This is a genomic window from Kitasatospora sp. NPDC036755, from assembly GCF_040636595.1.
Taxonomy (GTDB): domain Bacteria; phylum Actinomycetota; class Actinomycetes; order Streptomycetales; family Streptomycetaceae; genus Kitasatospora.
In genome coordinates this window covers 1-57,671 of sequence record NZ_JBEZUT010000005.1, presented here as the reverse complement: position 1 = coordinate 57,671, position 57,671 = coordinate 1, and the positions used below count along the sequence as shown (strand labels likewise).

45 protein-coding genes, 1 tRNA gene and 2 riboswitches (1 of these 48 running past the window's edge) are annotated in these 57,671 nt (G+C 73.2%); of the genes, 19 read left to right on the top strand and 27 right to left on the bottom strand.

What is annotated here, in order from left to right; genetic code table 11:
* The 15 genes from AB0E96_RS01940 to AB0E96_RS01870 all read right to left on the bottom strand — a co-directional run.
* Window positions 1-408, bottom strand: partial view of an aspartate aminotransferase family protein gene (locus AB0E96_RS01940; protein WP_359817336.1) — the 5' portion only. The gene continues 993 nt to the left of window position 1, outside the view; only the first 408 of its 1,401 coding nucleotides appear in the window; its start codon is at window positions 406-408; the stop codon falls past the left edge of the window.
* The gene (dxs, locus tag AB0E96_RS01935) at window positions 398-2,308 is read right to left on the bottom strand and encodes a 1-deoxy-D-xylulose-5-phosphate synthase (RefSeq protein ID WP_359817334.1); all 1,911 of its coding nucleotides are present in this window, start codon (window positions 2,306-2,308) and stop codon (window positions 398-400) included. The genes AB0E96_RS01940 and dxs overlap by 11 nt, the downstream gene beginning before the upstream one ends.
* A gap of 136 nt (window positions 2,309-2,444) precedes the next feature.
* Window positions 2,445-3,473: an adenosyl-hopene transferase HpnH gene (gene hpnH, locus AB0E96_RS01930; RefSeq protein ID WP_359817332.1), complete on the bottom strand. Its 1,029-nt coding sequence runs from the start codon at window positions 3,471-3,473 to the stop codon at window positions 2,445-2,447.
* A 2-nt stretch (window positions 3,474-3,475) separates the two neighbouring features.
* On the bottom strand, window positions 3,476-4,174 hold the full coding sequence (locus tag AB0E96_RS01925) for a 1-hydroxy-2-methyl-2-butenyl 4-diphosphate reductase (protein ID WP_359817330.1): 699 nt from the start codon (window positions 4,172-4,174) through the stop codon (window positions 3,476-3,478).
* Complete coding sequence (shc, locus tag AB0E96_RS01920; RefSeq protein ID WP_359817328.1) at window positions 4,171-6,252, bottom strand: squalene--hopene cyclase; 2,082 nt, start codon at window positions 6,250-6,252, stop codon at window positions 4,171-4,173. Before shc ends, AB0E96_RS01925 begins: the two co-directional genes overlap by 4 nt.
* Before the next feature lie 7 nt (window positions 6,253-6,259).
* Window positions 6,260-7,291 (bottom strand): polyprenyl synthetase family protein, encoded by a 1,032-nt coding sequence (locus tag AB0E96_RS01915; RefSeq protein ID WP_359817348.1) that lies wholly within the window; start codon window positions 7,289-7,291, stop codon window positions 6,260-6,262.
* Window positions 7,292-7,557: 266 nt separating this feature from the next.
* Complete coding sequence (hpnE, locus tag AB0E96_RS01910; RefSeq protein WP_359817326.1) at window positions 7,558-8,991, bottom strand: hydroxysqualene dehydroxylase HpnE; 1,434 nt, start codon at window positions 8,989-8,991, stop codon at window positions 7,558-7,560.
* Window positions 8,992-9,118: 127 nt separating this feature from the next.
* On the bottom strand, window positions 9,119-9,976 hold the full coding sequence (gene hpnD, locus AB0E96_RS01905; RefSeq protein ID WP_359817346.1) for a presqualene diphosphate synthase HpnD: 858 nt from the start codon (window positions 9,974-9,976) through the stop codon (window positions 9,119-9,121).
* A 41-nt stretch (window positions 9,977-10,017) separates the two neighbouring features.
* Window positions 10,018-10,980, bottom strand: coding sequence for a squalene synthase HpnC (gene hpnC, locus AB0E96_RS01900; protein WP_359817324.1), 963 nt, complete (start codon window positions 10,978-10,980; stop codon window positions 10,018-10,020).
* A gap of 294 nt (window positions 10,981-11,274) precedes the next feature.
* Window positions 11,275-12,084 carry an ABC transporter ATP-binding protein gene (locus AB0E96_RS01895; protein ID WP_359817322.1) on the bottom strand — a complete coding sequence of 270 codons (810 nt, stop codon included), beginning with the start codon at window positions 12,082-12,084 and terminating at the stop codon, window positions 11,275-11,277.
* Entirely contained in the window at window positions 12,077-13,018 is a 942-nt protein-coding gene (locus tag AB0E96_RS01890; protein WP_359817318.1) for an ABC transporter permease, read from the bottom strand. The genes AB0E96_RS01895 and AB0E96_RS01890 overlap by 8 nt, the downstream gene beginning before the upstream one ends.
* A gap of 156 nt (window positions 13,019-13,174) precedes the next feature.
* Window positions 13,175-14,074: a glycosyltransferase gene (locus tag AB0E96_RS01885; protein ID WP_359817316.1), complete on the bottom strand. Its 900-nt coding sequence runs from the start codon at window positions 14,072-14,074 to the stop codon at window positions 13,175-13,177.
* Window positions 14,071-14,808 (bottom strand): CDP-alcohol phosphatidyltransferase family protein, encoded by a 738-nt coding sequence (locus AB0E96_RS01880; protein ID WP_359817344.1) that lies wholly within the window; start codon window positions 14,806-14,808, stop codon window positions 14,071-14,073. The genes AB0E96_RS01885 and AB0E96_RS01880 overlap by 4 nt, the downstream gene beginning before the upstream one ends.
* A gap of 91 nt (window positions 14,809-14,899) precedes the next feature.
* On the bottom strand, window positions 14,900-15,961 hold the full coding sequence (locus AB0E96_RS01875) for an iron-containing alcohol dehydrogenase family protein (RefSeq protein WP_359817314.1): 1,062 nt from the start codon (window positions 15,959-15,961) through the stop codon (window positions 14,900-14,902).
* The gene (locus AB0E96_RS01870) at window positions 15,949-16,704 is read right to left on the bottom strand and encodes a phosphocholine cytidylyltransferase family protein (protein WP_359817312.1); all 756 of its coding nucleotides are present in this window, start codon (window positions 16,702-16,704) and stop codon (window positions 15,949-15,951) included. Before AB0E96_RS01870 ends, AB0E96_RS01875 begins: the two co-directional genes overlap by 13 nt.
* 604 nt (window positions 16,705-17,308) lie before the next feature.
* Between AB0E96_RS01870 and idi the strand changes: the two genes are divergently transcribed.
* Window positions 17,309-17,962: an isopentenyl-diphosphate Delta-isomerase gene (gene idi / locus AB0E96_RS01865; protein ID WP_359817310.1), complete on the top strand. Its 654-nt coding sequence runs from the start codon at window positions 17,309-17,311 to the stop codon at window positions 17,960-17,962.
* A gap of 165 nt (window positions 17,963-18,127) precedes the next feature.
* Here idi and AB0E96_RS01860 read toward each other — a convergent pair whose 3' ends face one another.
* Window positions 18,128-18,547, bottom strand: a complete 420-nt coding sequence (locus tag AB0E96_RS01860) for an ATP-binding protein (protein ID WP_359817342.1) — start codon at window positions 18,545-18,547, stop codon at window positions 18,128-18,130.
* A 514-nt stretch (window positions 18,548-19,061) separates the two neighbouring features.
* Here AB0E96_RS01860 and AB0E96_RS01855 point away from each other — a divergent pair.
* The 4 genes from AB0E96_RS01855 to AB0E96_RS01840 all read left to right on the top strand — a co-directional run bounded on the left by AB0E96_RS01855 (window position 19,062) and on the right by AB0E96_RS01840 (window position 23,572).
* Window positions 19,062-19,146, top strand: a tRNA-Leu gene (locus AB0E96_RS01855).
* Window positions 19,147-19,464: 318 nt separating this feature from the next.
* On the top strand, window positions 19,465-21,111 hold the full coding sequence (locus AB0E96_RS01850) for an APC family permease (RefSeq protein ID WP_359817308.1): 1,647 nt from the start codon (window positions 19,465-19,467) through the stop codon (window positions 21,109-21,111).
* A gap of 390 nt (window positions 21,112-21,501) precedes the next feature.
* Window positions 21,502-22,005, top strand: coding sequence for a DUF6624 domain-containing protein (locus AB0E96_RS01845; RefSeq protein ID WP_359817306.1), 504 nt, complete (start codon window positions 21,502-21,504; stop codon window positions 22,003-22,005).
* A gap of 115 nt (window positions 22,006-22,120) precedes the next feature.
* Window positions 22,121-23,572, top strand: a complete 1,452-nt coding sequence (locus AB0E96_RS01840; RefSeq protein ID WP_359817304.1) for an aldehyde dehydrogenase family protein — start codon at window positions 22,121-22,123, stop codon at window positions 23,570-23,572.
* Window positions 23,573-23,743: 171 nt separating this feature from the next.
* Here AB0E96_RS01840 and AB0E96_RS01835 read toward each other — a convergent pair whose 3' ends face one another.
* Window positions 23,744-25,201 carry a glycine hydroxymethyltransferase gene (locus AB0E96_RS01835; RefSeq protein WP_359817302.1) on the bottom strand — a complete coding sequence of 486 codons (1,458 nt, stop codon included), beginning with the start codon at window positions 25,199-25,201 and terminating at the stop codon, window positions 23,744-23,746.
* 20 nt (window positions 25,202-25,221) lie between these two features.
* Window positions 25,222-25,318: riboswitch (ZMP/ZTP riboswitch) on the bottom strand.
* A gap of 304 nt (window positions 25,319-25,622) precedes the next feature.
* Between AB0E96_RS01835 and AB0E96_RS01830 the strand changes: the two genes are divergently transcribed.
* The 5 genes from AB0E96_RS01830 (at window position 25,623) to AB0E96_RS01810 (ending at window position 32,275) form a co-directional block, all read left to right on the top strand.
* Entirely contained in the window at window positions 25,623-26,603 is a 981-nt protein-coding gene (locus tag AB0E96_RS01830) for an ABC transporter permease (RefSeq protein WP_359817300.1), read from the top strand.
* 179 nt (window positions 26,604-26,782) lie between these two features.
* Window positions 26,783-28,549: an ABC transporter substrate-binding protein gene (locus AB0E96_RS01825; protein ID WP_359817298.1), complete on the top strand. Its 1,767-nt coding sequence runs from the start codon at window positions 26,783-26,785 to the stop codon at window positions 28,547-28,549.
* Between the two features lie 137 nt (window positions 28,550-28,686).
* Window positions 28,687-29,679, top strand: a complete 993-nt coding sequence (locus tag AB0E96_RS01820; protein WP_359817296.1) for an ABC transporter permease — start codon at window positions 28,687-28,689, stop codon at window positions 29,677-29,679.
* A gap of 14 nt (window positions 29,680-29,693) precedes the next feature.
* Window positions 29,694-31,460 carry an ABC transporter ATP-binding protein gene (locus AB0E96_RS01815; protein ID WP_359817295.1) on the top strand — a complete coding sequence of 589 codons (1,767 nt, stop codon included), beginning with the start codon at window positions 29,694-29,696 and terminating at the stop codon, window positions 31,458-31,460.
* A gap of 251 nt (window positions 31,461-31,711) precedes the next feature.
* Window positions 31,712-32,275: an EF-hand domain-containing protein gene (locus AB0E96_RS01810; RefSeq protein WP_359817293.1), complete on the top strand. Its 564-nt coding sequence runs from the start codon at window positions 31,712-31,714 to the stop codon at window positions 32,273-32,275.
* A gap of 119 nt (window positions 32,276-32,394) precedes the next feature.
* Here the strand turns inward: AB0E96_RS01810 and AB0E96_RS01805 are convergent, their stop codons facing one another.
* Window positions 32,395-33,561: an EamA family transporter gene (locus AB0E96_RS01805; RefSeq protein WP_359817291.1), complete on the bottom strand. Its 1,167-nt coding sequence runs from the start codon at window positions 33,559-33,561 to the stop codon at window positions 32,395-32,397.
* Window positions 33,562-33,692: 131 nt separating this feature from the next.
* On the opposite strand from AB0E96_RS01805, the gene AB0E96_RS01800 reads away from it, so the two are divergent.
* The 5 genes from AB0E96_RS01800 (at window position 33,693) to AB0E96_RS01780 (ending at window position 37,727) form a co-directional block, all read left to right on the top strand.
* On the top strand, window positions 33,693-34,136 hold the full coding sequence (locus AB0E96_RS01800; protein ID WP_359817289.1) for a gamma-glutamylcyclotransferase family protein: 444 nt from the start codon (window positions 33,693-33,695) through the stop codon (window positions 34,134-34,136).
* Window positions 34,137-34,197: 61 nt separating this feature from the next.
* Window positions 34,198-35,511, top strand: a complete 1,314-nt coding sequence (gene cbiE / locus AB0E96_RS01795) for a precorrin-6y C5,15-methyltransferase (decarboxylating) subunit CbiE (protein ID WP_359817287.1) — start codon at window positions 34,198-34,200, stop codon at window positions 35,509-35,511.
* Window positions 35,508-36,269: a precorrin-4 C(11)-methyltransferase gene (gene cobM / locus AB0E96_RS01790; protein ID WP_359817285.1), complete on the top strand. Its 762-nt coding sequence runs from the start codon at window positions 35,508-35,510 to the stop codon at window positions 36,267-36,269. Before cbiE ends, cobM begins: the two co-directional genes overlap by 4 nt.
* Window positions 36,269-37,018: a cobalt-precorrin-6A reductase gene (locus AB0E96_RS01785; protein WP_359817340.1), complete on the top strand. Its 750-nt coding sequence runs from the start codon at window positions 36,269-36,271 to the stop codon at window positions 37,016-37,018. The genes cobM and AB0E96_RS01785 overlap by 1 nt, the downstream gene beginning before the upstream one ends.
* A 205-nt stretch (window positions 37,019-37,223) precedes the next feature.
* Window positions 37,224-37,727: a DinB family protein gene (locus AB0E96_RS01780; RefSeq protein ID WP_359817283.1), complete on the top strand. Its 504-nt coding sequence runs from the start codon at window positions 37,224-37,226 to the stop codon at window positions 37,725-37,727.
* A 153-nt stretch (window positions 37,728-37,880) separates the two neighbouring features.
* Here AB0E96_RS01780 and AB0E96_RS01775 read toward each other — a convergent pair whose 3' ends face one another.
* Both AB0E96_RS01775 and AB0E96_RS01770 read right to left on the bottom strand, forming a co-directional pair.
* The gene (locus AB0E96_RS01775; RefSeq protein WP_359817281.1) at window positions 37,881-39,410 is read right to left on the bottom strand and encodes a UDP-N-acetylglucosamine 1-carboxyvinyltransferase; all 1,530 of its coding nucleotides are present in this window, start codon (window positions 39,408-39,410) and stop codon (window positions 37,881-37,883) included.
* Window positions 39,411-39,660: 250 nt separating this feature from the next.
* Window positions 39,661-40,941, bottom strand: coding sequence for a cobalt-precorrin-5B (C(1))-methyltransferase (locus AB0E96_RS01770; protein WP_359817279.1), 1,281 nt, complete (start codon window positions 40,939-40,941; stop codon window positions 39,661-39,663).
* Window positions 40,942-41,271: 330 nt separating this feature from the next.
* On the opposite strand from AB0E96_RS01770, the gene AB0E96_RS01765 reads away from it, so the two are divergent.
* Window positions 41,272-43,011 carry a TIGR03767 family metallophosphoesterase gene (locus tag AB0E96_RS01765; RefSeq protein ID WP_359817278.1) on the top strand — a complete coding sequence of 580 codons (1,740 nt, stop codon included), beginning with the start codon at window positions 41,272-41,274 and terminating at the stop codon, window positions 43,009-43,011.
* Between the two features lie 159 nt (window positions 43,012-43,170).
* On the opposite strand, the gene cobJ is transcribed toward AB0E96_RS01765, so the two are convergent.
* The 3 genes from cobJ to AB0E96_RS01750 form a co-directional block, all read right to left on the bottom strand.
* Window positions 43,171-44,658: a precorrin-3B C(17)-methyltransferase gene (gene cobJ, locus AB0E96_RS01760; RefSeq protein ID WP_359817338.1), complete on the bottom strand. Its 1,488-nt coding sequence runs from the start codon at window positions 44,656-44,658 to the stop codon at window positions 43,171-43,173.
* Window positions 44,659-44,774: 116 nt separating this feature from the next.
* The gene (locus tag AB0E96_RS01755; RefSeq protein WP_359817276.1) at window positions 44,775-45,401 is read right to left on the bottom strand and encodes a precorrin-8X methylmutase; all 627 of its coding nucleotides are present in this window, start codon (window positions 45,399-45,401) and stop codon (window positions 44,775-44,777) included.
* Window positions 45,398-46,684 (bottom strand): hypothetical protein, encoded by a 1,287-nt coding sequence (locus tag AB0E96_RS01750; RefSeq protein WP_359817274.1) that lies wholly within the window; start codon window positions 46,682-46,684, stop codon window positions 45,398-45,400. Before AB0E96_RS01750 ends, AB0E96_RS01755 begins: the two co-directional genes overlap by 4 nt.
* Window positions 46,685-46,901: 217 nt before the next feature.
* Window positions 46,902-46,987, top strand: a riboswitch (cobalamin riboswitch).
* Window positions 46,988-47,052: 65 nt separating this feature from the next.
* Here AB0E96_RS01750 and AB0E96_RS01745 point away from each other — a divergent pair.
* From AB0E96_RS01745 to lnt, 3 genes are all read left to right on the top strand, one after another.
* A complete protein-coding gene (locus AB0E96_RS01745) occupies window positions 47,053-47,217 on the top strand; it encodes a hypothetical protein (RefSeq protein WP_359817272.1) in 165 nt (54 codons plus the stop codon).
* On the top strand, window positions 47,214-50,837 hold the full coding sequence (gene cobN / locus AB0E96_RS01740; RefSeq protein ID WP_359817270.1) for a cobaltochelatase subunit CobN: 3,624 nt from the start codon (window positions 47,214-47,216) through the stop codon (window positions 50,835-50,837). Before AB0E96_RS01745 ends, cobN begins: the two co-directional genes overlap by 4 nt.
* A gap of 274 nt (window positions 50,838-51,111) precedes the next feature.
* Entirely contained in the window at window positions 51,112-52,710 is a 1,599-nt protein-coding gene (gene lnt / locus AB0E96_RS01735) for an apolipoprotein N-acyltransferase (protein ID WP_359817268.1), read from the top strand.
* Here lnt and AB0E96_RS01730 read toward each other — a convergent pair.
* From AB0E96_RS01730 to AB0E96_RS01715, 4 genes are all read right to left on the bottom strand, one after another.
* Window positions 52,686-53,450 carry a VOC family protein gene (locus AB0E96_RS01730; protein WP_359817266.1) on the bottom strand — a complete coding sequence of 255 codons (765 nt, stop codon included), beginning with the start codon at window positions 53,448-53,450 and terminating at the stop codon, window positions 52,686-52,688. The genes lnt and AB0E96_RS01730 overlap by 25 nt on opposite strands.
* 265 nt (window positions 53,451-53,715) lie before the next feature.
* A complete protein-coding gene (locus AB0E96_RS01725; protein ID WP_359817265.1) occupies window positions 53,716-54,600 on the bottom strand; it encodes an AraC family transcriptional regulator in 885 nt (294 codons plus the stop codon).
* A 139-nt stretch (window positions 54,601-54,739) separates the two neighbouring features.
* Window positions 54,740-56,131: an NADP-specific glutamate dehydrogenase gene (gene gdhA / locus AB0E96_RS01720; protein ID WP_359817264.1), complete on the bottom strand. Its 1,392-nt coding sequence runs from the start codon at window positions 56,129-56,131 to the stop codon at window positions 54,740-54,742.
* A 279-nt stretch (window positions 56,132-56,410) separates the two neighbouring features.
* Window positions 56,411-57,571 carry a hypothetical protein gene (locus AB0E96_RS01715; RefSeq protein ID WP_359817262.1) on the bottom strand — a complete coding sequence of 387 codons (1,161 nt, stop codon included), beginning with the start codon at window positions 57,569-57,571 and terminating at the stop codon, window positions 56,411-56,413.
* Window positions 57,572-57,671 lie beyond the last annotated feature (100 nt).

Below are 57,671 nucleotides of genomic sequence, written 5' to 3'. Positions count from 1 at the left end.
GGTCTCCACCGCCTCGGTGCCGCTGTTGCCGAAGAACACCCGGTCCAGCCCGGGAGCCTGGGCCAGCAGCCGCTCGGCCAGCAGCCCGGGCAGCGGCGAGCAGTCGAAGCGCACCAGGTCCGGCAGGTCGAGGTCCATCACCTGCCGGATCGCCGAGCGCACCACCGGGTGGTGGCGGCCGAGCGCGAAGATCCCGAAGCCGGCCAGCATGTCGAGGTACTCGTTGCCCTCGGCGTCGTAGAAGTACTGCCCGCGGGCGCGCTCGTAGTACTTGTCGAAGCCGATGGTGTGCAGCATCCGCGGCAGCTGCGGGTTGAGGTAGCGGCCGTGCAACTCGTAGCGTTCGCCGCCGCGTTCGGCGATCAGCTTGGCGAGGTCGAAGGCGGGGCGGTCTGGTTCAGCCGGCATGGCGCGGGTTCGCTCCTCGGGTCGGTAGCAGGTTCTTGGCGAAGACGGCGGTCTGGGCGGCGACCCCGGTCCCGGTGAGCCCGGCCTCCTCCAGGATCTCCCCGCGCGAGGCGTGGCCGAGGAACTCCTGGGGCAGGCCGAGCACCCGCACCGGCACGTCCACGTCGGCGTCTCGCAGCGCCTGGGCGACGGCCGAACCGACGCCTCCGGTACGGCCGTTGTCCTCGACGGTGACCACCAGCCGGTGGGCGGCGGCCAGTTCGGGCAGCGTCGGGTCGACCGGCTTGACCCAGCGCGGGTCGACCACGGTGGCGGTGAAGCCCTCGGCGAGCAGCAGCCGGGCGGCGTCGAGGCAGGCGGAGGCGGTGGTGCCGACCGCGACCAGCAGGATCTCCGGCGCCCGCCCGGTGCGTAGCAGCACGTCCACTCCGCCGATCCGCTCGACGGCCGGCACCGCGGGCCCGATGTTGCCCTTCGGGAAGCGCACGACGGTCGGGGCGTCGCGGACGTCGACGGCCTCGCGCAGCTGGGCGCGCAGCTGTTCGGCGTCGCGTGGCGCGGCGAGCCGCAGGCCGGGTACGACCTGGAGGATCGACATGTCCCACATGCCGTTGTGCGAGGCGCCGTCCGGCCCGGTCACCCCGGAGCGGTCGAGCACGAAGGTGACGCCCAGCCTGTGCAGGGCGACGTCCATCAGGACCTGGTCGAAGGCCCGGTTGAGGAAGGTCGCGTACACCGCGACCACCGGGTGCAGTCCGCCGGTGGCGAGCCCGGCCGCGCTGGTGACGGCGTGCTGCTCGGCGATCCCGACGTCGAAGGTCCGTTCCGGATAGGCCTTGGCGAACGGGGCCAGGCCCACCGGCTGGAGCATGGCCGCGGTGATCGCCACCAGGTCCGGCCGCTCGGCACCGAGGGTGACCAGCTCGTCCCCGAACACCGAGGTCCAGGAGACCCCGCCGGTGGGCGAGATCGGCAGGCAGGTGTACGGGTCGATCGGGTTGACGGCGTGGAAGCGGTCGGCCTCGTCCTGCTCGGCCGGCCGGTAGCCGCGTCCCTTGACGGTCAGGCAGTGCACGATGACGGGCCCGCCGAAGTTGCGGGCCTGGCGCAGCGCCTGTTCGACCGCGCCCAGGTCGTGGCCGTCGATCGGCCCGAGGTACTTGAGGCCGAGGTCCTCGAACATGCCCTGCGGGGCGAAGGCGTCCTTGAAGCCCTTCTTGGCGCCGTGCAGCGCGTCGAAGATCGGCTGGCCGACCAGCGGGGTGCGCTGCAGGGCCTCCTTGCCGAGTGCGAGGAAGCGTTCGTAGCCCTGGGTGGTGCGCAGGGTGGCCAGGTGGTTGGCGAGGCCGCCGATGGTCCTGGCGTAGGAGCGCTCGTTGTCGTTGACGACGATGACCAGCGGCCGGTCGCGCGCCTCGGCGATGTTGTTGAGCGCCTCCCAGGCGAGCCCGCCGGTGAGCGCGCCGTCGCCGATCACCGCGACGGTGTGCCGGTCGTGCTGGCCGAGCAGCCGGGCGGCCTTGGCCAGGCCGTCGGCGTAGGAGAGCGCGGTGGAGGCGTGCGAGTTCTCGACCAGGTCGTGCTCGGACTCGCCCCGCGAGGGGTACCCGGAGAGTCCGCCGCGCATCCGTAGCCGGCTGAAGTCCTGTCGGCCGGTGAGCAGTTTGTGGACGTAGCTCTGGTGGCCGGTGTCGAAGACGATCCGGTCGTACGGCGAGTCGAAGACCCGGTGCAGGGCGATGGTCAGCTCCACCACGCCCAGGTTGGGCCCGAGGTGGCCGCCGGTGCGGGTGACGGCGTCGATCAGGAAGTCGCGGATCTCGTCGGCGAGCAGCGGGAGTTCGACGGCGGGGAGCTTGCGCAGCTCGGCCGGGGACGTGACGCGGGAGAGCAGTGACATGGGTACACCTCACGACTCGGAGCGGTGCGGTGGCGCCTCCACCCGGTCCGGAAGCGGGCCCGGCCCGGCGCTGGGGCGGCGCCGGCCCGGGCGCGGGGCCCGGGCCGGGGTGCCGACCTGGAGGTCAACTCCCGTCTCAGCGGCCCTTGTTGCCGCTGACGGTCTCGGTGATGGCGCGCAGCGACTGCTGGAGCGAGCCCATCGTCGCGAGGACGGCGGTCGGCTCGTAGCCGCAGTGGGCCATGCAGTTCTCGCAGCGCGGGTCCTTGCCGCGGCCGTACTTGCTCCAGTCCGTCTTCTCGACCAGTTCGCGGTAGGTCGGCACGTAGCCGTCGGCCATCAGGTAGCAGGGCCGCTGCCAGCCGAACAGCGAGTAGTTGGGGATGCCCCAGGGGGTGCACTCGAAGTCGGCCTTGCCCTCCAGGAAGTCCAGGAAGAGCGGGCTGTGGTTGAGCCGCCAGCGCCGGCGGTTGCCGTCGGCGAAGGCCTTGCGGAAGAGCTCCCTGGTCTGCTCGACCCCGAGGAAGTGCTCCTGGTCGGGCGCCTTCTCGTAGGCGTAGGCGGGCGAGATCATCATCTCGTCCACCTTGAGCTCGTCGTTGAGGTAGTCCAGGACGTCGATGACGGTCTGCGGGGTGTCGGTGTTGAAGAAGGTGCTGTTGGTGGTGACCCGGAAGCCGCGCCGCTTGGCCTCCTTGATCGCCGCCACCGCCTCGTCGAAGGTGCCCTCCTTGGCCACCGACTCGTCGTGCCGCTCCCGCAGGCCGTCGATGTGCACCGCGAAGGTGAAGTACGGCGAGGGCGTGAACTTGTCCATCTTCTTGCGCATCAGCAGCGCGTTGGTGCAGAGGAAGACGTACTTGCGGCGCTCGACCAGCTGCCGGACGATCTCGTCGATCTGCGGGTGCATCAGCGGCTCGCCGCCGGCGATCGAGACCATCGGCGCACCCGACTCCAGGACCGCGCCGACCGCCTGGGCGACGGGCATCCGCTGCTTCAGGACGCCCGCGGGGTGCTGGATCTTGCCGCAGCCCTCGCAGGCGAGGTTGCAGGCGAAGAGCGGTTCCAGCTCCACGATCAGCGGGAACTTGTCCCGGCGCTTGAGCAGCTTCTGCTGCATGAGGTAGGTGCCGACCCGCACGGTCTGGCGCAACGGCATGGCCATGGCTAGCTCGCCTCCTGGGGGAGCGTCGAGGATGTGGGGTGGTTCAGGTCCGCGGAGCCGTTCAGGACCGCGGGTCCGGGCGCGCGCTCCTGCCGGTACCAGTCGACGAGGGCGGGCACCGTCGCCCTCAGGGTCCGCCAGGCGCGCACCCCGGCCGGGAGGGTGCCGAACCGCAGCAGTTCGTGCTCAGGCGTGTCCACCACCACGCGCAGGACGGCCGTCGGCAGTACGGGCCGCACCTCCCGCAGCGCGGCCAGGACGGCGGCGGCCTCCATGTCGACGGCGAGCGCGCCCTGGACGTGCAGTGCCCGCCGTTCGATGCCGCGCACCACGTGGTCGGCGGTGTGGTGCACGCCGGTGTGCACGGTCAGGCCGCGCTCCTTCAGCGCCCGGGTGAGCTCCGCCCCGGAGTCGAGCGGGTACAGGTGGCCCTCGGCGTCGCGCACGCCGTCGGCGGCGACCACGTCGCCGGGCTGCACGCCCGGGCCGAGCGCGGCTCCGAAACCGGCCACCACCACGGCGCCGTACCCGGTGGGGGCGGAGCCGAGCAGCCGACGGACGGCCAGCCCGGCGCGCCGCCGGCCGACCCCGGTGCGCACCAGCACCGGGGACCCGCCGGGCGCGCCGCGCCAGTCACCGCCGCGCAGGGCCCAGACCTCGGGGCCCAGGGCGCAGAGCACCAGCAGCGGCGCGGTGGTCACCGCGCCGCTCCGATCGCCGGAGCGCCGTCGGCCCGGCTCGTGCCCGGGGCGCCGTGGACGTAGCGGCCGAGCGCGGTGACCGGGAAGACCAGCCGGTACAGGTGGTAGTTGATGGAGAAGTCCCACGGGAAGCCGGTTCCGGTGAACTGCGGTTCGTCCCAGGTGCCCTCGGGCAGCTGGGTGCGCACCAGCCACTCCACGCCGCGCTCCACCGCGGGGTTGGCCCGGCCCTGCGGCCCCTCGCCGGCCGAGAGCAGCGCCATCAGCGCCCAGGCGGTCTGCGAGGCGGTGGAGTCGCCGCGCCCGGCCCAGCGCGCCGGGTCGTCGTAGGAGCGCATGTCCTCGCCCCAGCCGCCGTCGGCGTTCTGCCGGTCCTCCAGCCAGCGCACCGCCCGGCGGATCGCCGGGTGCTCGTCGGGGACGCCGGCCGCGACCAGGGCGGGCAGCACCGAGCCGGTGCCGTAGATGTAGTTGGTGCCCCAGCGGCCGAACCAGGAGCCGTCGGCCTCCTGGTTGCGCAGCAGCCACTCGATGCCGCGCCTGGTCCGGGGGTCGCGGGAGCGGCCGGTCTCGGCGAGCATCTCCACCACGTGCGCGGTGACGTCGGCGGACGGCGGGTCGACGACCTCGCCGAAGTCGCAGAACGGCAGCTTGTTGGGCAGCGTGCTGGTGTTGTCCACGTCGAAGGCGCCCCAGGCACCGTTCTTGGACTGCATGCCGAGGTTCCACAGCACCGCCCGGTCGACCGCGCCGTCGACCCTGGCCGGGTCGGGGTGGGCGACCCGGCGCAGCGCGAGCACCACCTCGGCGGTGTCGTCGATGTCGGGGTAGGTGTCGTTCTCGAACTCGAAGGCCCAGCCGCCGGGGGCGAGCCCGGGCCGCTGGACGGCCCAGTCGCCGCGCTTGCGGATCTCCTCGCCGAGCATCCAGTCGACGGCGGAGACCAGCGCCGGGTGGTCGGCCGGAACCCCGCCGTCGACCAGGGCGATGGTGGCCAGGCAGGTGTCCCAGACCGGGGACTGGCAGGCCTCCAGCCAGCGCTTGCCGTCCTCGGTGTGCACGGTGAAGCGGTCGAAGGAGGAGAGCCCGGCCTTCATCACCGGGTGCTCCAGCTCGTAGCCCTCCAGGTGCAGGGCGATCAGCGAGTAGACGGCGGGGGGCTGGATGCCGCCCCAGCAGCCGTCGGCCTCCTGGCGCTCGACGATCCAGCGGCAGGCCTGCGAGACGGCCAGTCGGCGCAGCGGGCGGAAGGCCCGGCGGTGGTAGGCGTGCAGCACCTTGTCGAGGCGTTCGAAGAGGCCGTCCCAGGTGGTGGCGGGGGCGAGCGGCCGGTGGGGGTACGGGTCGTCCGGGTCGGTGTGCAGCTCGGTGAGCGCGAAGGGGGCCGGACGGACCGGGCGGTGGGAGGAGACCACGGTCAGCGGGACGATGGTCTGGCGGGCCCAGCAGCCGAAGGCGTAGATGTTCAGCGGCAGCCACCGGGGCAGGAAGATGATCTCGGGGGGCATCTCGGGCAGCCGGTCCCAGGGCCACCAGCCGAACAGGGCGAGCCAGATCCGGGTGAACACCCGGGCCGCCGCGATGCCCCCGGCGGAGCGGACGTAGCGCGCGGCGGCGAGCATGTGCGGGGCGTCCGGGTCGTCGCCGGCCAGTTTGAGCGCGACGTATGCCTCGACGGTGGTGGACAGCTCGGGCGGCCCGCCGTGGAAGGTGGACCAGGTGCCGTCCTCGCGCTGCTGGGAGCGGATCCACTCGGCGGTGGCGCGGGTCTGCTCCTCGGTGCGGATTCCCAGGAACTGTCGGAGCAGTAAGTCCTCGGCGTCCATGGTGACGTTGGTCTCCAGGTCGCCCTTCCACCAGCCCTCGGACGACTGCAGGGAGAGCAGGTGGGTGGAGGCGCGGGCCAGGGCCTCCCGTGCGTCGGCCGGCCGGAGGTCCGCCTCACCGGCCGGCCGGAGCTGGTCGGTGTCCTCGGGCTGCCACCTCCCCGCGCCCAGCAGGGTCGGGGGGCGGTCGCCCACCGCGACCGGCTCGGAATCGTACTCAGGGTCGAGCCGGCCGTCCGCGGTTGCTGTCAACGTAACGTCACCTCTCTCGTACCACCACGAATTCGGCGAGTGCGACGAAGTGCTCGCGCACCTCGTCGGTCATGGGCACCTCGTCCAGGGCGGCGAGGGCAGTCGTGTGCTGGCGGCGGGCCTCCTCCTGGGTCCAGGCACGGCCGCCGGCCTCCTCGATCAGCGCGGCCCGGGCGGCGAGCTCGGGCTCGCTCTCCTCCCCGCGTCCCTTGGGGTCGGCCAGTTCCTCGGCGAGCCGGCGCGAGGCCGCTCCGCCCTCGGCGAGTGCGGCGGCCACCGGCAGGGACTTCTTGCGCTGGCGCAGGTCGCCCCAGTGCGGCTTGCCGGTGACCTCGGTGGCACCCCAGATGCCGAGCAGGTCGTCCACCGCCTGGAAGGCCAGGCCCAGGTGGTGGCCGTAGCGCTCCAGCGCTCCGGAGACCTTGTCGTCGGCGCCGGCCAGGACGGCTCCGATCGCCGAGGCGGCGGCCAGCAGCGCCGCCGTCTTTCCGCCCTCCATCTCCAGGCACTCCGCGACCGTGACGCTGTCGCGCTGTTCGAAGGCGACGTCCATGGCCTGGCCGTCGATCAGCCGGCGGGTCGCCGTGGTGAGCAGCCGGACGGCACGCGCGGCGTCGGTGGGGCTCGTGTCACCGGTCACCGCGGCGTCGAGCAGCACCTCCGTGCCGAGCGTCGCCAGGGCGTCACCGACCAGGATCGCCTGGGCCGGGCCGAAGACCGTCCAGGCGGTGGCCCGGTGCCGTCGGGTCTCGTCACCGTCCATCAGATCATCATGGAGGAGGGAGAAGTTGTGCACCAGTTCAACCGCGACCCCGCCGGGCACCCCCACCTCCTCCGCCGCACCGGTGGCACGGGCGGACAGCAGCGCCAGCGCGGGGCGCACGGCCTTGCCGCCGTCCCCCGTCACCGGGGTGCCGTCCCGGTCGATCCAGCCGAAGTGGTAGGCGGCGACGGTGTCCATGGGTGCGGCCAATCGGGCGACGGCGGCCCGTAGCGGCGGGGTGCAGAGCGTACGGCTGCGGGCCAGCAGCTCCGGCACCGAGACCGGTTCGGCGTGCGCCGTGCCTCCGACGGCGAAGCCGGTGCGTGACTCCACGTGCGTTCCCTCTCCCTCGTGGTGCCGGACCGCCCGGGGCGACCGGGTGCTGTCGGTGCGGCTGGTGTCGAATCGAGTGCCAGTGCCGGTGGCGCCGGTGGTACCGGTCGTACCGGTGCGGCCGAACGGGCCGTTCCCGACGGTCGCGCCGATGCGGTCGACGCTACGCCCGTCGGCTCTGGCGGGCTCTCCGGCGGCGGGGCCCGCCGTCACCTGGGCCACCTCCCGTCGCCGCGGTCCACCGGCACCCTGGCGCCGGCGGCGGCGAGTGCGGCGTCGGCCGCGGCGTGACCGCTTCGCACCGCGCCCTCCATGGTCGCGGGCCAGCCGGTGGCCGTCCACGAGCCGGCCAGCAGCAGGCCGGGGACGTCGGTGCGGGCCGACGGCCGCAGCGCCCCGTTGCCCGGGGCCGGGTCGAAGGTCGCGGTGCGTTCCCGGGTGACGAAGAAGTCCAGCACCTCGGCCCGGGCCGCGGCCGGCAGCAGCCGGCCCAGCTCGGGCAGGTAGCGCTCGCGCAGTTCGGCCACCGGCAGGTCGATCTCGTCCTGTGCGGCGGACTGCGACAGCGCCAGGTACTGGGCACCCGGGTGGGCCCGGCCCGTCGGAGTGGCGGCCAGGCCGGAGTGCGCGGTGCGGTCGAAGACCCACTGGACCGGGGAGCCGAGCGCGGCGAAGAACGGGCGGCGCAACACCTTGCGGTCGTAGACCACGTGCACGTTGAGGATCGGCGCGGTGCCGAACCCGGCCAGCCGCTCCTGCCCGGGGATCGCGTTCGGCGGCAGCAGCGCGGCCGCGCTGTCCTGGGCGCCGGCCAGCACGACGGTGTCGGCGCCGAGCAGTTCCCCGCTCTCCAGCCGGACGGCGTGCTGCGGCGCGGCGGGCTTCAGTTCGGCCACCCGGGCCCGCAGCAGCACCCGTACGCCGGCCCGCTCCAGTTCGGCGAGCGCCCGGTCGTGGTGAATCGTGCCGAGCGGGACGGCGGCGGTGCCGATGTCCGAGGCGCCCGGGTCGGAGAGCAAGCCGGTCTTGAAGACCATCCCGGCGAGCGCCGTCGACACCTGGTCGGCCCGGCCGTTCAGGGTGGCGACGCCGACCAGGTCCCACAGGGCGGCCCGGGTGGCGGCGTTCTGCCCGTGGCGGTCCAGCCACTCGCCGAAGGAGACCTCGTCCAGCGCCGGGTCGGCGAGGTCCAGGCCCTTCAGGGCGAGCGCGCCGCGGACCACCCGGGCGCGGTCGGCCGGGGACAGGTGCGGGTAGCGGGCCAGGCTGCCGGCCAGGTGCAGCGGGACGGGCAGGCCCGTCCGGCGCAGTCGGCCGAGGGTGCGGACCGGGGCTGCCCGCGGCCCGGTGACGGAGAGTACCGGGATGTCGAGGCGGTCCTGGAGGTGGACCAGCCGGGAGGCGCCGAGGCGCTCCAGCAGGCCGCGGTAGGCGGTGCAGCAGCGCAGGTAGACGTGCTGGCCGTTGTCGACGGTCAGCTCGCCGCGCTGGAAGGAGAAGGCGAGGCCGCCGAGCCGGGGCCGCCCCTCGGCGAGGGTGACCCGGTGGCCCGCCTCGGCGAGGCGCAGTGCGGTGGTGATCCCGGCCAGGCCGCCGCCGACCACGACGGCGGCCGGGCGCGCGGCGTCGGCTCGCCCGGTCATCGGCCCTCCCCCTCGCAGTCGGTGGACCGCCCGCGGGCGGTCCCGGAAGCCGTCACTCGATCGTTCAACGCAAAACTACCCACACGTGAATCCGCGCTGACACAGCGTGACAGAACTGTTGCGAGAATCAAGAACGCCCCCCGGCGAGCCCGGAAAGCGCCACGTACGCCTTCTCCCAGCCGGGCAGCGAGACCCGGCCGCGCAGCACCGACTCCGGGTCGGTGGCGATCCGGCCGAGCAGCCGGTGGTAGATCCCGGCCATCGCGGCGGTGCAGGCGCGGCTGCGGCGGTCGAGCATCGGCAGCAGCCGCAGGCCCTCCTCGAAGGCGGCCTGGGCGCGGGCGGCCTCGAAGGCCACCAGTCCGGTGAAGTCCGCGCCGACCGGCGGCTCGGGCAGCGCGAAGCCCTGCTCGCAGCCGAACCGGACCAGGTCCTCGCTCGGCAGGTAGGTACGGCCGTTCAGGGCGTCCTCGCGCAGGTCGCGCAGGATGTTGGTGAGCTGCAGCGCCAGGCCCAGGGTGTCCGCGTAGCGTGCCCCGAGCTCCGGGTCGTCGCAGCCGTAGACGCCCAGCGAGAGCCGGCCGATCGCGCCGGCGACGCAGCGGCAGTAGACCTTCAGCTCGTCGTAGGTCTGGTACTCGGCGCCCTTGAGGTCCATCTCGACGCCGTCGATCAGTTCGTCGAAGCCGCCGAGCGGGATCGGGAAGCGCCGGGCCGCGTCGGCCAGGGCGACCTTGATCGGGTCGGTGTCGTCCTCGGCGACCACCCCGGAGCGGACCTCGTCCACGAGTTCCCGGGTGCGCAGCAGCGCCTCGGCCTTCCGGTCGTCCGGGAGGTCTCCGTCGCCGATGTCGTCCACCCGCCGGGCCAGGGCGTACAGGGCCGACATGGCCAGCCGCTTGGGTTCGGGCAGCAGCCGGATGCCGTAGCTGAAGTTGCGCGCCTGCAGTCCGGTGACTGCCTCGCAGTACCGGTACGCCGCCATGACCTGGGCCGACGCCAGTGGTGATGCCGCCACTCGGGCGTTCACCTTCCCTTCGCGAAGATGGCCGCCGCCTTCACTGCGAGGCGGCGCTTGTCAGGCTTCGCCTGCTGGGCGAGCACGTCGTACCCGGCGTCCTCGACGGCCGCCAGGGCCGCGTAGCCGCCTGCGGTGAATCCCGCCAGGAGCAGTCGAAGCCTCCCCCGAACCGTACCTACCAATGGTGCGCCGCGGTCGAGCAGGGTGCGGGCCCGCTCGACCTCGAAGGCGATCAGCTCGCGCACCGCGCCGTCGGCGGAGGGGGCGGCCAGGTCCGCCTCGGTGACGCCGAAGCGGGCCATGTCCTCGGCGGGCAGGTAGATCCGGCCGTGGGCCAGGTCCTCGGCCACGTCCTGGAGGTGTTCGACCACCTGGAGGCCGCTGCACACGGCGTCGGAGAGTTCGATCCGCTCGGGGGTGGAGACGCCCGCGATGGCCAGCACGAGGCGACCGACCGGGTCGGCGGAGAGGGTGCAGTAGCCGATCAGGTCGTCGAAGGTGGCGTAGCGGGCGGTGGTCTGGTCCACCCGGTTGGCCTCGATCAGACGGCGGAACGGCTCGGGGGTCAGGCCGCGCCGGTCGACCAGCGGGACGAGGGCGCTCATCAGCGGGTGGCGGGGGCGGTCGGTGCCGGCCGCGGAGCCGCCGGCGGTGCGCAGCGCCGTCTCGAACACCCGGTCGAGGTCCCGCTCCAGCCCGTCGAGCAGGGCGAGCCGGAAGGCCGTCTCCTGCGCGGTCGGCGGGCCGGACTGGTCCGAAGGGGTGGCGGGGGGCGTCCCCTCGACGCCGAGCAGGCGGGCGGTGGCGGCCGGGTCGGCCAGGTCGCCGTCGCCGGCGTCGTCGACCAGGCGGGCGAAGCCGTACACCGCCATCAGGTCGTCGCGCCAGGCCGCGGGCAGGAAGAACGGGGCGACGGGGAAGTTCTCCGCGCCCGCCTTGTCCAGGGTCTGTCCTGCGGATCCGTTCACCGGCGTATCTCTGGGCTGGGCCGAAGCCGACACTGCTGTCACTCCCCCGTTCTACACCGCGTGGCACGACCGGCCCGACTCGGACACGCGTCCGAGCGCGGGCGTCACGCACGGCACACCGCCCCCGAGACCACCAGGCTGACACGCCCGGGCGCGCCGGAGAAGACCGCCCCGCCCGGGGCACGGGGGCGCTCGCCCCGGCGCTCGCGGGCCGCCCGGCGCACCAGGGGGCGCGCAAGGCGAAGGGCCGGTCCCGGAGAATTCCGGAACCGGCCCCTGTGAGTGTGACGGGGACTACGGTCGCTCGCCGCGCTCGTAGCGGCTGACGACCTCCTCGGTGGGCCCGTCCATGACCAGCTCGCCGGCCTCGATCCATATGGTCCGCTCGCAGACCTCACGGATCGAGTTGTTGTCGTGGCTGACCAGGAAGACCGTACCGGCGGACTTGCGCAGCTCGTCGATCCGCCGCTTGCTGCGCTGCTGGAAGGCCTGGTCGCCGGTGGCGAGGGCCTCGTCGATCAGCAGCACGTCGTGGGTCTTCGCGGCCGCGATCGAGAACCGCAGCCGGGCGCCCATGCCGGAGGAGTAGGTGCGCATCGGCAGGGAGATGAAGTCGCCCTTGTCGTTGATGCCGGAGAAGTCGACGATGTCCTGGTAGCGCGCCCTCACCTGGGCCGGGGTCATGCCCATCGCCAGGCAGCCGAGGATGACGTTGCGCTCACCCGTGAGCTCGTTCATCAGCGCGGCGTTGACGCCCAGCAGCGAGGGCTGGCCGTTGGTGTAGATGCCGCCCTTCTCGGTCGGCAGCAGGCCCGCGATGGCGGCCAGCATGGTCGACTTGCCGGAGCCGTTGGAGCCGATCAGACCGATCGCCTCACCCTTGTACGCGGTGAAGCTGATGCCCTTGACCGCGTGCACCTCGCGCACGCCGGCGGCGCGCTTGCGGCTGATGATGCGACTCAGCGCCGAGGTGGCGCTGCCCTTGCCGGAGCCGGCGCCGTGCACCTTGTAGACGATGTGCACGTCGTCGACGACGACGGTGGGCTCGCGGGCCACGTCCGCGTCCTGGACGAGGTCGTCCTTGCTCAGGTCGATGTCAGCCACGGCCGTACTCCTCCTCGGCCTTCCAGAAGAAGACGTATCCGACGACGAACATGCCCACGCCCCAGGCGAGGCCGTACGCCCACTGGTGTGCCGGGAGGGACTGGTGCACCGGCTGGTGCGGGTTGTAGATGACCGGCGCGAACGCGTGCCGCAGCAGGTCCATGTAGACCGACGCCGGGTTGAGCGACATCAGCGTCTGGATGTAGTGCGGCCAGTGCGTGATCTTGTCCTGGATGCTGAACATCACACCGGACAGGAACATCCAGGCGCGCATCACGAACGGGATCAGCTGGGAGATGTCGCTGGTCCGGGAGCCGATCCGGGCCATCACCAGGGAGATGCCGGTGTTGAACAGCGTCTGCAGCAGCAGCGCCGGGATGATCAGCAGCCACGTCCGGCCCGGGGTGATCCCGGCGGCGAGCACGGTGACGACCAGCACCACCATCGAGATCAGCAGCTGCTGGAGCTGGATCACGGTGAAGGCGATCGGGAGGCTGGCCCGGGGGAAGTGCAGCGCCCGGATCAGCCCGAGGTTGTCGGAGATCGCCCGGGTGCCGGCCTGCACCGCGTTCTGGGTGAACTGGAAGACGAAGACGCCGATGCACAGCCAGGCGATGTAGGTGTTGTCCGGGAAGCCCTGCTTGCTCGCCAGGATCACGCCGAAGACCAGGTAGAACACCGCGCAGTTGAGCAGCGGGGTCACCACCTGCCACAGCTGGCCGAGCTTGGCGTTGGTGTACTGGGCCACCAGGCGGGCGGTGGCGAAGGCCCAGATGAAGTGGCGCCGGGCCCAGAGCTGCTTGGAGTAGGCGAACAGGCCGGGACGGGCGCCGCTCACCGTCAGACCGTACTTGTCCGCAAGCTGCTTGGGGGTCAGGCCCGCGTCCGCCCCCCTGGGGGCCGAGAGGCTGACGGGTTCACTCACTGTCGACACATTCGTCCTTCACGCGGGATCGGTCGGGGCGGCCGGTCGGCGGGGTCCGCCGGTCGTGCGCCGATGGGGATCCACTGGGATCTCGGGGGAGCCGGCCGGTGTGTGGGCACCGGCCGCAGCGATCGGCCGTCCGACGGGGGTGCCCGTCGGACGCGATCAGATGATCGGTGGTCGGCCCAGCCTGGTCAGTCGCCAGACGGTACGCCACCGCATGGGCCGCCGCGGACCACAGGGTTCGCGCCAGCCCGCCCGGAATCCGCCCCACCAGGCCTTCAGCGCCTCCGGGGAGGGGCGGCGGGCCAGGGTCAGCAGGAACCAGGTTCCCAGATAGAGAGGCACCAACAGGGCCGGAAGGTTCCGCCTCGCGAGCCAGACCCGGTTCCGGGCCACGTTGTGGAAGTAGGTCGCGTGGCGGGCGGGCGAGGTCGTGGGGTGGTGCAGCACCACGTCCGCCCGGTAGTCGATGGCCCAGCCGGCGTCCAGCGCACGCCACGCGAGGTCGGTCTCCTCGTGGGCGTAGAAGAACTCGGCGGGCAGCTGCCCGGCCTGCTCGAACACCTTGCAGCGCACCGCGCTCGCGCCGCCCAGGAAGGTGGTCACCCGGGACGAGCGCAGCGGGTCGCTGGCGCGCAGCCGGGGGACGTGCCGGCGCTGGGTGACCCCGGTCTCCGGGTCGGCGATCCGGAAGGAGACGATGCCCAGCTCCGGGTCGGCGGTGAAGGCCTCGCGCAGCAGGCGGGCCGAGTCGGTGCGCGGCAGGTTCCCGTCGTCGTCCAGGAAGAGGACGGCGTCGACCTCCGCGCCGTCCCGGCCGAACAGCTCGATGCCGACGTTGCGGCCGCCCGGGATTCCCAGGTTCTCCGGCAGCTCGACGGTGCGCACGCCCTCGGGCAGCGGGGGCAGCTCCACGCCCTGGCCGACCACGGCCAGCTCGACCGCCGGGCCCTCCTGGGCGCGGACGGCCTCGATCAGGGCGTTGAGCTCGGCGGGCCGGTTGCCCATGGTGATGATCACGGCGCCGAGGCGGAAGTTCTCCGCGGTGCTCTCGGCGCTCATCGCAGCCTGCTGGAGAGGACGATGCTCAGCAGGTGCAGCACGGTCTGGAGCATGGCGATCGCCGCCAGCACCACCACCGCGAGCCGGGTGAAGAGGAGCCCGCCGTGCACCGCGTCCGCGACGCCCGCGGCCAGGATGAACAGCGAGGCCTCGACCGCGCCGACCAGCCGGTGGAACTTCAGGACGGAGGCCGCCCGGCGGGCCTTGGCGACGGACGCCGAGCGCGGCACCGAGGCGCTGTCCTCGACGGCCGTCAGACCGCTGCGGGCCCGGGCCACGTCCACCAGGTCGGTCTCGGACTTGATCAGGATCGCGCCCAGCGCGGCCAGGGTGCCGAGGAAGGCCCACTCCCAGTGGGAGCCGGCGCCCTCGCGGTGCAGCAGGTCGGTGGCGCGCAGGCCGAGGCCGGTCAGCAGGGCCGCCTCGGACATGTAGTGGCCGACCCGGTCCAGGTAGACACCGGTGAGCGAGGTCTGCCGGCGCCAGCGGGCCACCTCGCCGTCCACACAGTCCAGCAGCAGGTAGACCTGGATCAGCAGGGCGCCCAGCACGGCGCCCGCGATGCCCGGCACGACCAGCGCGGCACCGGCCAGGATGCCGGTGAACATCATCAGGTACGTCAGGCCGTTGGGCGTGATCGCCGTCACGGTGGAGAGCACGCGGGTGATCCGCAGCGAGATCTTCCGCATGTACAGGCGTCCGGCCCAGTGCTCGGCGCTGCGGCGCTGGAGCATGCCCTCCGGGTGGATCACCGCGCGCAGCTCCTCGATCGAGGGCCTGCGGCTCAGGTCCACCGGGGGACGCCCGGCGCCCGCGGTGGAGGGGTCAGCTGTTGACGGCTTGGACATAGTCGGCGTACGCGTCCCTGATTGCGGAAGGGGAGAGGTCGAGGTGTTCGAGGATGGTGAAGCGCCCCGGTCGGGTGTTCGGAGCGTAGTGCACCGCTTCGGTGAACTCCGCCTCGGTGAAGCCGATCTGAGCCGCGGTCACCGGCAGCCCGTGGCTCGCCAGGCGCTCCACGATCAGACCGGTCAGCTCGCGCTCGCCCCGCAGGAAGCTGGCGAAGGCGGCGCCGAGGCCGACCTGCTCGCCGTGCTGGGCGGACCGCTTGGGATACAGCACGTCCAGGGCATGCGAGATCTCGTGGCAGGCCCCCGACGAGGGCCGGGTGCTGCCCGCGATGTTCATCGCGATGCCGGACAGTACCAGGGCCTCGGCGAGCGCCGTCAGGAGGTCCTGGTCCTGGGTGCTCCCCGGGTGCCGCAGCAGGTTCTCGCCCGCCGAACGGGCCATCGCCACGGCCAGGCCGTCCACCGGCTCGCCGGTCACCGCGTGCGACAGCTCCCAGTCCGCGCACGCCGAGATGTTGGAGACGACGTCGCCCACGCCGGCCGCCACGAAGCGCTGCGGGGCCTGCCGGATCACGTCCAGGTCGACCACGATGCCGATCGGGCTGGGCACCCCGTAGGAGCCGCGGCCCGCATCGTTGTCCAGGGTCGAGACCGGCGAGCAGATGCCGTCGTGGGCCAGGTTGGTGGCGACCGCGACCAGCGGCAGGCCGACCCGGGCCGCGGCGTACTTGGCGGCGTCGATGATCTTGCCGCCGCCGAGGCCCACGATCGCGTCGTAGTGCCCGCCGCGCATCGCCTCGGCCAGCCGCACCGCGCTGTCCAGGCTGCCGTCGTCCACGTTGTACCAGTCGGCGCCCGGCAGGGCCGGCTCCAGGCGGCGGCGCATGGCCGAGCCGGAGCCGTTGCTGATCGCCACCGCGATCCGGCCCGAGGCCGACAGCCGCTGGTCCGCGAGGATGCCGCCGAGCGCGTCCAGCGCGCCCGGGCGGATCTCGACGAACAGCGGCGACGGGACCAGTCGGGTCAGTACCGGCACGCGATCTCCCGAGCCTTCGCCAGGTCGTCGTGGTTGTCGACCTCGACCCAGGAGACCTCGCCGATCGGCTGCACGTCGATCCGCAGGCCCCGGTTCACCATCTCCTGGTAGCCGTCCTCGTAGTACAGCTGGGGGTCGCGCTCGTAGGTGGCGCGCAGCGCGTCGGTCAGATCGGCAGCGGCGGACGGGTTGATCACCGTGACGCCGATGTACTCGCCGGTCGCCTCGTGGGGCTCCATCAGCTTGGTGATGCGGCGCATCCCGGCGGCCGGGTCGACGACGACCTTCATCTCCTCGTCGGCGAGCTTCTTCACCGTGTCGAGGGCGAGCAGGATGCCGGGGGCGGTGCCGGCCTCGGTCAGGCGGGCGTTGCCCTCCAGCATGGTGCGCTGGACGGAGGCCGGGTGGACGGTGTCGCCGTTGGCCAGCAGCAGGCCCTCGGCGAACAGGTCGCGGGCGCACCAGAGCGAGTAGGCGTTGTTCCACTCCTCGGCCTTGTCGTTCTCGACCAGGTGGAGCTTGACGCCGTACTTGCTCTCCAGGGCGTCCTTGCGGTCGTACACGGCCTCCTTGCGGTAGCCGACGACGATCGCGGCCTCGCGCAGTCCGACCTCGGCGAAGTTGCCGAGCGTGAGGTCCAGGACGGTCCGTTCCCCGTCGACCGGCACCAGCGCCTTGGGCAGGGTGTCGGTGTACGGGCGCAGCCGGCGGCCGGCGCCGGCTGCCAGAACGAGGCCGATCATGCGGGTCTCCTGATCCGTCGTGCTGTGCGCGCGGGGCCGTGCCGGAGGGCGGCGGCACCACCGGGCCCCGAACCGGTGCGTGTTCGACCGGGCCGGGCGGCGGCGCGCCGGTGCCGGCACAGATCCGGGCACCGTGTCGTATGTGATGGTAGGCGACCAGGGCGACCGGCCAGAACGCGCCCGCGGGCCCGGGGGCCGTTCCGGCGCCCGGGGAAGGGGGCGCCGGATCCGCAGGGCGGAGGGGTCGTCCCCGCCGGACGGAGGGGCCGTCTCCGCGGGGAGGAGGGGCCGTCTCCGCGGGGAGGTGGGGTCGTCTCCGCGGGGAGGTGGGTCCCGGGACGTTCGAACGGGGCCCGAACGCACGCCGAACGGTTCTGCGAATTCGGCGCCCCTTTCGAGGGCATCTCGGGCCCTTCTCCGGACGGTTTCCGACTCCTCCGGGTCATGATCCGTCCGGTTGTGCGTGGGACCCCTGCCGAGTGCCACCCATACGGCAGACTGGAGCCCGACGCCGGCGCCGGTGCCCCCGCCGTGTCCGACGCACCCGTCCGGTGCGCCGGAGACACCCGATACTCCCGGTGCTCCCGCTCCCGAAAGAGGCCCCATGCCCCAGAGTCTGCCGACCGACCCGACACACTTCGCCGCCGAGATCGACACCGGTCTCGACGTCGAGACCGATGTGACGGTCGCCCCCGGGGCAACCGGGTCCGCCCCCGCCGGAGCCGAGATCCTGCTGGAACTGGTCGACGACGAGGGCGTCACGATCGGCACCGGGGAGAAGCTCTGGGCCCACCAGCAGCCGGGCCGGCTGCACCGCGCCTTCTCCGTCTTCCTGTTCGACCGCCAGGGCCGCCTGCTGCTCCAGCGCCGGGCGCTCGGCAAGTACCACTCCCCCGGTGTCTGGTCGAACACCTGCTGCGGCCACCCGTACCCGGACGAGCGGCCGTTCGTCGCCGCCGCCCGGCGCACCGCCGAGGAGCTGGGCGTCGCACCGGCGCTGCTGTGCGAGGCGGGCACCGTCCGCTACGACCTGCCGGACGAGGCGTCCGGGCTGATCGAGCGCGAGTGGAACCACCTGTTCGTGGGACTGGTCACCGCCCCCGTCGAGCCGAACCCGGAGGAGGTGGACGACTTCGCCTTCGTGACCGCGCAGGAGCTGCGCGAGCTGCGGGCGGAGCGCCCGTTCTCGGTCTGGTTCGAGACGGTCTTCGAGGCCGCGCTCCCCGGCATCCGGGAGATCGCCGGGCGGGACTGGTAGTCCGGGCCCTGCCGTTCCGGTTCCTGCCGGTCCGGCCTTTGACCGCCCGGTCTTTGCCTGCCCGGCCGCTGTCGAGTCGGTCACTGTCGGCCCGATCGCTGCCGGTCCGGCCGCCGTGAGCCCGGTCACTGCCCGTCCGGCCGCGCCGGTGCCGGGCCCGGGCGGTCAGTGGCCGGGCTCCGCGGGGACGGGCAGCGAGGCCCAGATGACCTTGCCGCCCTCCCCCGTGTGTTCGACGTCACACACGCCGCCGGCCTGCAGGGTGACGCTCTTCACCAGCAGCAGGCCGCGCCCACCGGTCCGTCCGGTGTCGTTCTCCAGCGCCTTCGGCCGGTACGGGTCGCCGTCCTCGACCGACACCCGGACCCAGGCCCGTCGCACCGACAGCTCGGTGACCACCTCGGGCGACAGCTCCGCGGCGTGCGTCACCGCGTTGCTCACCAGCTCCGAGACGATCAACAGCAGGTCGTCCACCAGCTCCTGGTAGCGCACCCCGGTCATGCCCAGGGCCAGCAGGCGGTCGCGCACCGCGTGCCGGGTGAGCGGCACCGAGGCCTCGGTGGCCGGCACCGGGAAGCGCCACACGCCTTCCGCCGGGCCCCCGGCGGCGGTGGACCCGCCCGGGCCCTCCGTCCGCCTGCCGCGTCTGGGTTCGGCCTTCGCCGCTCCGCTGATCTGCTCCACGTCCAGCCGCCCCTTCGTCCGCGACCCGGGAATCAGGCGATCCGCTTCATGGCGCCCTCGGTCCACAGAGGCTAGGAGAGCCGTCGCGGCGGCCGTGGCACCGTCGACAAGTTGCCCGTGTCGGACCGGTTCCGGCCGCAACCGACCACGGGTGGTGCGGGAGTCGACCGGTTCCTACGCGGACACCACCGGTTCGGCCCGGATTCGAGCGTGCTCACCGGCCGTACCAACCTGTGCGGGCGGCGTGCGGGCCCGTCCCGGCCGCGCACGGGCCGACCGCGGGACCCGGCCGACCCGACCAGGATGTCCTGCGGCGAGGCCCCGAGGAAGCGCAGGTGAGAAGCACTCCAGAACCCTGGTAATGTTCTCTCTGTCGCCGAGGGGGCGAGGAAAAAGCCCCCGAAGCACACACCCGGTCCGGGTGGCGGAATGGCAGACGCGCTAGCTTGAGGTGCTAGTGCCCTTTATCGGGCGTGGGGGTTCAAGTCCCCCCTCGGACACAAGCGAATTCCCCGTGGGAGCCGAAAGGATCCCACGGGGAATTTCGTTTTTCGGGCCGCCCTTTTCATCCCGGGCCGGCCCCGGTCGCCATTCCCGGCCACCGCCCCCGTCCAGGCGCTGTGGCGTCGGCCTCCCCGTCGGTACACACCGGCCCGGAAGCCGGACACGAGATGGCAACAATCGGACGGTTTGAGCTTCCTCTGAGGTTTTCGCCCGTTTTCGGAACATAGGCTGCTCTCCGTTTGCCCGAAATAGCGACTCAAAATCGCAAAAACACCGACACCACCCGATGAACCACGAGCGAGAGGACCGATACGTTGAGTGAGCCCGAATCGTCGACGCCATCACACCAGAACTACCGCCGATCGCTCGGCACCATCAGCCTGACCGCCGTCGGGCTGGGGTCGATCATCGGCTCCGGATGGCTGTTCGGTGCCGAGCGTGCGGCCAAGCTCGCCGGCCCCGCCTCGATCCTCGCCTGGGTGATCGGTGCCGCGGTGGCGCTGACCATCGCCCTCACCTACAGCGAGCTGGGCTCGATGTTCCCCAAGGCCGGCGGCATGGTCCGGTACGGCCAGTACTCGCACGGCTCGCTGGCCGGCTACCTGGCGGCCTGGGCCAACTGGATCGCCATCGTCTCGGTCATCCCGGGTGAGGCCACCGCCTCCGTGCAGTACATGAGCTCCTGGCACTTCGGCTGGGCGCAGGGGTTGTACAACGGCAAGGAGTTGACCCTCAGCGGCGTGGCACTGGCCAGCGTCCTGCTGCTCGTCTACTTCGCACTCAACTGGTTCGCGATCACGCTGTTCGCCAAGACCAACACCGCGATCACCGTCTTCAAGGTCGTCGTCCCGACGGTGACCGCCGGCGCGCTGCTCTTCGCGCACTTCGACACCGCCCACTTCACCGACCACGGCGGCTTCGCGCCGAACGGCTGGAGCTCGGTGTTCACCGCCGTCGCGGTCTCCGGCATCGTCTGGGCCTTCAACGGCTTCCAGTCCCCGCTCAATCTGGCCGGCGAGGCCCGCAACCCGGGCAAGTCGCTGCCGAAGGCCGTCATCGGCTCGATCCTGATCGCCCTGGTGATCTACGTCGCGCTCCAGATCGCCTTCCTGGGCGCCATCCCCGGCGGCGACCTGGCGAACGGCTGGAGCAACCTCTCCTACACCTCGCCGCTGGCCGACCTGGCCATCGCCTGGGGCCTCAACTGGCTGGCGATCACGCTGTACGCGGACGCCTTCATCTCTCCCTCCGGCACCGGCATGATCTACGCCGCCACCACCTCGCGCATGATCCACGGCGTGCAGGAGAACGGCCACCTGCCGAAGATCTTCGGCCGGGTCGACGCCAAGACCGGCATCCCGCGCCCGGCGCTGGTGCTCAACCTGGTGGTCGCCTTCCTGTTCCTCGCGGTCTTCCGCGGCTGGGGCTCGCTGGCGGAGATCGTCTCGGTGGCCACCGTGATCTCGTACATCACCGGCCCGGTCGCCGTGATGGCGCTGCGCCGCCTGGCCCCCGAGCTGCCCCGCCCGGTCCGGCTGCGGGCCATGCCCGTGATCGCCCCGGTGGCGATGGTCTTCGGCTCGCTGGTGCTCTACTGGGCCCGCTGGCCGCTCACCGGCAAGGTCATCCTGCTGATGGCCGCCGGTCTGCCGATCTGGGCCTGGTACGAGCTGCGCAAGCCGTTCGTCGAGCTGAAGCCGCACCTGAAGGCGGGCGCCTGGATGGTCGCGTACCTGTTCGTGATGGCCGGCGTCTCCTGGGCCGGCAGTGCCGACTTCGGCGGCCACGGCTACCTGCCGGAGGGCTGGGACCTGCTGATCGTCGCCGCCATCGGGCTGGCGTTCTACCGCTGGGGCGTCGCCAGCGCCTGGGCCAACCCCTCGCTGGCCGCCGTCCGCAAGGAGATGGCGGAGGCCGAGGACGCGGCGTCCGACGGCGCCGCGGAGCCCTCGCGGGTCTGAGTCGCGTGAACGTACGAACCCGTGGCGCATGAACCCGTGAGCGCACGGTGAAGGGCCGGTCGGAACACTCCGACCGGCCCTTCGGCGTTTCATGGGGGGGGGCGCGCGGTGCGACGCGCTCCTGCTGTGCCATCCATTCTGCCGTGGCGGGCACCCCCGGGTCACCGTCTTCGGGGATGATCTTCGTCGCGTTCTCCGCGCCTAGCGTGGTGGCGGCGGCCCTCGGCAGGAGGGCCCGGGCGCGAGGAGCGGATCGGTATGACGGACGTACGGCGGCAGGGCGGCGGGCTCGGGTCGGAGCCTGGCGCGGGCCCGGTCGGGGAGCCGGCTTCGGAGCCGGCCGCGGAGCAGGCTTGGGACGGGGCGGCGGAGCATGCTTCGGACCTGGCCGTGGAGCAGGCTTCGGACCTGGCCGCGGAGCTGACCGGGATGATGGCCGAGGACGGCGCGGCCGCCCGGCTGGCGCACAGCCCCGACCTGGCCGAGCAGGCGGCCTGGCGGCGGCTCACCGCCCGGCACGGGGACCGGCTCGCGGAGATCATGACGGTGCACGGCTGGCCGACCGAACGCACCGTCGGCCCCGAGGCCGCCCGGGCGGCCTGGCTGCTGGCGCAGCACGCGGACCGGCAGCTCGACGTCCAGCGGCGGGCGGCCGCGCTGATGGGCGAGGCCGTCGACCGGGGCGAGGCGAGCGCCCGCGACCTAGCCTTCCTCCAGGACCGGCTGGCGGTCAACGAGGGCCGGGAGCAGCGCTACGGGACGCAGATCGGCGCGGTGGCGGACGGCCGGCCGGTGCCGTGGCCGTGCGAGGAGCCCGGGCGGCTGGACGAGCGGCGCGCCGAGGTGGGCATCGAGCCGTTCGACGAGTACACCGCGCGGTTCGCCCCGAAGTAACCATCAGGTCCGCCGGTCGGGATTGACTCTTGCGCGCGGCGGCCCTGCCGCATTGACTTGCCTCCGACTAGCGCTGCTAGTTAAGCGGGGGCCGAGTGGATCAGCGGATGAGTGGATGAGGGGACGATCGGTGCGGCAGGACGCGGAGTACCCGGAGCACAGCGACCAGTACATCGACGGCGAGTGGCGGCCCTCCGGGGACACCGGGTCGATCACCGTGCTGAACCCGGCGACCGAACAGGTGCTGGCCACCGTGCCGGCCGGCGGCGTGACCGACGTCGACGCGGCCGTGACGGCGGCCCGCCGGGCGGCCCGCGGCTGGGGTGCGACCTCCCGCGAGGAGCGGCTCGCGCTGCTGACCCGGCTGCGGGACGGGATCGCCGCCGCACAGGGCGAGATCACCGAGACGGTCGTCGCCGAGCTCGGCTCGCCGGTCGGCTTCGCCGGCGCCGTGCACGCCGGGCTGCCGCTCGCCGTGGCGACCTCCTACCTGACCCTGCTCGCCGAGCACCCCTTCGAGGAGCGGATCGGCAACTCGGTGGTGCACGCCGAGCCGGCCGGGGTGGTCGCGGCGATCACGCCGTGGAACTACCCGCTGCACCAGATCGTCGCCAAGAGCGTCCCGGCGCTGGCGGCCGGCTGCCCGGTGGTCCTCAAGCCGGCCGAGGACACCCCGCTGGTGGCCCGGCTGTTCGCCCGGCTGGTGCACGAGGCCGGGTTCCCCGCCGGCGCCTTCAACCTGGTGACCGGCACCGGCACGGTGGCGGGAGCAGCGCTCGTCGCGCACCGGGACGTGGACCTGGTCTCGTTCACCGGCTCCACCGCCGTCGGCCGGCAGGTCGCCGAAACGGCCGGCCGGGGGCTGAAGCGGGTCTCCCTGGAACTGGGCGGCAAGTCGGCCAACGTGGTGCTGCCCGGCGCCGACCTGGCCCGCGCGGTCAAGGCGAACGTCGCCAACGTCTTCGCCAACTCGGGCCAGACCTGCAGCGCGCTGACCCGCCTGCTGGTGCACGAGGACCAGTACGAGGAGGCGGTCGCCCGGGCCGAGGAGGTCGCCTCCCAGTACCTGCCGGGCGACCCGACCGACCCGCGGACCAGGATCGGCCCGCTGGTCAACGCCAGGCAGCTGGCCCGGGTCCGCGGCTACATCGACGGCGCGCTGGCCGAAGGCGCCCGGCTGGTCGTCGGCGGTTCGGAGCCGGTCGCCGAACTGCCCGCCGGCTACTACGTCCGCCCGACCGTGCTCGCCGACGTGGCCCCGGAGATGACGGTGGCCCAGGAGGAGGTCTTCGGCCCCGTCCTGGCGATCCTCCGCTACCGGGACGAGGACCACGCCGCCGAGCTCGCCAACGGCACGCCGTACGGCCTGGCCGGCGGCGTCTGGGCCCGCGACACCGACACCGCCGCCGCCTTCGCCCGCCGCCTCGACACCGGCCAGGTCGACCTCAACGGCGGCCGCTTCAACCCGCTCGCCCCCTTCGGCGGCTACAAGAGCTCCGGCCTCGGCCGGGAGCTGGGCCGCCACGGGCTGGAGGAGTTCCTCCAGTACAAGTCGCTGCAGTACTGAGGGGGCTCGGGCCGCGGGCGGACGGCTGACGGCTTTCGGCTGACGGGTTTCGGCGGACAGCTAACGACGAACGGATGACAGCGAACAGATGACAGATTTCGAAATCTGTCATCTGTTCGCTGTTTGCTGTTTACTGTTCGCAGTCCACCGTTCGCAGTCCGCCGTTCGCCGTCAGGCCAGGTCGACGCCCGGGTAGAGCGGGAAGGGGGTCAGCAGGTCGGCGGCGCGCTTGGCGGTGGCGTCGCGGAGGGCGGCGTCCAGGGTGTAGGCGGCCTTGGAGGGGGAGCCCTTGGCCGTGGTGGTGGGGGTGGTGGCGCGCAGGACGGTGTGGATCAGGTCGGCGATCTCGTCCATCTCGGCGGTCCCGAGGCCGCGGGTGGTCAGGGCCGGGGTGCCGAGGCGGATGCCCGAGGTGTACCAGGCACCGTTCGGGTCCAGCGGTACGGAGTTGCGGTTGGTGACGATGCCCGAGTCGAGCAGCGCCGCCTCGGCCTGGCGGCCGGTCAGGCCGTAACCGGAGACGTCGGCGAGGACCAGGTGGTTGTCGGTGCCGCCGGTGACCAGCTTGCCGCCGCGACGCAGCAGGCCCTCGGCGAGCGCCCGGGCGTTGTCGACGACGGCGTGGGCGTAGGCCTGGAACTCGGGCCGGCGGGCTTCGGCCAGGGCGACCGCCTTCGCGGCCATGACGTGCGAGAGCGGGCCGCCGAGCACCAGCGGGCAGCCGCGGTCGACGTGCTCGGCCAGCTCGGCCTGGCACAGCACCATGCCGCCGCGCGGGCCGCGCAGGGACTTGTGGGTGGTGGTGGTGACGATGTGGGCGTGCGGGACCGGGTCGTGGTCACCGGTCAGCACCTTGCCCGCGACCAGGCCGGCGAAGTGCGCCATGTCGACCATGAGGGTCGCGCCGACCTCGTCCGCGATCTCGCGCATCGTGCGGAAGTTCACCAGCCGCGGGTAGGCCGAGTACCCGGCCACGATGATCAGCGGACGGAACTCGCGGGCGGTCTCGCGCAGCGCGTCGTAGTCGATCAGGCCGGTGGCCGGGTCGGTGCCGTAGCTGCGCTGCTCGAACATCTTGCCCGAGATGTTGGGACGGAAGCCGTGGGTGAGGTGGCCGCCGGTGTCCAGGGACATGCCGAGCATCCGCTGGTTGCCGAGCTCCTGGCGCAGCCGCGCCCAGTCCTCCTCGGTGAGGTCGTTGACGTTGCGGACCTCGGCGCGCTCCAGCGCCGGGCTCTCGACCCGCTGGGAGAGCACGGCCCAGAAGGCGGTGAGGTTGGCGTCGATGCCGGAGTGCGGCTGGACGTAGGCGTGGTCGGCGCCGAACAGCTCCCGGGCCTGCTCGGCGGCGATGCTCTCGACGGTGTCGACGTTGCGGCAGCCCGCGTAGAAGCGGCGGCCGACGGTGCCCTCGGCGTACTTGTCGCTGAGCCAGTTACCCATGGTGAGCAGGACGGCCGGGGAGGCGTAGTTCTCGCTGGCGATCAGCTTGAGCGAGGCGCGCTGGTCCGCCAGCTCCTGGCCGATGGCGCCGGCGATCCGCGGGTCGACGCCGGCGATCACGTCGAGGGCGCTGCGGAAGGCGGTGTCGGCCGCGGCGGAGGCGGCGGTGTGGGGCTGCTGGGCCATGGCGGTCTCCTGGTGGGGATGACGGGGGCCCAGGCGCTCGGCAACTTCACGTGAGGATTCACGGGGCCGCTTCCCGATGGTTGATTCCATCCCTGCGCGCCAGTCGCGGCCCACCGGAATCGTACCAACACCGCGAGCACTGTGGCGGAGGTCTCAGAATGCGGGACGGGCAGTCCACTACGCCCCGCTATGTCCGTTCTTTTGCAACGCCAGTGTTTCAGCGAAATGAAGCCGCCACATTTCCCGAAACAGTTCGGCGGGAATGACCGGATCGACCGTCGAGGGTGATTTGCGGAACCTCGGACGCATCCGGTCAAATATCGATCGAACGGCAGCCGGGAAAACCCCGGACGCCGTACCGGAAATGCACACCAGCGCACCCTCACCCATGGGGCGGCGGAGAATTCGGGGGTTACGCCTCATGGCCGTGGTCGACACCGTCCCAGGCACCGCGAGCGGGCCCGCGCCCGCCGCCGACCCCGGACTGCTCCGCCGGATCCTGCGGGACCGGGTCGGCGCCTGCGCCCTGGCGGTGGTGGCCCTGTTCCTGCTGCTCGCCCTCGGCGCCCCGCTGGTCTCCGCGCTGTACGGGAAGAACCCGGTCGAGCACTACGGCCAGAACCTCCCCGGCCTGCTCAGCGACGGCGGCCTGCCGATGCTGCCGAACGGCGGGATCTCCGGGGACTTCTGGTTCGGCCTGGAGCCCGGTCTCGGCCGGGACGTGTTCACCCAGCTGCTGTACGGCATCCGCACCTCGCTGCTGATCGCCTTCGCGGCCGCCGCGGTGACCACCACGCTGGGCGTGCTGGCCGGCGTCGCGGTCGGCTACCTCGGCGGGATCACGGACCGGCTGTTCGGATTCCTCGCGAATGTGCTGCTGGCCTTTCCCACGCTGCTCCTGCTGCTGGCGCTCAGTCCGGTGATCCAGTCCCGACTGGTCGACCCGGGCGCCGCGGAACCGGAGTGGATGCAGTTCCTGGTACTGGTCCTGGTTTTCTCGGCGTTCGGCTGGATTCCGCTCGCACTTTCCCTGCGGGCCACCGTCCGCTCGCTCCGGGAAAGGGATTTCGTGCAGTCCGCACGGGCCCAGGGCGCGAGCCGTTTCCATGTCGTCGTCCACGAACTTCTGCCGAATGTGCGCTCGCAGCTGCTGGTGCACGCCACCATGGCGGTGCCGACCTTCGTCGCCTCCGAGGCCGCGCTGTCCTTCCTCGGCGTCGGCGTCACCGAGCCCGTCCCGGACTGGGGGCGGATGATCGCGCGCGGTTCCGAGGTCTTCCAGGCAGACCCGACGTACATGGTGTTCCCCGGGGTGGCGCTGCTGCTGTTCGTCGTCGCCTTCAACCTGCTCGGCGACGCCGTCCGGGACGCGCTGGACCCGCGGAGCGGCATCGCCCGCTGACGGCTCCGCCGGACACCACCCCGCCGGGCGCCGGCGCCATTCGCCGGGCACCCCCTTCCGGACACCACCTCTCCGGACACCATCCGCCGGGCACCGCCCGCGGAAACCTTTCGCCTCCTCCCATCCATCAACCCCGAGCCCGTCCCGGCACGATCCGCCGGGACAAGGAGAGATTCGCCATGCGCTGGACCAGACCGTCCCTCGCCGTCGTCGCCACCGCCCTGCTGGCGACCTCCTGCTCGGCCGGCGCGGGCAGCACCACCGGAGCCGGCGGCGCGGCCGGTTCCGGGGTCTCCGCCAAGGAGACCTCCCCGCTGACCGCCGTGCTCGGCACCGAACAGGAGAGCGCCGGCCCCGCCCCGGCCGTCCCCGGCGCCCGTGCGGGCGGCACGGTGAACGTGTACAACAGCGTCGAGTTCCGCCACCTCGACCCGCAGAAGGTCTACGCGGGCGCCACCTACAACGCCTCGCTGCTCTGGGGCCGCCAGCTGACCCAGTACCAGGTCGTGGACGGCAAGGCCAAGCTGGTCGGGGACCTGGCCACCGACACCGGCACCCCGGCCGACGGCGGACGCACCTGGACGTACAGGCTCAAGCAGGGCGTCGCCTGGGAGGACGGGAAGCCGATCACCGCCCAGGAGGTCAAGTACGGCATCGAGCGCACCTTCGGCAAGGGCTACGAGGTCGGCCCGCCGTACTGGCCGCAGTGGCTCACCGGCGAGGCGAGCTACGAGGCGGCGCGCGCCAAGTACGCGGGCCCGCAGGCCGGCGACCTGGACGCGATCGAAACCCCGGACGAGCGCACCATCGTCTTCCACTTCCCCCAGCCGCAGGCCGACGTCCCGTACATGGCCGCGCAGTCCTCCTCCTCGCCGGTGCGCAAGGACAAGGACACCGGGACGGACTACGACCGGCAGCCGTTCGCGACCGGCCCCTACCGGATCGTCGAGCACGTCCAGAACACCCGCATGGTGCTGGAGCGCAACCCGGCCTGGAAGCCCGAGACCGACCCGATCCGCAGCCAGTACCCGGAGAAGTTCGTCTTCACGTACGGCAAGGAGGCGCTCAACCTCAACCAGGAGATCCTCTCCGGGCGGGACGGCGGCGCCAACGCCACCACCGCGTCCGACACCCTCTCCGCCGAGCTCTACCAGACCACCGACACCGACCCGAAGGCCAAGGAACTGGTGGTCTCCGGCCGGCAGGGCGCCTTCGTCACCCAGCTGATGGTCAACAACGAGCGGGTGCCGGACGTCGAGGTCCGCAAGGCGCTGCACCTGGCCTACCCCCGCCAGCAGGCCCGTCAGGTCGAGGGCGGCGCCCGGACCGGCGAGCTGGCCACCACGCTCAGCTCGCCCGCGCTGATCGACTACCAGAAGTACGACCTCTACCCGGTCAAGCCCGAGGGCGACCCGGAAGCCGCCAAGGCCGAGCTCGCCAAGGCCAAGCAGGCCCCCGGCAGCCTGACCTACGCGTACCGGAACACCCCGACCGGGCAGCGCGTCGCGCAGGTGCTGGTCGAGGGCTTCGGCAAGGCGGGCATCACCGTCGTGCCCAAGCCGGTCGACCCCAAGGCCTTCCTGGACGAGGTGCACCGCGCCGACTCCCCCTACGACCTGTTCGAGGAGACCAGCTCGGTCGACTGGCCGACCCCCTCCACCCTGATCCCGTTCTCCTTCGACGGCCGGGCCGGCAGCGACATCAACTCGGCGCGCTACCGCAACCCGGAGGTCGACAAGGAGATCGACCGGATCAACCAGATCGGTGAGCCGCGCGCCAAGGCCAAGGAGCTGTACGCGCTGGAGCAGACCGTGATGAAGGACGTTCCGGTGCTGCCCTTCGCCTACCCGACCGTCAACCAGCTGCGCGGCAGCAACGTCGGCGGGGCGTTCATCCACCCGATCTACGGGACGGTCTCGCTGGCCTGGCTGTACCTGAAGTCCTGAGTGCCCGGGGGCCCGCTCCCGTTCCACGGCCCGACGGCCGGGACGGCGGGCGGGCCCCCGCCACCTGCGCCCCCTCCCCCGCCTCCCCCGCCTCCTCGCCCTGACTGCTCCCCCGTCCCGTCGACCCCGGATCGGCCATGCTCTCCTTCGTCCTGCGGCGGACCGCCCAGGCCCTCGCGGTCCTGGTCGCGGTCTCCGCCGCCGCCTTCGCCCTCTTCTACGCCGCGCCCGCCGACCCGGCCCGCGCCGCCTGCGGCCCGCGCTGCGACAGCGGACAGGTCGCGGCGGTGCGCCAGGGCATGGGCCTGGACCAGCCGCTGCTCACCCAGTACACCGACTACCTGGTCGGGGTCGTCGCCGGGCGGGACATCGGCGACGTGGACGGCTCGACCATCCACTGCGACGCCCCCTGCCTCGGCTACTCCTACCGGCTGCACCAGCCGGTCACCGAGGCGCTGGCCGACCACCTCCCGGTCACCCTCTCGCTGACCGCCGGGGCACTCGCCGTCCTGCTGGTGTTCGGCCTCGGCACCGGGTTCGTCTCCGCGTTGCGCCACGGGCGGCGGACCGACCGGCTGCTGTCCGGCTTCACCCTGGTCGGCGCCAGCGTGCAGATCTACTTCCTCGGGTACGTCGCGCAGTGGCTGCTGGTGTACTCCACCGGCCTGTTGCCGCTGCCCTCCTACACCTCGCCGGCCGACGACCCGGCCGCCTGGGCGGGCGGGATGCTGCTCCCCTGGTTCGTCCTCGGCTTCGTCAACTCCGCCGTGTTCGCCCGGCTTTCGCGCTCGCAGCTGCTGGAGACGATGAACGAGGAGTACGTCCGTACGGCCCGCGGCAAGGGCCTGGGACGGCTGCGTGCCCACCTCAAGTACACCTCGCGGGGCGCCGCCGGGCCGCTGGTGCAGCTGATCGGGCTGGAGGCCGGGGTCCTGCTGGGCGGGGCCGTGATCACCGAGACGGTGTTCGGGCTGAACGGGGTCGGACGGTTCGCCGCCGAGGCCGTCGCCGGGCAGGACCTGCCCGCCGTGGTCGGCGCGGTGCTGCTGGCCGCCTGCTTCATGGTGCTGTTCGTCGCGCTGGCCGACCTCGCGGTCGCCTGGCTCGACCCGCGTGTCCGGCTGAGCTGATGGGGAGTCCTTCGATGAAATCCACTGTTCCGGGGGCCGCCGGGCGCACGGCCGAGGCGACTTCTCCGGGGGCCGCCGAGCGGACCGTCGCGACCGCGAGTACGGCGGCTGCCGCCGCCGCGACGCGGGGCGGCGAGCCGGTGCTGAGTGTCCGCGACCTGACCGTCGCCTTCGCCGACCCGCGCGGCGGTGCGCCGGTGACCGCCGTACAAGGTCTCTCCTTCGACCTCGCCCCGGGTGAAGTCCTGGGCCTGGTCGGGGAGTCGGGATCCGGCAAGTCGACCGTCGGGCTCGCCGTCCTCGGTCTGCACGACCCGCGCACCACCACCGTCACCGGCTCGATCCGGCTGGACGGGCAGGAGGTGGTCGGCGCCGGGGAGTCCGCGCTGCGCGGAGTGCGGGGCGGAACGGCGGCGCTGGTCTTCCAGGACGCGCTCACCTCGCTCAGCCCCTTCCACGCCGTGGGTGCCCAGCTCGCCGAGATGTACCGGCTGCACCACCCGGGCACGGGCCGGGCCGAGGCGGTCCGGCGGGCGGCCGAGATGCTCGACCGGGTCGGTATCCCGAAGGCCCGGACGCGCGACTACCCGCACCAGTTCTCCGGCGGCATGCGCCAGCGCGTGATGATCGCGATGGCGCTGATGAACGACCCCCGGCTGATCATCGCGGACGAGCCGACCACCGCCCTGGACGCCCGCGTCCAGCGCCAGGTCCTCGACCTGCTCGGCGAGTTGCAGCGCGAGCACGGAACGGCGGTACTGCTGGTCAGCCACGACCTGGGCATGGTCGCCGGGACGACGGACCGCACGCTGGTGCTGCGCGGCGGGAGGGAGGTCGAGTCCGCGCCGACCGCCGAACTGCTGGCCGCGCCGCGCGAGCCGTACACCCGGGCACTGGTGGGCGCGGCGCTCCGGCTGGACTCGGTGCCGGGCACCGCCCTGCCGACGGTCGAGGAGCCGGTGCCGGCCCGGACCTTCCGGCCGCGGCCCGCCGGGCGGCCCGAGCGGTGGCTGGTCGAGGTGGAGGACCTGTCCGTGCGCTTCCCCGGGCGGCGGCGCTTCCCCGGCCTGCGGGCCGAGCCGGTCCGGGCGGTCGACGGCGTCGGCCTGCGGATCGCCCCCGGCGAGACGCTCGGGCTGGTCGGCGAGTCCGGCTCCGGGAAGTCCACCACCTCGCGGGTCCTGGCCGGACTGCAACCCCCCACCGGGGGAAGGGTGTTGTACGACGGCCAGGACGTCACCCGGCCGGACCGGGAGCTGCGGAAGCGGCTCAGCCGGGAGATCCAGCTGGTCTTTCAGGACCCGTACGCCTCGCTCAACCCGCGCCGGACCGTCGCCCAGACCCTGGACACCCCGCTGCGCCTGCACACCCCGCTGGGCCCGGCCGAACGGCGGGAGCGCTCCGCCGAGTTGCTGGAGCAGGTCGGGCTGGAGGCCCGGCACCTGGACCGCTACCCGCACGAGTTCTCCGGCGGGCAGCGCCAGCGGATCGGCATCGCCCGGGCCCTGGCCCCGCAGCCGCGCCTGATCATCGCCGACGAACCGGTCTCCGCGCTCGACGTGTCGGTGCAGGCCCAAGTGCTCAACCTGCTGATGGAGCTGCGCGAACAGCTGGACGTCGCCTTCCTGTTCGTCTCCCACGACCTCGCGGTGGTCCGGCACTTCTGCGACCGGGTGGCGGTCATGCACCGGGGCCGGCTGGTCGAGTCCACCGATCGGGACCAGCTGTTCGAGGCGCCGCACACCGAGTACACGAGGGAGCTGCTGGCGGCGGTGCACTGAGCGGCGGTGCGCTGAGCAGCGGTGCACCGAGACGGGTGAACATCTCCGTCGGGCCGGGGCGGAACGGGAAGCTCCGCGGGCGGCACCGCGGGGGCGGAGCACGGGGCTCCGCGGGCGGCGCGGCGGGCGTTGCGGCGTGAACGGGCAGGTCGTTCGGCGTTCGTTCGGCTGCGCCGGTCCGGCTCAAGGCGCTAGCGTGCAGGCGATGTGACGTAGGAGACGAAAAGGAATCACCAACCGAGGGGGCACATTTGTCGGACGACCTGCTCATCGCAAAGATCAACCACGGCTTCGATCACCTCGACACCGACGGGGACGGCCTGCTCACCGAACGGGACCACGTCCTGATGGGCCTCTCGGTGGCCCGCTCCCTCGGCCACCAGGAGGGCTCCGAGGCCGAGGCCGTGATAGTCCGCGCCTACCTGACGACCTGGCACGACCTGCACCTCGCCCGGCTCCCCGCCGGCACCGAGGCCATCACCCGCCAGCAGTTCGTCACCTCGACCGGCTCCCTCGCCGACGACCCGGAGTCCGCGCAGGAGATCCTCGGTGCCCTCGCCAGGGCCTTCCTCTCCGTCGCCGACACCGACCGCAGCGGGACGGTGGACGCCGGCGAGTTCTTCGTCTTCCAGCGCGGCCACTTCGCCGGCCTCTCCCGCGACGACGCCGACGAGGCCTTCCGCCACCTCGACGCCGACGGCGACGGCGTGCTCTCCGCGGTCGAGTTCACCAGCGCGATCATCGAGTTCTGGACCAGCCGGGACCCCGAGGCGCCCGGGAACTGGTGGACGGGCAAGCCCCCTTACACCTTCTGAGCCGTCCGGCCCTCCGGCCGCCGGGCCACCCCCACGAGCCGGAAGCGTGGGGGTGGCCCGGCATGGACGCACCCGCCGGCTTCGACCGGGCACCGGAACGCGGGGGCTCCCGTGCTCGGCTACGAGCGGGTGGCTCCTTCCCCGGACGAACCGGAGGAGACGGATGCGGCGGACGAGGCGGACGGGCCTGCCGGGACCGGCTTCCGGCGGGCCGGGCGCCGGCTGACGCTCACCACCAGGCAGACGCCCGCCACCACGATCGCGCCGCCCGCGAGGGTCGGGCCGGTCAGCGGCTCGGCCAGGATCAGCCAGCCCAGCAGCACCGCGACCACCGGGTTCACGTACGCGTAGGTGGCCACCAGGGTCAGTGGGGCGGCGCGCAGCAGCCAGGCGTACGCGGTGAAGGCGAGCAGCGAACCGAACAGCACCAGGTAGACGAGCGCCAGCCAGGACCGGCCGGAGAACGCCCCGAGGTCCAGTCCGCGCTGCTCGCCGCGGACCAGTCCGATCAGCAGGTTGCAGAGGCCCCCGACCAGCATCTGGTAGGCGCTCGCGGCGAGCACGTTGCCGGGCATCGGGATCTTCTTGCTCGCGAAGGAACCGAGCGCCCAGGTCAGGGTGGCGCAGATGATCAGGATCACACCGCCCGGCTGGATCGACCCGCCGATCGCCGGGGCCGACAGGACCCCGAGGCCGACCAGCCCGAGCAGCACCCCGGCCAGCTCGGCCGGCCTCGGACGGTCGCCGCCGACCGCCGTCAGCACCACCATCCACAGCGGGACCGCGGCCACCAGCAGGGCGGCCAGGCCGGAGGGGACGGAGGTCTCGCCCAGGACCACCATGCCGTTGCCGCCGGTCAGCAGCAGCACGCCGACCAGGGCGGAGGAGGCCAGCTGCCGGCCGGTCACCTTCAGGCCGGCCGGGCCCTGGCGCACCAGGAGGAAGCCGGCCAGCAGCAGGCCGGCGGTGACGAAACGGGCGCCGGCGGACAGGAAGGAGGGCATCGTCTCCACCGCGATCCGGATCGCCAGGTAGGTCGAGCCCCAGACGATGTAGACCACCAGGAGGGCCAGCCAGACCGCGCCGCCGAGACGGGCACCGGCCTTGGCCTTGGTGGTGGCCGTCGCCGCGGCCTCGGCCATGGCGACGGCCGTGGACTCGGCCGCGGCCGCGGCCGCGGCGTCGGTCACGGCCCCGCCGGTGGTGGAGGCTGAGGTGATGGCGGGGGTGTCGGGGGCTGAGCCGGGGGTCGCGGCCGGCTGGGCGGGCGAAGCAGGCGATGTCATGTGTGTCCCCCTCGGACGGTGCTGGCCGAACACTCGACATGACAGCGCATGAACGGCCCCGCGCGCCAGTCGGTATCAGGAACCGGACCGCAGGACGTACCGTGGGCGCTCCCGTCGAGGAGGTCGAACCCGTGTCCGCATCCGAGGAGGCCCTGCCGTTCTTCGTGTACGGCACCCTGCGCAGCGGCGGCCGCAATCACGCCGTCCACCTGGCCGGGCGCTGCGCCGACATCCGGCCGGCGGAGCTGGAAGGCGCCGCCCTGCACGAGGGCCCCGGCTTCCCGTACGCGGTGCCTGACCCGGCGCCCGGGCGCCGGATCCTCGGTGAGCTCGTCACCGTACGCCCCGGCGCGTACGCCGGAGCCCTGGAGGCCCTGGACCGCCTGGAGGACTGCCGGCCGGACGGGACCGGGCTGTACGTGCGGCGGCGGCTGGCGGTGCGGACGGCGCCGGGCGAGCTGCGGGACGCCTGGGTCTACCTCGCCGGGCCGAGGGCCGCGGCGCGGCTGCGGGAACAGCCGGCGCTGATCGAGTCCGGGGACTGGGGCGCCGGCGAGGGACGAACCGCCAGGTAGGCTGCCCCGGCCGATTAACTTTTATACTCATTGGCCCATTCGAACGACGAGGAGCCACCCGGTGCCCGAGCTGCCACCCCCGATCACCGTCGTCGGGATCGGGGCCGACGGCTGGCCCGGCCTCGCCGCCGCGTCCCGGGCCGCACTGCGGGAGGCCCAGGTCGTCATCGGCGGCCCCCGCCAGCTGGACCTGCTCCCCCACGACGAGACCACCGCCGAACGCGTCCCCTGGCCGTCCCCGCTGCGCCCCGCCGTCCCCGGGCTGCTCGCCGCCCACGCGGGCCGCCGCGTCGCCGTCCTGGCCAGCGGCGACCCGATGTTCTTCGGGATCGGCCGCACCCTCGCCGAGACCGTCGGCGCCGAGCGCCTGCGCGTCCTGCCGCACCCCTCCTCCGTCTCCTACGCCTGCGCCCGGCTCGGCTGGCCGCTGGAGGCCACCGAGGTCGTCAGCCTGGTCGGCCGCCCGCTGGACACCCTCGCGCTCGCCCTCCACCCCGGCCGCCGCCTGCTGGTGCTCAGCGCCGACGCCGCCACCCCGGCCGCCGTCGCCGGGCTGCTCACCGCCCGCGGCTACGGCACCGCCCGCCTGCGGGTACTCGAACAGCTCGGCGCCCCCGCGGAACGCCACCTGGACGGCCCCGCCGACGGCTGGCCGCACCCGCCCGGCGACCCGCTGAACGTCATCGCCGTGGACCTCGGCGACGGCCCCCGCGGCTCCGTCGTCCCCGGCCTGCCCGACGCCGCGTACGAGAGCGACGGCCAGCTCACCAAGCGCCACGTCCGCGCCGCGACCCTCGCCACGCTGGCACCCTCCCCCGGCGAACTGCTCTGGGACGTCGGCGGCGGCTCCGGCTCGATCGCCATCGAATGGCTGCGCGCCCACCGCGACTGCCGGGCCGTCAGCATCGAGCGCGACCCGGCGCGGGCCGGGCGGATCACCCGCAACGCCGCCGCACTCGGCGTGCCCCGACTCCGCGTGGTGACCGGCCCGGCCCCCGCCGCACTCGCCGAACTCCCCTCCCCCGACGCCGTGTTCGTCGGCGGCGGCCTCACCACGCCCGGCCTGCTGGATGCCTGCTGGGCCGCGCTGCGCCCCGGCGGCCGGATCGTCGCCAACACCGTGACCCTGGAGTCCGAGGCACTGCTCACCGAGTGGTACCGGCGCCACGGCGGGGAGCTCGTCAAGCTCGCCGTCGCCCACGCCGTCCCGGTGGGCGGCTTCACCGGCTGGCGCCAGGCCATGCCGGTCACCCAGTGGGCCGCCGTCAAACCCGACGCCACCGAACCCGACGCCGCCGAACCCGACACCGCCGGGCACGACTCGGTCAAGCCCGACGCCGCCATGTCCGACACCCCTCAGGAGAACGCCCCGTGACCGTCCACTTCATCGGAGCCGGCCCGGGCGCGGCCGACCTGATCACGCTGCGCGGCCAGCGCATCCTGGCCCGCGCCGAGGTCTGCCTGTACGCCGGCAGCCTGGTCCCGCGCGAGCTGCTGGCCGAGTGCCCGCCCGGCGCCCGCCTGATCGACACCGCACAGCTCAACCTGGACCAGATCACCGCCGAGCTGGTCGCAGCCCACGAGGCCGGACAGGACGTGGCCCGGCTGCACTCCGGCGACCCGTCCGTCTTCTCCGCCGTCGCCGAGCAGATGCGCCGCCTGGACGCCGCCGGCGTGCCCTACGAGGTGGTTCCCGGCGTGCCCGCCTTCGCCGCCGCCGCGGCCGCGCTGAAGCGGGAGTTGACCGTCCCCACCGTCGGCCAGACCGTCATCCTCACCCGGATCGCCAAGCGCGCCACCCCGATGCCCGAGGGCGAGGACCTCGCCACCCTCGGCCGCAGCGGCGCCCTGCTGGTGCTGCACCTGGCCGCCGGGTACGTGGACGACGTGGTCGAGCAGCTGCTCCCGCACTACGGCGCCGACTGCCCGGCGGCCGTGGTCGCGATGGCGAGCCGCCCCGACGAGCTGGTGCTGCGCGGCACCGTCGGCGACATCGCCGAACAGGTCAAGTCCGCGGGCGTGGTCCGCACCGCCGTCATCATCGTCGGCCGTACCCTGGCCGCCGAGCAGTTCCGCGACAGCCACCTCTACTCGGCGGACCGCGAGCGCCCGCACGAGCCCTGCGGGGCGTGATGCGGCACGCGTCGCGGCACGTCCTGATCCTCGGCGGGACCACCGAAGGGCGCACGCTGGCCGCCGAACTGGCCCCGACCGCACACCGGGTCACCAGCTCGCTGGCCGGCCGGGTCGCCCGACCCCGGCTGCCCGCCGGGGAGGTGCGGATCGGCGGCTTCGGCGGAGCGGAGGGCCTGGCGGACTGGCTGCGCGCGGAACGCGTGGACGCGGTGGTGGATGCCACCCACCCGTTCGCCGCCGGCATCTCGCGCAACGCCGCCCTCGCGGCCGCCGCCACCGGCGTCCCCCTGCTGGTACTGCGCCGCCCCGGCTTCACCCGCGTCGACGGCGACCACTGGCTCCCCGTCCCCTCCCTCGCCGCGGCGGCCGAGCTCCTGCCCCGGCGCGGGGAACGCGTCTTCCTCACCATCGGCCGGCAGGGCGTCGCCGCCTTCGCCCACCTGGACGGCGTCCACTTCCTCGCCCGCTCGGTGGACCCGCCCGAGCCGCCGCTGCCGCCCTCGTTCGAAGTCCTGCTGGACCGCGGCCCGTTCACGATCGAGGGCGAGGAGGCGCTGCTGCGCAGGCACGACATCGACGTCCTGGTCACCAAGGACAGCGGCGGCGCCGCGACCTCCGCCAAACTCACCGCCGCCCGCGGCCTGCGCCTGCCCGTCGTCATCGTGGAGCGCCCGCCCGTACCGGACGGCGTCCCGGTCGTGCCGGACGTCCCCGGCGCGCTGCACTGGCTGGAACAACTACGGTAGTGGCCAAGGCCGTTACGGATGGTAGCCGCCGAAGTGGTGGCGGCCGTTCGCCTGCTCCTCCGTACGGTGCTCGGCCTGCCGAACCGACCTCAACCCGTGCGCCGCCTCGGCGGCCCATGACCGGACGGTGGCGGAGCCGGGACATGGCCGGAGCGCACCGGGAAAAGGTGGGGCGCGTCCGCCGGGAGCCGGGCAGGATGGCCCGATGAGCGATGATCAGCGACCTCAGGCCCCCCGCACCGGCGACGAACTCACCACCCTGGCAGGCTTCCTGGACTACCAGCGCGCCACCCTCGCGATGAAGTGCGAGGGCCTCGGCGCGGAACAGCTCCGTGCTCGCGCACTGGAACCGTCCGGGCTCTCCCTGCTCGGGCTGGTCCGCCACCTGGCCGAGGTGGAGCGCAGCTGGTTCCGCAACGTCCTCAACGACGAAGGCCGGCCCGGCTTCTGGAAGCATCCGGACGGATCCTTCGCCGAGTTCGACACCGAGGCCGCCGACCCCGACGAGGCCTTCGCGATCTGGCGCCGCGAGTGCGACCACGCCAGGGAGCTCGTCGCCGCGGCGGAGTCGTTGGACGTCCTGGGCCACTACGGCGACGAGGTCTTCTCGCTCCGCTGGATCCTCACCCACATGATCGAGGAGTACGCCCGCCACAACGGCCACGCCGACCTCCTCCGCGAACACCTCGACGGCACCACCGGCGAGTAACCCGGGAGAAGCCCGAAGCGCGGGCCGGGGAGCGGCGTTCGCGCTGGGCGCTGAACAACCCGGTGTTCGTGGAGTACCTGAACACCGGGTTGTCGGTTGCCGTGCTGCCGACCGGCCTCGACAGGTGAGGCCGGTCGGCGGGGCGGCGGTCCGTCAGATGTCGCGGAAGGTCTCGATCCGGGCGCCGATGGAGTTGAGGCGCTCGGCGAGGTCCTCGTAGCCGCGGTTGATGACGTAGACGTTGCGCAGCACGGAGGTGCCCTGGGCGGCGAGCATCGCGAGCAGGATGACCACGGCGGGGCGCAGGGCCGGCGGGCACATCATCTCGGCGGCGCGCCAGCGGGTGGGGCCCTGGACCAGCACGCGGTGCGGGTCGAGGAGCTTGACGTCGGCGCCGAGGCGGGTCAGCTCGGTCAGGTAGATCGCGCGGTTGTCGTACACCCAGTCGTGGATCATCGTGGTGCCGTGCGCGGCCGCGGCGATGGCGGCGAAGAACGGCACGTTGTCGATGTTGATGCCGGGGAACGGCATCGGGTGGATGGTGTCGATCGGCGCGGTCAGCTTGGAGGGCCGCACGGTGAGGTCGACCAGCCGGGTGTGGCCGTTGTGGGCCGGGTACTCGGGGGTGCGGTCGTAGTCGAGGCCCATGCCCTCCAGCACCGCGAGTTCGATCTCCAGGAACTCGATCGGCACCCGGCGGATGGTCAGCTCGGAGGAGGTGACGACGGCGGCGGCGAGCAGGCTCATCGCCTCCACCGGATCCTCGGCCGGGGTGTAGTCGACGTCGCAGGTGATCTCCGGGACGCCGTGCACGGTGAGGGTGGTGGTGCCGATGCCCTCGATCCTGACCCCCAGCTTCTCCAGGAAGAAGCAGAGGTCCTGGACCATGTAGTTGGGCGAGGCGTTGCGGATGACACTGACGCCGTCGTGCCGCGCGGCGGCCAGCAGGGCGTTCTCGGTGACGGTGTCCCCGCGCTCGGTCAGGACGATGGGGCGGTCCTGCGGGGCGCCCGGCTCGACCGAGGCGTGGTAGGCGCCGCCGGTGGTGGCGACCTCCAGGCCGAAGCGGCGCAGCGCGGTCAGGTGCGGCTGCACGGTGCGGGTGCCGAGGTCGCAGCCGCCCGCGTACGGGATGGCGAAGTGCTTGGCGCGGTGCATCAGCGGGCCGAGGAACATCAGCACGCTGCGGGTGCGGCGGGCGGCCTCGACGTCCATCGCCGCGAGGTCCAGCTCGGCGGGCGGGGTGAGTTCGAGGTCGCGGCCCTCGTTGATCCAGCGGCTCTTGACGCCGATGCTGGTGAGGACCTCGAGGATGCGGTAGACCTCCTCGATCCGGGCGACGCTGCGGATCGTGGTGCGACCGGTGGTCAGCAGCGAGGCGCAGAGGATCGCCACGCAGGCGTTCTTGCTGCTGCGGACGTCGATCGCGCCGGAGAGGCGGGTGCCGCCGGCGACGCGCAGGTGCATCGGGCCGGAGTAGCCGAGGGAGACGATCTCGCTGTCGAGCGCTTCGCCGATGCGGGCGATCATCTCAAGGCTGACGTTCTGCTTGCCCTGCTCGATGCGGTTGACCGCGCTCTGGCTGGTGCCGAGGGCGTCGCCGAGCTGCGCCTGGGACCAACCGCGGTGCTGGCGCGCGGTGCGGATGAGGGTGCCGATACGGGTGAGGTAGTCGCCTGTCACTCGCCAGACGATATCTCATGGTTGAGATGACGACAGAACCGGGGCCCGACATGCTGCTCCATTTGTCCGTTTCTCTCCCCGTATGGACGTCAGTTCTTCACATCACCAGGCGATGTTGTCACGCCGCCGTGACAGCCGTGACATTGTCACGACCCCCGGCAGCGGCCCCGGTTCGCGATCCCGCGCCCCGGCCTCGCGGCTCCGCTCCGCCTCGCAGCTCCGCGTCACGGCCTCGTGTCACGGCCTCGCGTCACGGCCCGAGCGGCTCCGCCCGACCGACGACGGTGCCCGCGCGGTCGATGCAGATGACGTCCACCGCGACCGGCGAGCCCAGTAGCACGCCGAGCGCCGTCGCCCGGGCCGCCTCGGCCACCCGGTCCCCGAGCGGCACTCCGGCCGCCCGGCACAACTGCACCGCCTCCAGCGCGGTGTTGGCACCGGCGACCGCCCCGGCCAGCGCCTCGTCCGCCCCGGCGCTCCGGGCCAGTTCGGCCAGGTACCCCTTGTCCACCTGGGACCGTGCCGAGTGCAGGTCGAGATGGCCGGCCGCGAGCTTGGACAGCTTGGCGAAACCACCCGCGATGGTCAGCCGGGGCACCGGGTGGCGCTTGAGGTACTTGAGCACGGCACCGGCGAAGTCCCCCATGTCCAGCAGCGCGTCCTCCGGCAACCCGTGCTCCGCGACCACCACCTTCTCCGAGGTCGACCCGGTGCAGCCGGCCACGTGGGTGCGCCCCGCCGCCCGGGCCACGTCCACGCCGCGGCGGATCGAGTCGATCCAGGCCGAGCAGGAGTAGGGGACGACCACGCCGGTCGTGCCGAGGACGGACAGGCCACCGAGGATGCCGAGCCGGGGGTTCCAGGTGGACCGGGCGATCTCCTCACCGTGGTCGACGGAGATCTCGACCACCACGTCCCCGCTGCCGCCGTGCGCGGCGGCCACCTCGGCGACGGCGTCCCGGATCATCTGCCGGGGCACCGGGTTGATCGCGGGTTCGCCGACCGGCAGCGGCAGCCCGGCCTTGGTGACCGTGCCCACGCCGGGGCCGGCCCGGAACACCACCCCGGTGCCGGGCTCGCCGGACCGGACGGTCGATCGGATCAGCGCGCCGTGGGTGACGTCGGGGTCGTCGCCCGCGTCCTTGACCACGCCGGCCATGGCGGAGACGAGCCCGCCGGGGCGGGGCCCGCCCGTTCCGGCAGCGGTCGGCTCCCCGGCGGTCGGCTCCCCGACTGGGGCCGGCTTCCCGGCGGTCAGCTCTCCCCCGGCGGTCGGATCCCCGGTAGTGGTCAGCTCCTCGGCAGGAGTCAGCTCCTCGGCCGCGAGGGCGAAGGCGGGTTGCTGCCCCTTGGGCAGGGTGATGACCACCGGGTCCGGGAACGCGCCGGTGAGCAGCGCGGTGTACGCGGCCTTGGTGGCGGCGGTGGCGCAGGCGCCCGTCGTCCAGCCGGGCCGCAGGCCACTGCTCTTCAACTGGCCGGCCCGGCCGCCCGCCGCCCCGGTTCCCGGCTCGGATCCCGCTGCCGCCACCTGCGCCCCGTTCCTGACGGCGCCCGTGCCGTCCTGTTCCGCTCCGGCGACCGCCCCGGCCGCCGTCGAGGATTTTCCCCCACCGGGCCGGACGGGGCCCGACCGGGGTGGCGGCGGCCGAGACCTGCGCTGCGCGGCGCGACCGCGTGCACGACCTGCGGAGGGACGCCGCCCCGCGTTCCCGAAGTGTTCTCTGCACGGCCCTCGCCCACCGGACCTACCAGTGAGTAATCTGGCGGTCCGCCAGAAGCGGGTTCATGACACACATGGGCCCGGCCGGGGCCGAGCGCCCCGCCGGGCCATCAGTCTGTGGGGGTTTTTGTGGCAGGGATGAGTCGGCGTACGTTCCTCACCGGTACGTCGGTGGCCGCCGCATGGTCGGCCTTGTCGCTGGGCGGCGCGCAGTTCGCCTCGGCCACGGCGCGCGACCAGGCGCTGGCGACGACGGCCGCACGGGCGGTCAGGGTCACCGGGACGACGCTGGAACAGGTGGCCACGCCGGTCGGGACCGGCACGTACAAGCGGCTGGCGGCCGGACCCGGCTGGCCGCTGGTGGTGCGCGGCGACCTGGCGTCGGCGAGCACCGGGCGGGACGACCGCCGGACCGGCCTGGCCAGCTTCGTCCAGTTCAGCGACCTGCACCTGGTGGACACCGAGTCCCCGGTGCGCTTCGAGTACCTGGCCAAGTTCAACGGCAGCGCCTACCGGCCGCAGGAGGCCCTGAACGCCCGCGGTGTCTCGGCCCTCGTCGAGCGGGTCAACTCGCTCGACGGCGGCCCCTACACCGGGATGCCGTTCAGCATGGTGATGGCCACCGGCGACAACACCGACAACCACGAGCTCGCCGAACTCGACTGGTACCTCAAGGTCATGGGCGGCGGCCGGCTCGCCCAGAGCACCGGCGACCCCAACCGCTACGAGGGCGTGCAGAGTTCCGGCAACGCCGCCTACTGGAACCCCGAACTCGCCTACAACGACGGCTACAAGGCGAAGGGCTTCCCGCGGATACCCGGCTTCCTGAACGCCGCCGGCCGCCCCTTCGACGCACCGGGCCTGCGCACGCCCTGGTACACCACCGTCGGCAACCACGACGACAGCATCGAGGGCACGCTGCCGGACCTCGGACTGCTGAACGACCTGTACGCGGGCCAGTACAAGTTGGAGGGCTGCGACGACGCCACGGCCGCCCAGCTGATGGACTCACTGCGCCGCGACCCGGCGGGCGCCGTGCTGCTGCTGGCGAAGCTGATCGCCAGTGGTGACCTGGTGCGCAAGATCACCCCGGACGAGCGCCGCCGGCCGTTCACGCTCAAGGAGTTCGCCAAGGCCCACCTGAACCCGGCCGTCACCGGCGCCGGCCCGTACGGGCACGGTTTCACCTCGGACATGGCGAACAGCGGCAAGCTCTACTACACCTTCCGCATCTCGGAGAAGGTGGTCGGCATCAGCCTGGACACCACCAACCAGGCCGGGTTCGCCGACGGTTCGCTGGGCACCGCGCAACTGCGCTGGCTGGAGCAGCAGTTGCAGGCGCACAGCGGGCACTGGTACGACGCGGACGGGCGCCGGGTGACGGGCGGGAGCACGGACGAGCTGGTCCTCGTCTTCAGCCACCACACCAGCGGCACGATGGGCAACCTACTGCCGGACCCGCGCAACATCTTCGAGGGTCGGCACGACGGCAACGAGCTGGTGGCGCTGCTCCAGCGCTACCCGAACGTCGTCGCGTGGGTGAACGGGCACACCCACATGAACAAGATCACGCCGCACGGCCACGCGGTGCCGGAGCGGGCGTTCTGGGAGATCAACACCGCCTCGCACATCGACTACCCGCAGCACGGGCGGATCATCGAGATCGCGGACAACGGGGACGGCACGCTCTCGCTGTTCACCACGCTGATCGAGTCCTCCGCCCCGTACGGGACGGACTTCGGCAGCACCTCGGACGCCAACCTCGCGGCGCTCTACCGCGAGCTGTCGTACAACGACCCGAACGGCCGCCCGACGGCGCTGCTGGGCACGGGCGCGGACCACAACACGGAGCTGCTGATCACCAAGCCGACCCGGTAGCCGTCGGGGGCCGACGGGGCCGGACGAGGACCAGATAGGGGACGGCGGCCGGCGGCCGGCGGAGAACGTCGGACAGGGAGCAGGGAACAGCGAACAGATCACAGATGACGGATGACAGCGAACAGATTTCATCATCTGTTCGCTGTCATCCGTCGCCCGTCACTCCTCCGGGTAGCGCCGCGGCGTCCAGACGACCTCCACGCCGCCGCCCCGCTCGACCGCCCGGGTCTGCGAGGAACCGATCAGCAGGATGGTCCGCATGTCGACCAGCGCCGGGTCCAGCTCGCCCAGCCGGACGATCCGCACCCGCTCGGTCGGGCCGCCGACGTCGCGGGCCATCACGACCGGAGTCTCCGGAGCCCGGTACTCCAGCAGCAGGTCCCGGGCGAGCGCGACCTGGGTGGTGCGGGACTTCGAACCCGGGTTGTACAGCGCGAGCACCAGGTCCGCCTCGGCCGCGGCCCGCAGCCGCTTGGCCACCACGTCCCAGGGCTTGAGCCGGTCCGAGAGCGACACCGTCGCGTAGTCGTGTCCGAGCGGGGCGCCGGCCCGGGAGGCGGCCGCGTGGGCGGCGGTCATCCCGGGGAGCACCCGGACGGGAACATCCCGGTACGCCTCCTCGCAGGCGACCTCCAGCACGGCGGTGGCCATCGCGAACACCCCCGGGTCACCGGAGGAGACCACCGCGACGCGGTGTCCGCGCCGGGCGAGGTCCAGGGCGAACTCGGCGCGCTCCGACTCCACCTTGTTGTCCGAGCCGTGCCGCCGCTGCCCAGGCCGCTCCGGCACCCGGTCCAGGTAGGTGGTGTAGCCGACCAGGTCGGTGGCCTCGGACAGCGCGCCGCGCGCCTCGGCGGTCAGCCAGAGCGGTCCGGCCGGCCCGGTGCCGACCACGGTCACGCTGCCGACGCCGTCCGACAGCCGGACCTCGGGCTCCAGCGGCGCGACCTTGCTCGGCAGCACCGCGACGGAGAAGTACGGCACCGTCTCGCCGTCGACCTCGGCCAGCGGGGCGATCCGCTCCCCCGCCATGAAGGCCCGTTCCACGTACTGCGCGTCCGCCAGCCGTCCCGCCCGCTCCAGGGCCCTGCGGACGGTCGGGAAGGTGCGCCCAAGCTTCATGATCACGGCCGAGTCGGCGGCGGCGATCCGGGCCGTCAGCTCCTCCTCGGGCAACGTGCCGGGGATGACGGTGAGCGTCTCCTCGGCCTCGGTCAGCGGCTGCCCGAGCCGGGCCGCGGCCGCGCTGAGCGAGGTCACGCCCGGCACCACCTCGGTCGGGTAGCGGTGGGCGAGCCGCTTGTGCATGTGCTGGTAGGAGCCGTAGAAGAGCGGGTCGCCCTCGGCGAGGACCACCACGTCACGGCCGGCGTCCAGATGGGCGGCGAGCCGGGCGGCGGCCTCCTCGTAGAAGTCGTCCAGCGCGCCGCGGTAGCCGCCAGGGTGGTCGGTGGTCTCGACCGTCAGCGGGTAGACCAGCTTCTCCTCGATCTGACCGGCCGCCAGGTACCGCTCGGCGATCGACCGCGCGATCGACCGGCCGTGCCGGGCGCTGTGGTAGGCCACCACGTCGGCCTTGCCGATGAGTTCGGCGGCACGGACGGTCACCAGCGACGGATCGCCCGGGCCGAGCCCGACGCCGTACAGCCGACCCGTGGCACCCTCCGCGCCCTCGCCCCCTGCGGCGCCCTCGACCCCTGCGGCGGCCTCGACACCCGCGAGGCTCGCGAGGCCCGCGACGTCCTCGATGTTCCGACGGTCCGTCACTCTTCTTCGCTCGCAATCGCGTTGATGGCGGCGGCGGCGATCGCGCTGCCGCCGCGCCGGCCGCGCACCACCAGGTGCTCCAGGCCGGAGGGGTGCTCGGCCAGGGCCTGCTTGGACTCGGCGGCACCGATGAAGCCGACCGGGACGCCGATCACCGCGGCGGGTCGCGGCGCGCCCGCCTCGATCATCTCCAGCAGCCGGAACAGCGAGGTCGGCGCGTTGCCGACGGCCACCACCGCGCCCTCCAGCCGGGGCAGCCACAGCTCCATGGCCGCGGCGCTGCGGGTGTTGCCCATCGCCCGGGCGAGTTCGGGCACCGACGGGTCGGTGAGGGTGCAGATCACCTCGTTGTCGGCGGGCAACCGCCTGCGGGTGACGCCGCTCGCGACCATGTTGACGTCGCAGAGGACGGGCGCACCCGCGTGCAGCGCGGCGCGCGCGGAGGCGACCACGCCGGGCGAGTACACCAGATCCTCGACCAGGTCGACCATCCCGCAGGCGTGGATCATCCGCACCGCGACCTGGGAGACGTCCGCCGGGAGGGCGGCCAGATCGGCCTCCGCGCGGATGGTGGCAAAGGACTGGCGGTAGATGGACGCGCCGTCCTTCTCGTACTCGATCACTTCGTGGTCCTCCTGGCCTCGGCGACCGCCTCGGCCATCTCCTCGTTCGTCACATCAACGGCCGTCGCACCGACCGCCGCACCGTTCACCGCCAACCGGTAGCCGTGCCCCGTGGCGAGCACGTCCACCCACCGCCCGGCCGGGTGGCCGCAGCGCCGTTCGCAGCCCGACCAGTGGACGGGCAGCCGGACGGGCGACGCGCCCGCGGCCGGATCCCGCACGGCGTCCGGGACCCGGGCCGTGTCCAGCGCCCGGGCCGCGTCCGCACGGACGTCGGCCAGCGATTTGGCGCAGCCCGGCAGCCCGGTGCAGGCCGTGGCCCGCTCCCAGGCCGAGCCGGGCTCGGTCCGGAAGCCGACCGAGGCGAGCCCGGGCAGCCGGTCGGCCGGGGCGCCGGGCAGCACCACCCCTCGCCAGGGGGTCAGTCGCAGCTCACCGGCCGAGGCGGCGACCAGCGCCCGCCACTGCCCGGCGCTCGCCCGGCCGAAGCGCAGCCCCACCGAGAGCCCGCCGGGCAGCGCGCCGACGGCCGGCCCGGTCCCGGCGAGGGCAGGCAGCGGAACCGTGCCGGCCGGCAGCAGGTCGGGGACCTCGCGCAGGTGCCAGGCCTTGCGCCCGTTCGTCCGCAGCGCGGTCAGGAAGGAGCGTGCCGCGTCCAGCACGGCCGCGACCTCCTGCCCGGCCTCGACCGGGTGCCCGTACCCGTCGCGCCCGAGGCGCAGCAGCCGGGTGCCGGCCGGGCCTGCGATCAATGTCACATCGGCGTCGAGCGCGGCGACGTCGCCCCGCCCGTCGTCCAGCGCGAACAGGAACTTGCCGGAGAGTCCGGCCGCCCAGTCGCTCGCACACAGCCGTGCGTCCAACTCCCTTACCCAGGAATGCACATCGGCGCTGACGGGGGTTCCCGGGGCGGTGTCCAGCCCGGCCGCCGGGGAGGCGACGATGTTCCGGACCCGCTCGTGGGTGTCCGAGGGCAGCAGTCCGACGGCGCGCAGCCGGTCGGCGAGGTCGGCCGCGCAGTGCGGGGCCAGGCCGCGCAACTGGACGTTGCCGCGCGAGGTGGTCTCCAGTTCGCCGTCGCCGAGGGCCTCCGCCGCCTCGGCCAGCGCGAGCGTCTGACGGTCCGTCAGGAGCCCTCCGGGCAGGCGGATCCGGGCGAGGGCGCCGTCGTCGGCCGTATGCAGACGAAGCGCTCCGGGGCAGGCGTCCGCACGCCCCCGGTCGGGCACCTCCCGGTCGGGACCTGCGGCGCCCGGCGCGGTGGCGTCGGGTGTCGGTGGCATGGCGGCGAGCATACAGATGATCCGATCGCTTGCCCTTGTCCGTCGCATCACACCCGGGCCCCGCCGCGGGCCGCTGTCCACCCCGTTGTCCACCCCGCGCGCCGGGCCCGCGCGCCGGGCGTCCGAAAGCTCGCCCTCCCCCCGGGTCAGCCGTACCCCGTACGATGCTGGCGGACGGTCCCCCGCGGGCCGTCCGAACGCCAGCGACGGCGCAGGGGAGGAAACCGGTGCGAACCCGGTGCGGTCCCGCCACTGTGACCGCGGTTCACCGGTAGACCGGTCGGCCGCGGGAGCCAGGAACTCCTGCCGTCCTCCACCGGCCCGGGGCGCGGACCCCGAGGAAGGCAGAAATGTTCCAGCGCTGTCGCATGCCCGCGCCCGTGTCCTCGGCCGCCGTCACGGCTGCCCGGACCGCCGCCACGACCACCCCGGTCGACCCCGCGGCCGTCCCGGCCGCCGCCACCCCGACGGCCGACCCGGCCCAGATCCCGGCCACCCCGGCCACCGACGAGGCCGGGAGGGCCTTCGCATGATCCTGCTGCTGTCGACGTCCGACACCGACCTGCTCAGTGCCCGTGCCTCCGAGGGCCCGGTGCGCTACCGGCTCGGCAACCCGGCCCGGCTCACTCCCGAAGACCTGCCCGCGCTGCTGGAGGGCACCGAGCTCGTCGTGGTCCGCCTGCTCGGCGGGCGCCGCGCCTGGCAGGAGGGCCTGGACACGCTGCTGGCCGGCCCCCGCCCGGTGGTGGTGCTGACCGGTGAGCAGGCCCCCGACGCCCAGCTGATGGAGCTGTCCACCGTCCCGGCCGGCATCGCCGCCGAGGCGCACGCCTACCTGGCCCACGGCGGGGCGGCCAACCTGGCCGAACTGGGCGCCTTCCTCTCCGACACCGTGCTGCTGACCGGCCACGGCTTCGCCCCGCCCGCCTCCGCCCCCGCCTGGGGCCCGCTGGAGCGCGAAGCCCGTACGACCGACGGCCCGGTCGTCGCGGTGCTCTACTACCGCGCCCACCACATGAGCGGCAACACCGCCTTCGTGGAGACCCTCTGCCGGGCCGTCGAGGACCAGGGCGCCCGGGCCAGGGCCTACTACTGCGCCTCGCTGCGCGGCGCCGAGCCCGAGCTGCTGGCCGCGCTCGGCGAGGCCGACGCGATCGTCACCACCGTGCTCGCCGCCGGCGGCACCCGCCCGGCCGACGCCCAGGCCGGCGGGGACGAGGAGGCCTGGGACGCGGGCGCGCTGGCCGCGCTCGACCGCCCGATCCTCCAGGCGCTCTGCCTCACCTGGTCGCGCGCCCAGTGGGAGGGCAGCGACGACGGCCTGTCCCCGCTGGACACCGCCACCCAGATCGCGGTGCCGGAGTTCGACGGCCGCCTGATCACCGTCCCGTTCTCCTTCAAGGAGCTGGACGAGGACGGCCTCACCGTCTACGCCGCCGACCCGGAGCGCGCCGCCCGCGTCGCCGGCACCGCCGTCAAGCACGCCAGGCTGCGGCACGTCCCGGCCGCCGAGCGCCGGCTCGCCCTGGTGCTGTCCGCGTACCCGACCAAGCACGCCCGGGTCGGCAACGCCGTCGGCCTGGACACCCCGGCCAGCGCGGTGCGCCTGCTGGAGCGGCTGCGCGCCGAGGGCATGGACCTCGGCGACGACCTCCCCGCGTTCGACGCCGCCGAGGGCGGCCACGAGGGCGACGAGCTGATCCACGCCCTGATCGCGGCCGGCGGCTACGACCAGGACTGGCTCACCGAGGACCAGCTGGCCCGCAACCCCGTGCGCATCCCCGCCGCCGACTACCGCCGCTGGTACGCCACCCTGCCGCAGGCCCTGCGGGAGCAGGTCGAGGAGCACTGGGGCCCGGCCCCCGGCGAGCTGTACGTCGACCGCTCGCAGAACCCCGACGGCGACATCGTGCTCGCCGCGATCCGCTCCGGGAACCTGCTCGTGCTGATCCAGCCGCCGCGCGGCTTCGGCGAGAACCCGGTCGCGATCTACCACGACCCCGACCTCCCGCCGAGCCACCACTACCTGGCCGCCTACCGCTGGATCGAGGCCGCGCAGGAGGACGGCGGCTTCGGCGCCCACGCGGTGATCCACCTCGGCAAGCACGGCAACCTGGAGTGGCTGCCCGGCAAGACCGCGGCGCTGTCCGCCGAGTGCGGCCCGGACGCCGTCCTCGGCGACCTTCCGCTGGTCTACCCCTTCCTGGTCAACGACCCGGGCGAGGGCACCCAGGCCAAGCGCCGCGCCCACGCCACGCTCGTCGACCACCTCGTCCCGCCGATGGCCCGCGCCGACTCCTACGGCGACATCGCGCGCCTGGAGCAGCTGCTGGACGAGCACTCCAACATCGCCGCGATGGACCCGGCCAAGCTGCCGGCCATCCGCGCCCAGATCTGGACCCTGATCCAGGCCGCCAAGCTCGACCACGACCTCGGCCTGGCGGAGCGCCCCGAGGACGACGGCTTCGACGACTTCCTGCTGCACGTCGACGGCTGGCTCTGCGAGGTCAAGGACGCCCAGATCCGCGACGGTCTGCACGTCCTCGGCCAGGCGCCGGCCGGCACCGACCGGGTCAACATCGTGCTCGCCATCCTGCGGGCCCGGCAGATCTGGGGCGGCGTCAGCGCCCTGCCCGGCCTGCGCGAGGCGCTCGGCCTGGACGAGGCGGCACCGACCCTGGGCGCCACCGACGCGGCCGAGGCCAAGGCCCGCGCCCTGGTCGAGGCGATGGAGGCCGAGGACTGGGCGCCCGCGGCGGTCGAGAAGGTCACGGCCGGGCTGCCGGAGGCCGTCCGGGGCGCCGTCCGCGAGGTGCTGGACTTCGCCGCCACCCAGGTGGTGCCGCGGCTGGCCGCCACCACCGACGAGCTGGACGCCGTGCTGCACGCGCTCCAGGGCGGCTTCGTCCCGGCCGGCCCGTCCGGTTCGCCGCTGCGCGGCCTGGTCAACGTGCTGCCGACCGGCCGCAACTTCTACTCCGTCGACCCGAAGGCCGTCCCCAGCAAGCTCGCCTGGGAGACCGGCCAGGCACTCGCCGCCTCGCTGGTCGAGCGCTACCGCTCGGACAACGACGGCGCCTACCCGCCCTCGGTCGGGCTCTCGCTCTGGGGCACCAGCGCGATGCGCACCGCCGGCGACGACATCGCCGAGGCCTTCGCCCTGCTGGGCGTCCGCCCGGTCTGGGACGACGCCTCGCGCCGGGTCACCGGCCTGGAGCCGATCCCCCTGGACGAGCTGGGCCGCCCGCGCATCGACGTCACGCTGCGCATCTCCGGCTTCTTCCGGGACGCCTTCCCGCACGTCGTCGCCCTGCTGGACGACGCGGTGCGCCTGGCCGCCGCCCAGGAGGAGGCCCCGGAGTCGAACCACGTGCGCGCCCACGTCCAGGCCGACCTCGCCGTGCACGGCGACGAGCGCAAGGCCACCGTCCGCGTCTTCGGCTCCCGCCCGGGCACCTACGGGGCTGGCCTGCTCCAGCTGATCGACAGCCGGGACTGGCGCACCGACGCCGACCTGGCCGAGGTGTACACGGTCTGGGGCGGCTACGCCTACGGCCGCGGGCTGGACGGTCGCCCGGCGCGCGAGGAGATGGAGACCGCGTACAAGCGGATCACCGTCGCCGCCAAGAACACCGACACCCGCGAGCACGACATCGCGGACTCGGACGACTACTTCCAGTACCACGGCGGCATGGTGGCCACCGTGCGCGCCCTCACCGGCAAGGCGCCGACCGCCTACATCGGCGACTCGACCCGCCCGGAGACGGTCCGCACCCGCACCCTGACCGAGGAGGCCGCCCGGGTCTTCCGCGCCCGGGTGGTCAACCCGCGCTGGATCGAGGCGATGCGCCGCCACGGCTACAAGGGCGCCTTCGAGATGGCCGCGACCGTGGACTACCTGTTCGGCTACGACGCCACCACGGGCGTGGTCGCGGACTGGATGTACGAGAAGCTGACCCAGGAGTACGTCCTCGACCCGGTCAACCGGGAGTTCCTCGCGGGCGCCAACCCGTGGGCGCTGCACGGGATCAGCGAGCGGCTGCTGGAGGCGGCGAGCCGCGGGCTGTGGGAGCAGCCGGACCCGGAGCTGATCGAGCAGCTGCAGGCCGCGTTCCTGGAGACCGAGGGGGACCTGGAGGGCGGCGAGGAGTGAGGCCGCGCGGCGGCTGAGGCCCCTTTCGAGGGGGAGGCCGCGCTCGGAGTGAGGCCGCGCTCGGAGTGAGGCCACGCTCGGGTGGGTCCCGGGTGGAGTGGGCCGGGGTCCTTGGAGCCCGGCCCACTCCGGAGGTGCCGGTGGGCCGGATCGCCAGTTCGATCCGGTCCACTGGTGCCGTCCGGTCCACTGCTTCCAAAGGTCGTGTCGTCTTCACCCGTTCGGCCGATGGGCGTACTGGTGGTGCACGCCCTTCCGGCGGACAATACGGGTCATGCCGCGTCGCTCCGCCCCCACCAGCCCGCCCCTGAGCACGCCCGCCGCCGCGGAACGGGAGCCCCGCGCGCCGCACCGGTACCGCGCGCGGATCGGCGCGCTGGCGGCCGGGGCGGTACCGGTGCTCGCCTTCCCCGCGCCCGGGCAGGCCTGGCTGGCCTGGATCGCGCTCGTCCCCGGACTGCTGCTGATGCAGCGGGCGCCGTCGGGCCGGGAGGCCGCGGTGCGCGGCTGGTGGTTCGGCGCGGGGTTCATCCTGACCGCGATGTACTGGCTGATCCCGTCCGTCGGGCCGGGCCTGCCGGTCATCTCGGTGCTGTTCGGGGCGCTGCAGGGCGCCGTCGGGTACACCGTGCACCGGCTGCTGCACCCCCGGCTGACCGCCCGTCGGGCCCTGCTCGCGCTGCTGCTCGTACCGGCCGTCTGGGTGACGACCGAGTACGCGCGGTCCTGGCCCGCGCTCGGCGGGCCGTGGGCGCTGCTCGGCGCCACCCAGTGGCAGCACCCGGCGATCCTCGCACTGGCCTCGGCCGGCGGGATCTGGCTGGTCAGCGCGACGGTGGCGGCGGTCAACACCGGGGTGCTGATCGCCCTGACGGCGGTGCACTGGCGGCCGCGGGCCGTCGCCGCCGGGACCGTCGCGCTGGTGCTGGCCTCCGGCCCGCTGCTGTTCGCGCTGCGCGAGGCACCCGCCCGCGACGGGGCGGTGACCGTGGCCCTGGTCCAGCCCGGCATCGTGGAGGACCCGCAGGCCCGGTTCGAGGCGAGCTCGCGGATCACGGCAGGCCTGGTCGGGCAGCCGGTGGACCTGGTCGTGTGGGGCGAGAGCAGCAGCACCGCCGACCTCGACCGCGACCCGGCCGCGCTGGACACGCTGCGTCGGCTCGCCGCGACCACCGGCGCCGAACTCGTCGCCGGGGAGGACGCGCGCAAGGCCGACGGGCGGATCTCGAAGGACTCGGTACTGGTCTCGCCCGCCGGCGTGGTGGACCGCTACCGCAAGATCCGGCTGGTGCCGTTCGGCGAGTACATCCCGCTGCGGCCGGTGCTGGGCTGGATCGCGGGGGTCAGCCGGGCCGCGGGCGAGAACCGCGCCCCCGGCACGTCCTTCCACGTCCTGCCGGCCACCGACCGGGCGGGCGGCGCGCTACCGGTCGGGGCGCTGATCTGCTTCGAGTCGGCCTTCCCCGACATGGCCCGCACGGCCGCCAGGGACGGCGCCAGGGTGCTCGTCTACCAGTCCTCGACCTCGACCTTCCAGCGCACCTGGGCGCCCGAGCAGCACGTCTCGCTGGCGGCGATCCGGGCCGCCGAGACCGGCCGGCCGGCCGTGCAGGCCTCGCTGACCGGGGTCTCTGCCGCCTTCGACGCCCAGGGCCGGGAGCTCGGCCGGCTCGGCACCGACGCCACCGGCGCGCTGACCGTCCGGCTCCCGCTCACCGAGCCCGGGACGCTGACCTGGTACGACCGGATCGGCGACGTGGTGCCGCTGGGGGCGCTGCTGGTCACGGCGGGGGCGGCGGCGGTGGCCGTGACCGGGTGGCGCCGCTCGCGCGCCCTCCGGCGGGCCGGTCAGCCCTCGGCGCCGGCGGTGTAGACGCCGAACGCGGCGCCCTGGGGGTCGCGCAGCACGGCGATCCGCCGGCCGCCCGGCACACCGGTGGCGGGCATCGGCACGTCCCCGCCGAGCGCCGCCGCCCGGCCCACGGTGTTGTCGACATCGGCGACCGCGAAGTACGGCAGCCAGTGCGGCCCCACCTGGGGCGGGAAGCGGTCGTCCATCGTCAGCAGGCCGCCGAAGTCCTGACCGTCCAGACCCCACTGGGGGTAGTGCTCGGACGGGGCGACGGACCAGCCGAACACCGCCGGGTAGAAGTCGAGCGCGCCGGACGGGTCGCGGGTGAGCAGTTCCACCCAGCCGAGCGAGCCGGGCTCGTCGAACACTCCGGCGCCCTTGAAGGCCCGGCCCTGCCAGAGGATGAACACCGCGCCGGACGGGTCGGCGGCCACCGAGAAACGGCCGAAGTCGAAGACGTCGGTGGGGTCCTTCCGGATCTGCCCACCGGACTCCTTGATCCTCACGGCGGTCGCGTCGGCGTCGGCCACCGCGATGCAGACCGTCCAGGCGATCGGCTGCTGCGGGGCGTAGCGCGGGGTGATGGCGGCGGCCGGGGCGCCCCCGACCAGCATCTGGGTGTAGTCCTCGTCCCCGGGGCGGGCCGTGTCGTCCGCCTGCCAGCCGAAGAGCTCGGTGTAGAAGGCCCGGGCGGCGGCCGGATCCGACGTGCCCAGCTCGGTCCAGCAGGGGGCGTTGGTGGTCACGGAGGTCTGCTTCATGGCGTCTGTCCTCGCAGCTTGCTCGGGAACTCCCGGGTGTTCGGCGCCTCGGCCCCCGCACCTCCTGCCCCAGCATGCGGGGCGGGGGCGGCGCTTGGCGGGCGGTGGTGGGCCGAACGGGGGGTGGCCGGAGGGCGGGCGGGGGCAGACGGAGGCGGGGCAGGCGGGGAGCGGGCGGACGGATCACAGAGAACAGATCACAGAAGACAGAAAACAGATGACAGCTGACAGATTTCGAAATCTGTCAGCTGTCATCTGTCATTCGTCAGCTCTGCGCGGCACGCACGGCCCGCGCCACCGGGATCCACAGCTCCGCCTCGGCCTCCGCCGTCCCCGGGACGAACCGGGTCCGGAGGATCTCCGGGCCCGGCCTGGCCTCGTACGGGTTGGACGGGAACCACTGGCTCGCCACGTCCCCCCACATCTCCTGCAGGGCCTGCGGAAACGGCCCGGTGTTGGTGAACACCGCCCAGGTGCCGGCCGGGACGTCGAGCACGTCCAGGTCCGCCGGGACGGCGACCCCGTCGCGCGCCACCACCGCGTGCCAGTAGTCGAGTTCGGACCCCTCCTCGCGGTTCGGCGAGAAGTCGTCGCTCACCGACAGGATCCCCTCCGGGTCGTTCCCGGACAGGGCCGCGATCCGCTCGACCGTCTCCTTGCCGAGCCCCTTGACGAACTCGGCGATACCCGGGTTGATCCCGAGGTAGATCAGCGTGACCCGGGCCTTCCTGCCGACGATCCTGAACTCCGGCTTCTCGATGATCCGGTATTCCATGCTGCTGCTTCCTTCCACGACGAGTCGGAAGGACATCCGGGGCTGCGAGACGAGCACCGCACCGTCGCGCCGGGCCTCGCCCGGCCCGACGCCGTGCATGGCCCGGAACGCCCGGGCGAAAGCCTCCCCCGAGGAGTACCCGTACCGGACCGCGACGTCGAGCAACGTCCGCTCACCGTCCAGGACTTCGGCCCCCGCGACGGTGAGCCGCCGACGCCGGACGTACTCCGACAGCGGCATCCCGGCGAGCATCGAGAACAGCCGCCGGAAGTGGTACTCCGACGTCATCGCGATCCGCGCCAGCTCGGCCACGTCGACCTCGCGATCCAGATCCCGTTCGATCCGGTCCATCGCCCGGTTCAGATGCTCCAGCACGCCAACCCCGTCCTTCCTTTGATGATCTCCACCGTAGGAAGGAGCCACTCTTCCGTACCCGACAATCGGTGCCCGCTCCGGTGGGGTACCGATCGCCGGGTTCCGGCTCGGCAGCTCGGCAGCTCGACGGTTCAGCGGCTCAGATCAGGCCCTGGGCCAGCATCGCGTCGGCGACCAGCTCGAAGCCGGCGATGTTCGCGCCGACCACGTAGTTGCCCGGGTGGCCGTAGCGCTCGGCGGTGGTGAAGCAGGAGTCGTGGATGTGCTTCATGATCCCGGCCAGCCGCTCCTCGGTGTGCTCGAAGGTCCAGGAGTCGCGCGAGGCGTTCTGCTGCATCTCCAGGGCGCTGGTCGCGACGCCGCCCGCGTTCGCCGCCTTGCCCGGACCGAAGGCCACTCCGGCCTCCTGGAACACCCGCACCGCCTCTGGGGTGGTGGGCATGTTCGCGCCCTCGGCGACGGCCAGCACGCCGTTGCGCACCAGGGCCAGCGCGTCGGCCTCGGTCAGCTCGTTCTGGGTGGCGCAGGGCAGCGCGACGTCGCAGGGCACGCTCCACACGCCCGGGCCCTCGACGAACCGGACGTGGCTGCCGCGCAGCCGGGCGTAGTCGGAGACCCGGCCGCGCCGCACCTCCTTGACCTCCTTGAGCAGGTCGAGGTCGATGCCCTTCTCGTCCACCACGTAGCCGGAGGAGTCGGAGCAGGTGAGCACGGTCGCGCCGAGCTGCTGCGCCTTCTCGATCGCGTAGACCGCCACGTTGCCGGACCCGGAGACGACCACCCGGCGGCCGTCCAGGCTCTCGCCGCGGCTGTGCAGCATCTCGGAGGTGAACATGACGCAGCCGTAGCCGGTGGCCTCGGTGCGGACCTGGGCGCCGCCCCAGCCGAGCCCCTTTCCGGTCAGGACACCGCTCTCGTACCGGTTGGTGATCCGCTTGTACTGACCGAAGAGGTAGCCGATCTCCCGGCCGCCGACGCCAATGTCCCCGGCCGGCACGTCCGTGTACTCGCCGAGGTGGCGGTACAGCTCGGTCATGAAGGACTGGCAGAACCGCATGATCTCGGCGTTCGACCGGCCCTTGGGGTCGAAGTCGGAGCCGCCCTTGCCGCCGCCGATGGGCAGACCGGTGAGCGCGTTCTTGAAGATCTGCTCGAAGCCGAGGAACTTGACGATCCCGAGGTTCACGGAGGGGTGGAAGCGGAGCCCGCCCTTGTACGGGCCGAGCGCGCTGCTGAACTCGACCCGGAAGCCGCGGTTGACGTGGACGTCGCCGGAGTCGTCCGTCCACGGCACCCGGAACATCAGCTGACGCTCGGGCTCGCAGATCCGCTCGATGATCCGGGCGTCGAGGAGTTCGGGCCGGTGGGCGAGCACCGGCGCCAGGGTCTCCAGCACCTCGTGGACGGCCTGGTGGAACTCGTCCTCGCCCCGGTTGCGGCGGACCACGTCGGCGTAGAGCGCCTCGATCGCGCGCTGTTCGGCGTCGAAGGAGGAGGCGGAGGAGCGGGGGGTGGCGGGGGTCGTCGGCATCTGATCAGGACCCTTCCGTGTCGTCGATGGGCGTGCGCAGTGTCCCGGCGGGCCTGAGGGACGTGCCCAGGAAACGCGGCCAGTGTCGCAGTGTCCACACGGCGGGTCCTGAAGCATCCACATGCTGGAAACCGACGGCCGACGGATGACAGGCGACAGATGACCACTGACGGATGACAGCTGACAGATTTCGAAATCTGTCAGCTGTCATCTGTCATCCGTTCGCCGTCATCCGTTCGCCGTCACCCGTCGGCCGGGCTTCGCGGCCATCGCCATCCGTCAGCCGCGCCGCCCCGCGCTTCCCCGGACCGTCCGCAGCCCGCCGTACGCCGCCAGCGGCAGCGCCACCAGCAGTGCGGCCCAGAAGGCCCCGTGCCCCCACAGCCCCGCGACCGCCCGGAACAGCCCCTCGAACACCGGGATCCGCAGCGCCTCGACCGGGCCCAGCGGCCCCGGCCAGGCGCCCAGGAACAGGGTGGCCGGGACCCAGACCGCGAACAGCCCCCGGGCGGTCGCCGGCGTCCCGAGGGTGCTCACCAGCGACACCACCGTCAGCAGCAGGACGAACCCGGCCTGGTAGGCCGCGCCGGTCTGCCCGGTCCCCCAGGAGTCGGGCGTGCCGTGCACCCCGGTGGCCGCCAGCCGGACCTCGACCGCGGCCCACAGCAGCAGCACCAGCACCGCCGTCGTGCCGAGCGCGAACCGCACCCGGTCCCGCGTACCCGCGCCGCCCGGCCGCCACCGACCGGACGGCCCGCTCCGCGCCCGTTCCGCGGCCGCGTCCCGCCCGGCGGTGGGGCCACCGGACGACCGCGCCGCGCTCCGCGCGTCCAGCCGCCGCCAGGCCTCCCGGACCTGCCGGCGGGCCTCCTGGGCGGGCTTCAGCAGCCGGTTGGAGGCCCGCTCGATCAGGACGAGTGAGACCACCACCGCCACCACCGCCGCGATGCCGGCCCAGCTCCCCATGCCGCCCTCGAACACGACCACCCGGTCGGCCACCGCCTGGGGCGTCTCCAGCGCCGTCATCGGCGGACCGAGCCGCAGGTAGCCGATGGCGAGGGACCCGGCCCCGGTCAACAGCGCCGTGCCGATGCCCAGCCGGGCGGGGAAGAAGGCGATCACGGCGGCCGCGACGAGCCCCGCGCCGAGCTGTCCGACCACCTGCCGGGCCGCGTGGTCGCCGGCCGTCCGCAGCGGGCCGCCGAAGGCGCCGGCGGGCGAGAGGTCGAGCTTCTGCCCCGCCTCGACCGGATGCCGGATCACCGCCCCCGCCCACAGCAGCAGCCCGAAGGCGAGGAGCAGCAGGACGACCGCACCGGCCCGGCGCGGCAGCGCGGTGCGGGCATGCGGCCACCAGGCCCTCAGCCGGCCCCGCCAGTCCACCGGCGGCCGGCGGCGCCGGTTGCGCCAGAGCCGGGTCAGCGGCCCTTCCCGTCGCACCCCGGCTCCTCGCAGCCCTGGGCTCGCTCCACACCACCGGTGTGACCATCGACTGGGCCACCGCCTTCACCGGCCTCCACACCCAGCACACCGACCTGCC

What these genes read in the sequence shown, in the direction of transcription:
- dxs (WP_359817334.1), bottom strand. Translation starts at nt 2,308, where the DNA reads ATGTCACTGCTCTCCCGCGTCACGTCCCCGGCCGAGCTGCGCAAGCTC.
- hpnH (WP_359817332.1), bottom strand. Translation starts at nt 3,473, where the DNA reads ATGGCCATGCCGTTGCGCCAGACCGTGCGGGTCGGCACCTACCTCATG.
- hpnE (WP_359817326.1), bottom strand. Translation starts at nt 8,991, where the DNA reads ATGACCGGGCGAGCCGACGCCGCGCGCCCGGCCGCCGTCGTGGTCGGC.
- hpnD (WP_359817346.1), bottom strand. Translation starts at nt 9,976, where the DNA reads ATGGCGGCGTACCGGTACTGCGAGGCAGTCACCGGACTGCAGGCGCGC.
- AB0E96_RS01885 (WP_359817316.1), bottom strand. Translation starts at nt 14,074, where the DNA reads ATGAGCGCCGAGAGCACCGCGGAGAACTTCCGCCTCGGCGCCGTGATC.
- AB0E96_RS01880 (WP_359817344.1), bottom strand. Translation starts at nt 14,808, where the DNA reads ATGCTCCAGCGCCGCAGCGCCGAGCACTGGGCCGGACGCCTGTACATG.
- AB0E96_RS01870 (WP_359817312.1), bottom strand. Translation starts at nt 16,704, where the DNA reads ATGATCGGCCTCGTTCTGGCAGCCGGCGCCGGCCGCCGGCTGCGCCCG.
- idi (WP_359817310.1), top strand. Translation starts at nt 17,309, where the DNA reads ATGCCCCAGAGTCTGCCGACCGACCCGACACACTTCGCCGCCGAGATC.
- AB0E96_RS01840 (WP_359817304.1), top strand. Translation starts at nt 22,121, where the DNA reads ATGAGGGGACGATCGGTGCGGCAGGACGCGGAGTACCCGGAGCACAGC.
- AB0E96_RS01835 (WP_359817302.1), bottom strand. Translation starts at nt 25,201, where the DNA reads ATGGCCCAGCAGCCCCACACCGCCGCCTCCGCCGCGGCCGACACCGCC.
- AB0E96_RS01830 (WP_359817300.1), top strand. Translation starts at nt 25,623, where the DNA reads ATGGCCGTGGTCGACACCGTCCCAGGCACCGCGAGCGGGCCCGCGCCC.
- AB0E96_RS01825 (WP_359817298.1), top strand. Translation starts at nt 26,783, where the DNA reads ATGCGCTGGACCAGACCGTCCCTCGCCGTCGTCGCCACCGCCCTGCTG.
- AB0E96_RS01820 (WP_359817296.1), top strand. Translation starts at nt 28,687, where the DNA reads ATGCTCTCCTTCGTCCTGCGGCGGACCGCCCAGGCCCTCGCGGTCCTG.
- AB0E96_RS01815 (WP_359817295.1), top strand. Translation starts at nt 29,694, where the DNA reads ATGAAATCCACTGTTCCGGGGGCCGCCGGGCGCACGGCCGAGGCGACT.
- AB0E96_RS01805 (WP_359817291.1), bottom strand. Translation starts at nt 33,561, where the DNA reads ATGACATCGCCTGCTTCGCCCGCCCAGCCGGCCGCGACCCCCGGCTCA.
- AB0E96_RS01785 (WP_359817340.1), top strand. Translation starts at nt 36,269, where the DNA reads ATGCGGCACGCGTCGCGGCACGTCCTGATCCTCGGCGGGACCACCGAA.
- AB0E96_RS01780 (WP_359817283.1), top strand. Translation starts at nt 37,224, where the DNA reads ATGAGCGATGATCAGCGACCTCAGGCCCCCCGCACCGGCGACGAACTC.
- AB0E96_RS01765 (WP_359817278.1), top strand. Translation starts at nt 41,272, where the DNA reads ATGAGTCGGCGTACGTTCCTCACCGGTACGTCGGTGGCCGCCGCATGG.
- AB0E96_RS01750 (WP_359817274.1), bottom strand. Translation starts at nt 46,684, where the DNA reads ATGCCACCGACACCCGACGCCACCGCGCCGGGCGCCGCAGGTCCCGAC.
- AB0E96_RS01745 (WP_359817272.1), top strand. Translation starts at nt 47,053, where the DNA reads ATGCCCGCGCCCGTGTCCTCGGCCGCCGTCACGGCTGCCCGGACCGCC.
- cobN (WP_359817270.1), top strand. Translation starts at nt 47,214, where the DNA reads ATGATCCTGCTGCTGTCGACGTCCGACACCGACCTGCTCAGTGCCCGT.
- lnt (WP_359817268.1), top strand. Translation starts at nt 51,112, where the DNA reads ATGCCGCGTCGCTCCGCCCCCACCAGCCCGCCCCTGAGCACGCCCGCC.
- AB0E96_RS01730 (WP_359817266.1), bottom strand. Translation starts at nt 53,450, where the DNA reads ATGAAGCAGACCTCCGTGACCACCAACGCCCCCTGCTGGACCGAGCTG.
- gdhA (WP_359817264.1), bottom strand. Translation starts at nt 56,131, where the DNA reads ATGCCGACGACCCCCGCCACCCCCCGCTCCTCCGCCTCCTCCTTCGAC.